This window comes from Streptomyces sp. NPDC002125 (assembly GCF_053593715.1).
In genome coordinates, this window is the sequence record NZ_JBSFDD010000036.1 from 1 (window position 1) to 56,313 (window position 56,313).

Genomic DNA, 56,313 nt, shown 5'->3' on the forward strand with positions numbered 1-56,313 from the left:
CGAAGACCAGCTCGAAGAAGCCCAGCGCATCAACGCCGAATACCGCCGCGCCGCCGAATCATCCGCTCCGCCGGCCTCGGCCTGAGCCGGCGAAGGCCGGCAACCGCCCGAGCGGCGTCGCGGCCGGCGCCCGCACAGACTGCCCGGGACGCCATCTGCGTCCCGGGCAACGCCGTCTTCAGCCGGGCTCCTGTCGCCCGGAGCCCGGCTGTCACGCCGGAAGGGCTCGGCCGCTCACGCGGCCGGGGCGAGTTCGGCTCGGCCGAACAGGAGGGCCCAGCCGGTGGGGAGCTGGTGCAGGATGCGGGTGATCAGGTCGGCGCCGGCGTAGGCGGAGACGGCCGCCAAGACGGAGCCGGTGTCCCAGCGGGTGGTGGCGAGGGAGGCGCCCGACTGGGCGGCGAGGTCCTTGACGAACGCCCAGCCCGTCAGCGGCTGGATGTCGGGGACCTGAGCCGTCAGGACGCGGGTGGCTTCCAGGGGCAGCCGGGCGGCCAGGTCGACGCGTTCCTCGCCGGTCAGTTGGCGTCCCAGCCCCGAAAGGACCAGTCGGACAGCTTCTTCAGCCCTCTCTCGGGTGGGGTAGGCGCCTTCGTAGCGGACCTTCTCCAGCATCTGCTCGTACGCCGTCCCGTACGGCTGCTGGTGTGCGAGCGGTGCGCGGGCGTCGGTGATCACTGCGGTGCATGCCTTTCGTGGATCGCAGCAGGGGAAGTCCCTGGGGATATCGGTCAGGTGGGGTGGGGGCGGCCGAAGAGGAGGTCGTAGCCGGCGGGCAACTGGAGCAGGATCTGCCCCAGCAGCTCCTCGCCTACCGCGTCGGCGACGGTGGACAGCACGGCGCTGACGTCCCAGGTCGCGGTCTGCTCGGTGGCGCCCTCGATCCAGGCCGCGGTCGCCCGCACGAACCGTTCCGGCGGCAGCGGCTCGGCGCTGGTCAGCGGGTTGAGCAGGATGAGGGCGAAGGCTTCCGGCAGGCGTGCCGCGAGCTGGGCGCGGACTTCGCCGACCAGGTGTGCGCCGAGCAGGGCGAGCACCACGCGGGCCGCGCGCTCGGCTTCCTCCACGGTGTCGTATTCGCCGCGTTCCTTGACGTGGTCGAGGAACACTTCGCGTCGCAGAGTCATCTCGGCCGCCACCCCTTCTTGTTTCATTCGGATGCCCGTAGGGGTGCGGAGGGCGGGGTGAGGGGGAAATCAGGTGCCCGTCCTCCGCACCTGTCCGGCCGGTGTCAGCCGGAGATCTCCTTGTGGCCCGAGCCGACGCCGATGGAGATCTTGCGGCGCTTTGCGCGCTCGGCGATCGGGATGCGCAGGGTGAGCACGCCTGCGTCGTAGTCGGCCTTGATGTGCTCGGTGTCGAGGGTGTCGGCGAGCACGATCTGGCGGGAGAAGGCGCCCAGCGGTCGCTCGGACAGTTCCATCTGCACGTCGTCGGCCTTCGCCGCCGGACGGCGCTCGGCCTTGACGGTGAGCATGTTGCGCTCGACATCGATGTCGATCGCGTCCGCGGTGACGCCGGGGAGGTCGAAGGCCACCACGTACTCGTCGCCCTCTCGGTAGGCGTCCATCGGCATCGCCGACGGCTTCGACCAGGTACCCGGCCCCATCAGCTGCTGCGCCAGCCGGTCCAGCTCACGGAAGGGGTCAGTGCGCATCAACATCGTGAAACACCTCCAGCAGGTTCGGGCAGTTGCTGCCAATGCGCTGCACTGACACTGTTGTAACATGTCATCCAATGGATGACAAACATGATGTCGTCGAGAGGATGACAATGAGAGGGAGGTGCCCGTGACCGCAGCCGACCAGCCGCCCACGCCCAGCGCCGCCACCCAGGACCCGGCGTCCTTCCTGGCTGCCGCGGCGGCACTGAAAGCCATCGATGACGCCTTGCACGACGCCCGGCACGAGCACCCCGACGTCCCCGAGACTCCCGCTCCGGGCCCGGAGGCGGCCCTCGCCTCCCTGATGCTGCTCCGGCAGGTGCGCGAACAGCTCGCCGGATGGGAGACCGGCCTGATCGAAACGGCCCGCGAGGCGGGCGCCAGCTGGGCCGACCTCGCCCACCCCCTCGGCGTCGCCAGCCGCCAGGCCGCCGAACGCCGCTACCTGCGCGGCCGCCCCGGCCCCGCCGGAACCACCGGCGAACAACGCGTGACGGCCACCCGCGAACGCCGCGCCGCCGACCGCACCGCCGCCGCTCGGGCCCGCCGTAACGCGGCCGACCTGCGCCGCCTCGCCGGCCAGATCACCGGCCTCGCCGACCTTCCCCCCTCATCCCGCCGCCCGCTCGGCGAACTCCACGCGGCCCTCGCCCACGACGACCCCGCCGAACTCATCGGCCCCCTCATCGCCACCCGGCCGCACCTGGCCGCCGCCCACCCTGACCTCGCCGCCCGACTCGACGCCCTTACACACCCGTGACCCGGCAGCTCACTGACATATCCCGTGTCGCCGAGCACTGACACCTCTCGTCCAACACGCGAAGCCGGTCGGCCGATCCGCGGCATGGGCTTCGACTACCTCCACTCCGCGGTAGTGCCTGCCGCCTTTCGGCTGCGTGGCCGCGCCCAGATGCGAGGTCATCAGACGTTCCGCCAGCGCTGCGCGGGTGTGAGCGACCGCTGCGGCGAGGCGACTGTGGGCCGTGGCCTGGGCATCGAGCGCGTCGAGGACCGCGACGACGCGCTGCCGTTCGGTATACGGGGGAAGCCGCACGCGCTGATTGCCCAGCGTCGCAGCGCTGATGGACGGTGCACCGGTCGCCGTCGCACGGTCCCGTACCCAGGCAACCGAATCGGGCCGCCCCAAGTAGGCCGCGAGATAGCCGGGGTGGACACGGGCCAGGTGCTTGTCCTCCATCCTGAGCCGGATCACGTTGGCGCTCATCAGCCAGCCGGCGCCTACATCCCGGACCAGGGCCGGGGCGCCCATGGCTCCGGTCCGGACACAGACGATGTCCTCTGGCCGGAGCAGGAAGCGGTCCAGGCTCCGGGCCCGCGCCTCCGTCACGTGCCGGTCATCGGCCATCTCCGCGAGGCGGCCTCCGCGCACGTTCTGGGGATACAGGAGTCGCACGCCACCGTCGGTCGTGATGTGCTGCTTCAGCAGGCTGTACGACGGGCCCGCCTGGATGGTGCACAGGTCCGACAGGGGCACGCGCTCTGGTTCGCCGAGGTGCCGGCCTTGTTGGGCATGATCACGGCAGCGGCGCCGCCCCCGTTGAGCGTGCTCAGCACGTGCTGCACATGGGCGAGGTTGTCGTTGCCCTGGGGAGGCGAACCCGTACGGCCAGCTGCCCTCGGCACGGGGTTCTCCGCTGACATCCCGCCGGTCTGCGGTCGCGCTCGTCACGCTGGGACTTCTTCGTCCAGGTCGGCCCCTTGCTGACCGTGCCGCCGGCGCTGCCGTCACTGGTCACCGGTCCCTGGCCTGCCATTCGGGAGCGAGCACCGCCCAGAGCTGCTTGTCGTAGCGCGTGCCCTGATAGGGCCACGCCTCGCGTCGTACGCCCTCGAGCGTCATGCCGAGTCGCTTGGCGACTGCGGAACTGCGGTCGTTGTCGGCTCGGCAGTGCCACTCGGCCCGGTGCAGCCCCCGGGTCGTGAACGCCCACTCCAGGAGCGTGGCACAGGCCCGTGTGACGAGGCCGTGACCCTCGGCGGAGGCTTCCAGCCAGCAGCCGATCTCGCACGAGCCGAACGCCGCGTCGAAGTCGGTGAACATGACGCCGCCGACCAGCACTCCGGCCCGCCAGATGCCGTACAGCCGGGCGCCGTCGGCGGCCTGGCGTTGTGCATACCGCTCGAGCGTGGCCCGGGCGCCGACCACATCCTCGGTGACGAACGCCGGTCCGACCCACGGGCGGATGTGTTCACGGGCCCGGTCCAGGTGCTCCGTGAACTCCTCGGCGTGCAGGACCTCCAACGGGGCGAGATGGGCATCGTCGTGCAACGGCAGCGAGAACATGAGTGCCTCTCCATTCACATAACGGTTGTTACGGTAAAGTAGCGTGGCGGCATGGCGCGTACCAAGGGTGATCACGAGGCACGCAGACGCGATATGTCCCAGGCGGTCTGGCGGGTCATGGCGAGGCGCGGCTTCGCCGGGCTGACCCTGCGCGCGGTCGCGGCCGAACTCGGGGCGACGACCGGGCTGCTCACGCACTACTTCCCCACCAAACGCGCACTGGTGGACTACGCCCTCGACCTGCTCGAGGAGCGCACGCTCTCCCACCCGCGCCGCGAGTCGGGCCCGGGTCTGGCTGCCGTGAGGGACGCGCTGCTGGACATCCTCCCGCTGACTCCCGAGGCCACCGACAGCAACCGGGTCTGGGTCTCCTCCTGGGACGCCGCGCTCTCCGACCCCCACCTGAGTGCCGGCTACGGCCGCAAGTACGCCAACAGCCGTGCCAGGCTGGAAGAGCGGGTGGCCGCGGCCCAGGAGCTGGGCGAGATGCCCCCCGGTGATCCCGCAGAGATCGCGGCCGGGGCCCAGTCCTTCGTGCTCGGCCTCGTGGTCCAGGCTCTGTTCGCCCCGGAGGTGTTTCCCCCGGCACGGCAGGTGCGGCTCGTTGACGACTACCTGGCCGCCTTCGACCGATGCGGGGAGAACACCCCCGCATCCCCCTGACGCAAGGAGGCAGGCGCCGGCGCGCGGTCGTGGCGAGGGTCATGGGCGGAGTGCGATCTTGACGGCGTGGCGCGCGTCCATGACCTGGTAGGCGGTGGCGACCGCGTCCAGGGGCATCTCCGCGGAGAGCACGGGTGAGGGGTCGATGTCTCCGGCGAGGACGTCCTCGAGTAGCGGTTCAAGGTAGCGGCGGGCCGGCGCGACCCCTGCCCGCAGGGTGATGTTGTGGCGGAACAGCCGGTAGAGATCGACACGGTCCACGCCGTTGGGGACGCCGACGGATCCGATGGTGCCGCCGGGCCGGACCAGGTCCAGCGCGAGGTCCAGCGCGGACTGGGTGCCCGCGCACTCGGCCACTCCGGACGCGCCGCCCTTGGTCTCCTCCCGCACGAGGTGCGGGGTCGCGGGGTCGTCCGCGGAGAGGATGTCGGTGGCCCCCATGCGCCGCGCGAGGTCGCCGCGGTCAAGGTGGCGACCGACGAGGATGACCCGCCCGGCTCCGGCGCGGCGCGCGGCGAGTGAGGCGCAGAGGCCGACGGCACCGTCTCCGACGACCACGGCGGTCTCTCCCGGCCGGACGCCGGCCAGCCGGATGGCATGGACGCCGGTCGCCATGACGTCCGTCAGTGGAAGCAACCGGCGCTGCAGGTCGGTGTCCGCGTCCACGCCGCGCACCGGGACGAGGGTGGCGTCGGCGAACGGTACGCGGACCGCCTCGGCCTGGCCGCCGTCGTTGCCTCCGCCCCAGAATCCTCCACCGGGGCACGAGGTGAACAGTCCGTCACGGCAATGCCGACAGGTGCCGTCCGCGAAGGCGAACGGCGCGAGGACGAGATCTCCAGGTCGCACGCGGGTGACGTCGGCGCCCACCTCCTCGACGAAGCCGACCCACTCGTGGCCCATCCGGTCCCCGGGAGTGAAGGACTCCTGCCCGCGGTAGGGCCACAGGTCGGATCCGCACACGGCGGCCAGGGACACCCTGACCAGGGCGTCGTCCGGCTGTTCGATCACGGGGTCGGGGACGTCGACGAGCCGGATCTGTCCGGCCTCCTGCAGCACAGTGGCTCTCATGGGTGATCACGGTAGGCTGCGGCGACCTGCGCGCCCATGCCACTTCGACGGCAACTGCGCACTCTGACCGTCGATCAGGAGGTGTTCCACCCTGTCCGGTTACACATGGCCGCCCGTCGACGCTGTCGACCTGGCGATCATCCGTGAACTCTCCCAGAATGCCCGAGTCAGCCTCGCCGAGCTGGGCCGCCGGGTGTCCCTCAGCCGACCCGCAGTCGCGGAGCGCGTCCGGCGCTTGGAGGAATCCGACGTGATCCAAGGCTACGGTGTCCACCTCGACCTGGCACGGCTCGGGCTGGGCCTGCGGGCACACGTCTCACTGCGCCCCCGGCACCGATCCGTCCGGAATTCGCAGGCCATGCGCGACCAATTGCTGGCCATGGGGCACGTCCTCTCGTGCGTCCACGTCACCGGCGAGAACTGCTACGAGCTGGCCATCGCCGTTCGGGATGCGCGCCATCTGGAAGAGATCATCGAGCGCTTGGCGGAACTGGGCGACACCACCACAGGGGTCGTGCTCTCCGAGCCCGTGCATCCACGTGACGTGGACATCGCAGCATGGTTCCCGAGGACGGATGGAGCCTCTCCCTGAGTGGTGGACACACCGATATGGCCACTTCGGCACCGGCGCATGCGACCGAGGACACCAACCGCCGGACTCCCGCTCGCCACGTGATCGACAAAGTCTGTCCACCACGGGGGAAGGCCCGATAACGTGAGCACATGCAGCTGTTCCTGACGCCTCCGCCGCCCGCCTCGTAGGCGGGCGATTCGTCCGCTGCCGTCCCGGCCCCGCCGGGACGGCAGCGCGGGTTGCCCACGAGAAGACGTCGTGTCGGCAACCATCCGAGGAGACCTCAGTTGCAGTCCTCTTCCAGCTCTTCCCGCTCGTCCGCCCTGCCTGTCAGGCAGGGCATGCTCTACGTCGCGATCGCCGCCACGGCGTGGGGAACCGGCGGTGCCGCGGCCGCCGAACTGTACGAGGCCGGCGGGATCGGCCCCATCTCTGTCTCCTTCTGGCGGTTCGTCACCGGCCTGGTGCTGCTTCTGGCAGCCCATGCCGTGCTACGTCGCCGGTTCACGGCGGGAGCGGCCCCGCTTCGTGCCTCTTTCACCGTGAATCGACGTCGGGTGCTCGTCACAGGGGCCGGGCTGGCCGTGTACCAGACGGCCTACTTCGCCTCCGTGCAGCAAGCCGGACTGACCCTGGCCACGGTGGTGACACTCGGCGCGGGACCGGTTCTGATCACTGTCGGAGCCCGGCTCACGCTGGGCGAGCGCACCAGCGCAGCGGGCACCGCCGCGGTGGCGAGCGGCGTCATCGGTCTGGTCCTGCTCATGGGCGGAGCGGACCGAAGCGCAGGCCCGTCCCCCCTTCCGGGCATCGGGCTCGCGTTGCTGTCCGCCGCCGGTTACGCGGGAGTGACGCTGCTCGGGCGCTCGTCCGGCCGAGACGACGCCGATGGTGCGTTCGCTTCCATGGTCACCGGCTTCGCCGTGGGAACTGCGTGCCTTCTGCCGATGGCCTTGCTGGAAGGTCTGCTGCCCGACCTCGAAGGCGCCTCGTGGACCCTGGGTCTCATCCTCTACCTCGGAGCGGTGCCGACCGCACTGGCGTACACGCTCTTCTTCGCCGGCCTCAAAGCCGTCCGGGCCACCACGGCTTCCGTGGTCGCCCTGGTCGAGCCGCTCACCGCGGCCCTCATCGGCGTCCTCGTCCTCGGCGAGCGGCTCAGCGCGAGTGTTCTGACCGGAACGGCCCTGTTGTTGCTCTCCGTGCTCTGGCTGGCGGCCGGTGAACGGGGCGGCCGGGTGTCCGCCGGGCGGCCTTGCGCCCTGGACAACGGCCTGGGCGAGGGGCGTACGGCCGCGCCGTTCCCGCGCCGGAGGGCCTGACGACGCAGAGGTCCTCGCGCCGACCGATCCCTACCGCAGTTCGCAGCGCGGACTACGGTAGGGACCGGGATCAAGGACACTTCCTCGCTGCCGTTGTGGAAGGTCGTGCGGTGCGGGCGCCGCGCGGGGCCGCCGGGTGCGGAGTCGGCCGGGTCGCGGCCGGCGGCTTCCTCCCATGAGCAGGGCCCGGATTCAGCGGCGTCGGCAGCCAGCTGCCAGCGCAAGTCGGATAATCCTGGCAACACGCGGGGATGCGGTTGGCGTGTTCCGGCATGCGCTGCTCAACGCTGCGGGAAGCCCTCCTCCCGGAATTTGGCCACGAGTGCGGCCGGAGCTTTGGCCGGCGACCCGGCATCGTAGGGAGGTTGCGGGTCGTATTCCGTCAGCAGCTGAACGGCCTGCGCGAAACCCTCACCTGCGATGCGGCCAACAAGAGTGAGGCCCATGTCGATCCCGGAGGACACACCGGCCGCGGTCATGTACTTGCCGTCGGCCACGACCCGTTCACCGGTGGGTTCGATGCCGAGGGCAGCCAGACGGTCCATAGCCAGCCAGTGCGTGGTGGCCCGGCGATCCTTCAGCAGTCCGGCCGCTCCGAGAAGCACAGAACCCATGCACACCGAGGTGGTCCACGTGGACACGGCGTCAATGGCGCGCAGCCACGCAAGGAAGAACTCGTTCTTCACCTGAACGTCGATGTACTCAGGCATCCCGCCCGGAACGACGAGGATGTCAGCCTGTTCCACCTGTGACATGGATTTCTGGGCAACGAGCATGAGACTGCCGCTGTCATTCACCACAGGACCCGGTTCTTCGGCGACGAAGAACGTTTCCGCGCCCGGGAGTGGGCTGAGCGTCTCATAGGGGCCCACGGCATCCAATGCAGTGAAACCGGGGTACAGGACGATAGCTATGCGCATGCTGATTCCTTGTCCGTGGATAGCCGCAGACCTGCGCTGCGTCACAACTCGATCCTTCCGGCGCCCAGTTGTGCTGGCAATGACGAAGACCCCACGCTTCCTGACACCACTGCGGCACAGCAGCGACGTACCGCAACCACAGCAACCGCTGCCGTTTCGATGAGGATCCCGAGTTTGACCAGGCGTTTCAGCCTGGCGCGGGTGCCCTCGACGTTCTTCGGCAGCAGTTCGTGGCCGAGGGCTTGGCAGACGTCCCTGGCCCGTCGTGGTCCGGTCGCGTGGTTGAAGACGGCGAGGATGCGAGGGTGGTCCGGGTGCTCGGGCAGGTCCGGTGCGGCAGCGGGACGCCGGTCGGCGAGGCCGGTAACGGTGGTGCGGGTGATTGCGAGATGCTCCAGATGGGTCTCCGCCTCCCGCAGCCGGTTCTGCAGTCCGTCGATCTGTTCACGGAGGTCGTCGGCCAGGGCCCGGGCAGCTTGTTCCTGCAGTTCCAGGGCGTCGCGCAAGGCCTGGATGTTCATGCTGCTACCGCCTGTGCCTCGCGCCAGGCGGGGGTGTCAGCGCCGGTGAGCCGGCGGGTCATCGCCCAGTACACGCGGGAGGCCGAGGAGGAAGGGCTGTGCTCGTAGTCGCGAACCCGACGCCGATGGAGCATCAGGATTCCGTAGGTCTGGTCGGCCCGCCACCGTTTCGGCACGCGAATCCCTTGATCTGCGGGTCGCGGGCGACGGTCTCGACGTCGATGCCCAGGCACCCGATCACATCACCCGATCAACGACCGTGCACCGGTAGATTCCGCCTCTACGCCTCACCATCAGGTGACAGCAGATCAACTCAAAGGTTCACGAACCGCCCTCTCAGGCCTCTCCTCGCTTCATGGGCGGAGGACCAGCCGTATCGGGTCGCCCTCCTTCTTCTCCAGCCGGGCGACCGCCGCAGCGACCTCGCCGAGCGGCAGTATCCCGCTGACGGATCCGGAGAAGTCCAGGCGTCCGCCCTCGATCAGCCGCAGGAGCTGCGGCAGGGCCACCGGCATGTCGGAACCGTAGTGGCCGAGGATGCGCTGCTGGAGGTAGCTGAATCGGGTCCCGTCCGAGACGGTGAGCGGCTTGTCGGTCAGGCCGACCAGGACCAGTCGCCCCTTGGGCGCGAGGACGGAGACCGCCTGCTCCCGCACGGGCGGCACGCCCGCGAAGTCGAAGGCGGCGGCGAGCCCGGCGCCGCCGGTCGCCGCACGGACCGTCCGGCTCAGCTCGGGATCGGCTGAGTCCAGGGCCAGGTCCGCGCCCGCGGCCAGGGCGCGTTCGCGGGCTACAGGGTTCGGGTCGACGGCGACGACCGGACAGGCGCCGATCGCCCGGAGCAGCTGCACGGCGTGGATGCCGAGCCCGCCGACGCCCCACACGCCGACCGCCTCGGCGGGCCGGACCGCTCCGGTCTCGGTGATCGCGCCCCACGGGGTGGACACGGCGTCAGGGATGATCGCGCCCTGTTCGAAGGGGATGGCGTCGGGCAGCAGCGTCATGGCATCGGCGGCGGAAAGGGCGTACTCGGCCCAGCCGCCGTCGTAGTCGACACCGCGGGTGTAGGTGACGCCGTCCCGTGTCTCGCCGGCGTGCAGCACGACCCGCTGTCCGGGCGACCATGTGGTGACGCCCGCCCCGGTCTCCGCGACGGTGCCGGAGACCTCGTGGCCGAGGGTGACCGTGTCTCCCTGGAGGAGGAGCGGGGTGAGGGTGCCGTCGATGAGGTGCACGTCGGACAGGCACACGCCGGCCGCTTCGACCCGGACCAGCACCTCCCCGGGGCCGGGCTGCGGGCGGGGCACCTCCTCGAGCCGCAGGGTGCGGCTCGGGACGTGCAGGCGGGCGGCGAGCATCTGCGCCATGACATGACCTCCTCGGTGCGGCGAACGCGAACGGCCTTCAGGAGGCATCGCAGTTCGACTTGCTTTAACTGTACATCCAACGCATGAGGACTTGCTTTACGCTGTTTCCATGAGCTCACCGGAACCCGTTGCCCCACCCCTGCGACGTCGTGGGGAGCGGATGCGCCTGGCCGTACTGGCCGCCGCGGTCGACCTGCTGTCGAGCCAAGGGCTGGCGGGTGCGACGGTGGGCGCCGTGGCCCGCGCGGCTGGGGTGCACGAGACCTCCGTGTACCGGCGGTGGGGAACGCGCGAGAACCTGATCCTGGACGCGCTGACCACGGAGCTGGACGCCGCGCTGCCGGTCCCGGACACCGGGCGGGTCCGCGACGACCTGCTGGAATTCTTCGTCGCGCTGTCCCGGCTGCTGAGCACCGCACAGGGCCGGGCTCTGCTGCGGCTGAGCGTCGAGTACGACGACACTCTCGAGGATCGGCGCGGTCCCTACTGGAGCGAGCGTCTCGACCGGGCAGTCGTGATGGTCCGGCGGGGTATCGGGCGGGGCGAGCTGGCCGCCGACACCGATCCCGGGCTGCTGATCGAGGCCGTCAGCGGCCCGCTGTTCGTGCGGGTGCTGCTCAGCGGGGGACCCCTGGACGACGTGCTCGTCCAGGGGCTCGTGGACCTGGCCCTGGACGGGGCCCGCCCACGGTGAGCGGTCCGGCTCGTGCCGGACCGCTCAGTCGATTGGCCGCTCGTGCCCGCTCCGGTACCCCGCGATGGCTGGGGCTGGAGCGGCGGAACCTATTGCTCACCTTCCGGTGCGCGGCACGTGGGTGTGGGATGACTGCCGTGGCGGGAGTCTGCGGGAAGATGCGGCGCGCGCCGGGCCTTACCTGGAAACAGGCCCTGGCCGACATCGGCGCGACCGGCAAACTCACCCGCCCCTACCGGCCTCAGACCAACGGCAAAGTCGAACCGTTCAACCGCACCCTCGCCGACGAGTGGGCCTTACACCTCCAATGGCGAGTGGACGGAACGGGCGTGGATCATCGCGGGACGACCTCCGCCGTCCGGTTACCGCTGCTCGCTGTGGCGGTTGCGGGCGGGTGCTCCGTGGCGTGACCTGCCGAACGCTTTGGCCCGTGGCAGACGGCCGCTGATAGGTGGATGGAACCTGGGCCCGCCTGTTTGAGGACGTCCAGGTCCGCGACGACTTCGCGCGCCCAGTTGATCGTGGAGTCGACCGAGACCGTCCATCCGAAGGAGGTGCCGCGCAGAGCACGGTCCGGGCTTCGGCCGTGGGTGGCGCAGCAGCCGCAGCGAGGTCCTGGCGGCGCGGGGCAGGGGGACGGCAGCCTGTTCCGTACCCTGGGGGCTATGCGTATGCGCCCCACACTGAGCTGGACCCCCATCGGGGATCCGTCCCCGGGCACCACAGCCCTGGAGCCGGTCGTGGACGCGCTGGACACCGGTGGCGTACTGGTGCTCAGCGGAGCCGGCCTCTCCACGGAGTCGGGTATCCCCGACTACCGAGGGGAGGGCGGGAGCCTGAGCCGGCACACGCCGATGACCTACCAGGACTTCACCGGCAGCGCCCAGGCCCGTCGCCGGTACTGGGCGCGGAGCCATCTCGGCTGGCGTACCTTCGGTCGTGCCCGTCCCAACGCCGGGCACCGCGCCGTCGCCGCGTTCGGGCGGCACGGTCTGCTCACCGGAGTGATCACCCAGAACGTCGACGGTCTGCACCAGGCCGCGGGCAGCGAGGGCGTCGTGGACATCCACGGGAGCCTGGACCGGGTCGTCTGCCTGTCCTGCGGCGCCGTCAGCCCGCGACGCGAACTGGCCGGGCGCCTGGAGGTGGCCAACGCGGGCTTCGGACCGGTGGACGCTGCGATCAACCCGGACGGTGACGCGGACCTCACCGACGAGCAGGTCGGCGAGTTCCAGGTGCTGCCCTGTGCGCTCTGCGGCGGCATCCTCAAACCGGACGTGGTGTTCTTCGGCGAAGCCGTGCCCCCGTCACGGGTCCAGCACTGCCGAGCGCTGGTCCGCGAAGCGACGACCCTGCTGGTCCTGGGCTCCTCGCTGACGGTCATGTCCGGACTCCGCTTCGTCCGCCAGGCCGACCAGGAGGGGACGCCCGTGCTGATCATCAACCGGGACCCGACCAGGGGCGACCGGCACGCTGCCACCCGGATCTCCCTCCCGCTGGGAGCGGCACTCACCACAGTCGCCGACCGCCTGGGCCTCACGACCCACGACGAGGCGGCGGGGTCGATGTGACGGCGGGCACCACCGGAAGGTGACATGCCTGCGAGGTGACCTCCGCCCCGTGACCTGCGCGAGCCTGGTACGGAAACCGTCGGCGTCCGGACGCTGACCGCGCTCGCGCACGCGACCCCCGGCATGACGTACCCCCAGGGCACCAGGACCGTCAGCACGCCGTCGCAGCCGGCGGCCGCACAGCCACCCATCCGCTGGCTGAAGCCACGCGGCGCACTCCTCTCGTGGAAACCTCCCGGACCGAGCGGGACCTGAAGCGCCGGTTCGGGGAGGCGCTGGTGATCAGTCCCGTGCTCCGCGTGGCCCCCTCACGATTTCGCCGGCACCGCGCCCGAACTCGCCCATGGCTGCACACCGCCGGCCGCCGGGACGGAGGCCCTGGGAGGACTGCCGGTGACTACCTGCTGCCCGGCTGGGACGAGGACGGGGCGCGGGGTGCCACCCGCTCCTCCGACCGTCTCGTCAGCACGATGCTCTTGTGGGGCGGAGGAGGCGCCCCGGCGCGCGGTACGGCACGGCGCCGGGAGTACTGCGTGGTGCCTGCTGGTGGTCGGCGCAGGCAGGGTCTGAACGGAATCCCGACGTTGGCACGGTCGGCATGCGCGCGTCATGGGAAGTTCTCCTGCGCGAAGACCGGTCGGCGAGGGTGGCGGTGGCCGTACCCGTACGAAGAGGCGTGGCCGTCGTCCCGTGACGGAGAGGATTTCCCCTATGAGATCGCGTCTGCACAGAGCGGTCACGGCCGCCGTACTGGCTGCCGCTGCCTGCGCCGGGCTCCTGACGGCCTCGCCCGCCTCGGCCGCCGGTAACGGGCCCGGCCACGGGCCCCGGCACTTCGACCTCCAGGCTCACCGGGGCGGGCTCGGGCTGACGGTGGAGAGCACGCTCGCCTCCTTCTCGCGCGGGCTGGAGATCGGGGTGAGCACCCTGGAACTCGATGTGCAGATCACCGAGGACAGGCGGGCGGTGGTCACCCACGACCGCCGCATCTCGGCGGCGAAGTGCCGGGACACCGGGCCGGTGGCGGCGGGGGACCCGGAGTACCCCTATGTGGGCAAATACATCGTGAACCTGTCGCTGGCCCAGGTGCGGACCCTGGACTGCGGTACGCAGACGCTGCCGCAGTTCCCGGGGCAGCGGCCGAGCCCGGGGGCCCGAATACCTCTGCTCACGGAGGTCTTCGACCTGGTCGAGGAGCGCCAGGCGCACCGGGTCGGGCTGAACGTGGAGACGAAAGTCGAGGCGGGGGCACCGCACGAGACGGCGCCGCGCGAGGACTTTGTCCAGGTGGTGGCGCGGGAGGTGCGCGTCTCAGGGCTGGCCAGGCGGGTCACGGTGCAGAGCTTCGACTGGGGGGCGCTGATGCGGATGCGCCAGGTCGCGCCCGAACTGCGCCTTGTCGCGCTCACCAACGGCAACCAGTTCCTGCAGCCTGGGCAGCCCGGTCGCTCGCCCTGGCTGGGCGGTCTGGACATCGATGACTTCGGCGGGGACCCGGTGGCGGCCGTCGCCTCCTTCGGCGCGGACGCCCTTTCCCCCGTGCACGGCTCACCTCAGGATGGCAAGGTCACCGATTCCGGGTATGTCCCCTACACCACGCAGGAGTTGGTGCGTCGAGCGCACGAGGCCGGGATCAAGGTGATCCCGTGGACCGTCGACGACGAGGCGACCATGCGCAAGCTGATGGACGACGGAGTGGACGGGTTGATCACCGACTACCCGGACCGCCTGCGTGCGGTGATGGCCGAGCGTGGCCTGAAGCTGCCCAAGCGGTACGCCGCGCCGCCGCTCGTGCCGCAGAACTAAACGCTCTCGCCGGCCTCCAGTAGAGCGCCATCGCCACATCGGCTCTGGAGACCTCACCGAAGCCAAATGCGCCGTGACGTCGCGATTTGGTTCGACACGGACCGATACGAAAGCCGCGGCTGGACGGAAAGGAGCTTTGCCCGCCAGCCCGGGGACGACCGCATGACGTCCAGAACTGGCTCGGGAAGCAGCCGACCTCGTACGTCCGGCGCCGCCCCGGCCGGATCGTTCCTGCGGTGAGCACCATCTCGACGGGCGGTTCGTCACGGGCGTCCCCGGGCTGCACTGTGCGATCGCCGCCCCGACCTCACCTTCGCCAGGTCCGCAGTAGTGCTGCGCCGCTTGCCGCTGTGGCACGTCGGCGAGGTGAGGGCTTCGACACGCGCGATGACGCGCGCTGCGGTTGGCGTCGCGGCGTCGGCTGACGGCTGTGGCCGCCTCCTTCGCGTCCTCGTCGCGGAGCGACAGATGACACCCACACTCCCTCCCGTGCCGGGGGAGGGCAGCGCGTCCTTCCTCCGGCACCCTCCGGCTGTATACCGTGCGGCCGGGCAGACGGCACCCCCACCCTCAGCGTGATCCGCCTGGCCTCCCACGGATCTGGCTGTGCTGAGGCAGGAGACTCAGTTTGTTCTTCTGGGTATGTGCTGGAGACGCGACCTGGGGGGAAACGATGTTGGCACTCTCGATTTCGATCTTGGCGGCACTCGTGTCACTGGGGTCTTTGATCGTTGCGTACACGTCCAGTCGTCGGGCGCACATGCCCGTACTGCAGTTCATGTGGGAGAGCGGGCAATCCGGTGGGGACCCGAGGTGGTGGCTGGTGAACGTCGGGACTGGGCCCGCAATCAACATTGTGGTGGCCCAGGCTGGACGCACAGGACTCACCCGCGGTCTGGACCGCGAGCGATGGTTCAACCCTGTGCTGATTCCGTCGATCCCGGCCGGCGACAAGCTGGCTCTGACGTGGCTCGGTGGAACCATGGGCCTGGACTGCGCTCTGGGCGCCAGCTACACGGAAGTCCAGAAGTTCTTCTACACGACCAAGTGCGGCGATGACGTGTCGATGTTCTTCGTCGGTCTGCATCTGCCGCGCTGGCCGCTGCTGAAGTTGCGCGGCCAAAAGGCGGTGAAGACCTGGTGGGGCGTGGAGGACCTGGCAGGTCCGCCGTGGTCGACCGTTGATGCGGGAGCCGCACGCCGACGTTGGTGGCTTCCGCGACGCTTCGGGGTGTGCCGTCGGCTCGGAGGGTGGGCCGATCCGGTCTTTTCCTACCGTCCAAGTTGATCGGGTTTGACTGAACTTCCAGGGGGCACCGGCCCGGTGGCTCAGGATGGTGTTCGGACCCCTGTCACGATGCGTTCAGAGTGGCGGCGGCTTCGTCGTGCGCGGCGATAGCTCGCCGACCTCATTGGCATTCACGAGCACAGTCGGCAGGATCGCCTTGTACGGGGCAGCCAGCGCCTCCACCTGCTGAGGGGCGATCGGACGGAAGCAGTGGTTCTTCACCCCGGGGAGCATGGGGCCTGGTGCTCGAAGACATCGGTGACGAGGCCGCATCGTGCCCGGCTCACTGCCTGCGGCAAGGCGAGGGCGAGTTGCCAGCCTGTGGCGGGCAGTCGGTACAGGGCGGCGGCCAGAGCTCCGGGGCCCCGTGTGGCGGCGAGGATCTCCGCCCCCTTGCGCGGGTCGGGCCTGGTGGTGGCCTCGGGCCGCCACTCGGCTCCGTAGAGCAGCTGCCCCACGCGGACCGCTGCTGTACGGGCGATCACCGAGGACGGGTGGGGGAGGATCTGGGGCAGGCGCACCACCTCCCCGCGGCGGACGATCTCATAGCTGGGAGCAGGCAGTTTGGGGTGGGACCGCGGGTCGGCGGTGTCCACGATCCGGTGCCATGCCGTGGCCGACTTCTGCCAGGCCTGCGCGGACTCGCGCAGCGCTTCCGCGCTCTGCCGCAGGCCGGCCGCCGCCTGGTCCGGAGTTCCTCGGCGGCCCTGAGCAGGACGCGGCCTGCCAGGAGGCGTTGCATGGCTGTCCAGCGGGCCAGCTGCTGGAGGTCCGATCCGCTCATGTGGCGGTCGGAGCGGTGGTGCAGCGTCTCGAACGCCGCACGGGACAGCCGGTCGCAGTCCTCGGCGAGGTGCGCCGGTACGTCCTGGGGCCGGTCGGCCGAGCCCGCCTGTACCGGGTAGACGGGAAGCGTCAGAGAGAGAGCGCCGATCGCCGCGTCGGCGTCGCGCCTACCGTCCCTGCCGAAGACCGAGGCCTCGGAGAGAGAACGGTGAACGTCGGCGAACGCCGCGCCCGCGGAAGGGGCCAGGGTGTCCCGGGCCAGGGAGGACGCCACCTGGGCCGCGCCCCAGGCGAGTTCGGCGCAGCGGCGGGTGAGGTAGTGGTGGGCCGGGCCCGTGCTCAGTGCGTACGCGTACGCACTGAGCGGCGTGAGGTCGGGTCCCCGGTGACTGTGGATGACGTCGCGCACCGCGTCGACCGCGGCGGACGCGTCGAGGAGGTGGCTCTGCGCCGGACCGGTGGCGGGGGAGGGCAGCAGACGTCGCGCGGACTGCAAGGCATCACTGGCCCGGCCCACGTGGAAGACGAGATCGTCCGTCACGGACGACTGCGTGGCTTCCCCGCCGCCCAGCCCCAAGGGCTCGGCGAGAGCGGAGAGGAACCGGTCGAGGTGACCGGCGGTGGCCGCACGGTCCGGTGCGGGGGCCGCAGCCGCCGTACGGAGCCGGTCTCCGGCGGTGTCGAAGAGCTCGTCCAGCGTCGCCACTACGGCTCCCGTACGGCGGCCAGCGCCCGCGCGGCCGTGGCCGCATGCTCGGCGGCGATCTCCGTCAGCCGACCGCACAGCACCTGGTGAATGTAGCTCGTGGTCTGCTCCGCCGGGCGCTCCTCCTGCCGGCCGCCCCAGAAGGCCGGTACGACAGGCCTCAGGGACGGAACAGCTCTTCGTGCTCGACGTTCATCGGCATCGGCTCATCGGCCGTTCCCGGGGCGGGAGGGGTGGGGTCGCAGTGACGAGAAGCGCGCCGACGGGCACGGCAGCGGTCAGTCAGGCACGCGCTCCAGCCTGACGGCGAGACCTCGGAAACACGCGCTCGGCCCACAGCGACACCGCAGTGGGCCGAGGAGGCTGAGGGCAGGGCAGCGCACTGCGGCCGCGCTCTCAGTACGTGCGGTCGGTCGGGTCAGTCCGTCATGTTGCCCATCTTCCAGACGGTCATGGACTTGATGACGCTGCCGTCACCGAACAGTCGCAGGCCCAGCGAGTCCTGCCGGAAGGGGTAGGCGCGGGTAGTGATGGACTTCTGTGAGTTCGCGTACGCCTCGATCATCGACCGGTCGAGGAACACGTCGAGGGTCAGGTTGCCGCCCGAGAGCGTGAGCGGCCCCTTGTGGATGCCGAAGTTCGGCTCGGCGCTGGAGTTGTTCCCGGACCGCGAGCGGTCGACGCCCAGCTGTCCTGCGGGGGCGTCGTAGAACAGGCGGGTTCGTTCTTCGTCTCCGGGGCTGCGGAGTACGTCGAGGCCGAAGGCGCCGGCAGTGCCTCGTTCCATGGTCAGCTTGATGTGGAGCATGTTGCCCTTGACCGCGGCCAGGCGTGAGTTGGCGTCATCGACGGAGGTCGGGGCGGTGATGTTCAGGAGCGGTTCGCCGGTGTGGAGGCGGGAGACCTCCTCCACGGGGCTGAAGCCGAGGTCTCCGTCGGGCCGCATGGTGAGCTCGATGGGCAGGCCCGCGTTGTGGGCCCAGCCGGCGTCGTAGTGGGCGCGTTCGGTGCGCCGGTCCTGGGCGATGCTGAAGACGAGGGACCGTCCCTTGTCGTCGACGGTTCCGCTGGGGCCGGTGAAGTGGTCGCCGTAGTCCATCAGCTTGGGCTCGGTCGTGTCGGGTGTCCACCTGCGGGCCCCTGCGTCCCAGGTGCCGACCCAGTAGTAGACGTACTTGCTGCTGTATTCGCCGGGCCCGGCCGGGAAGGCCGGGTTGATGAGCAGTGCCCGGCGCTGGCGGCCCTGGGCGTCCTTGCCGATGGGCAGGAAGGTGGGGAGTTCCCAGACCTGGCCGGTCTTGGGGTGGGCTGCGACGTCGCCGACCATCAGAGGGCCTGAGTAGGTCCAGTCGGTGAGGTTCTTGGAGGTGTAGAGGAGGGCGGTGCCACCGATGTCGGCGCCTGAGGTGTTCTGGACGCCCGAACCCATCAGCTGGAACCAGGTGTCTCCTTCCTTCCAGACGAAGGGGTCACGGAAGTCGCCGTAGCGGACCTTGCGTCCCGCGCCGACGTCGAGGTCGGCGGTCTGGCTGGTGACCAGGGTGGGGTGCATCTTCCACTCGACCAGGTCGGGGTCGCTGGGGTCGACGGGGCGGGCCAGGCCGGTTGCCTGATTGGGGCGCTGGGCGTCGTTGCCGGCCGTGAACAGCAGGACGGGCACGCCGTTCTCGTCGAGGGTCGAGTCGCCGGACCAGACGCCGTCGGGTGCCACGCTGTCGGCGGTGGGGACGAGAGCGTCGGGCAGATCCTTCCAGTGGACCAGGTCCTCGCTGACCGCGTGACCCCAGCCGATGTTGTGCCAGTAGGGGCCGTGGGAGTTGTGCTGGTAGAAGAGGTGGTACTTGCCGTTGACCTGGATGGGGGCGTGGGGCTCGTTCATCCAGTGGTTGGGGGCGGTGAAGTGGTAGCCGGGACGGTAGCGGTCACCGTCGTAGCGTGCGCGGTCCATGGCCATGCGGGCCTGGGGAATGCTGCCGCCGCTGAACGACTGCAGGTCCTTGGCGTGGCTCGCCGCGACGGCTGCGGGGGTGAGCGGGTCGGTGTGGACCTTCACTTCGTCGATCAGGCCGTTGAACATGTTGACGGCGAAGGTGCCGTTGATGATCGCGGGCTGGTTGTGGCGCCCGATGATCAGGGGAACGTCGGCCTTGGCCAGGCGTGCGCTGGTGGGGATGGAGGTCTGGGCGACCTGAGTGCCGTTCAGGTACAGCCTGACAGCGCCCTCACCCGGCGCGAACACGGCGGCGAGGTGGGCCCACTTCCCGGCGTCCAGGGCCGCTGACTTGGGCACCTTCGCCTCGTACCAGGCGTCTCCGGTGCCGACGCCGAACTCCCACACCCCGTGCCGTCCGACGCCGAGCGAGAAGCCGCGCTTCGCGCCCTTGTCCTGCTGGTTGACGATGGCGGAGGGCTTGCCCTCGTCGCCCCATTCGAAGGCGCGCGGGGCCACCCATCCTTCGATGGTCATGCCGTCGGTGGGGATCTGCGTCTGGGACGCGGCGCGTGTGACCCAGGTGGAGTAGCCGTCGAACAGGAGCGCGCCGGACAGGACGCCTTCCTCTTCGCGTTCGCTGCGCCAGAGAGGGGCGCTGTCGGGCTTGTCCACCGCGTCGTTGAAGACGTAGCTGATGGGGTCGGCGGCCTGGCTGATCCGCTCGGTGGTCGTGGTGCCCTGGCCTTCGGGGAAGTCCCAGTAAGCGGCCAGACCCTCCTGGGCCGGGTCGGGCGCTTTGTCGATGCCGACGCGGACGTCGTCGAGGTTGATGTGGCCCCAGCCGCCGGTGGCCTGGTCGACCGCGGTGATGCGCAGTTGTTCTCCGAGGTGCTCGCGGGCGTCCCAGGTGACGCGGCGGTACGCCTCGTCGTCGATGCCGGTGGCCTTGTGGAGAACGGTTCCGTCCAGGGTGGTCAGTGCGACGTACAGCTGGGCTTCGTTACGGCCGCCGGACACCAGGGCGCTGATCATCCCGGTGCCGTTCACGGTGAACGGCTCGGAGGTGATGGTTCCTGTGGCGCCGTCGCCGCCGCCGGCGAATCCCCACAGGTGGTGGGTGCCTGCCTGGTTGAAACAGCATCCCCACCCCCATCCCGGATCGTCGGTGACCGCGCCGCTGAAGGCGGAGCCGGTGGTGGTCCAGCCACTGAGGTCGCCGGTCTCGAAGCCGGGGTTGGACAGGGTGGTCCCACTCGCGCTGGCGGTCTTCGCCATCATCGGCGAGGTCAGACCGAGACATATCGTGAGCGCGAGCAGCAGACGCAGCAGAGTGCGCCTGGTTCCTGGTGCGTTATGCGCTGGGTAGCGCGTTCGCATGCGAACCTCCGATGTGGGGGTGGTGGTGTGCGGGTGGGCGGGACGCCGGCCCTGGGCGCCTGCGCGGACCAGGGGCGGCGCGTACGGGGGTGTGGGTCTCTCAGGGGCGCTTGACGGGGACGTTGACGTCGTCGACGTTGATGTGGCCCCAACCGCCCGAGGCGCGGTCGACGATCTCGACGTAGATCCGGTCGCCGATGTGGGTGGCGAGGTCGAAGACGACCCGGCGGTACTGCTCGGTGCCGCGTCCGGTGGCCTTGGCCAGGACCTTGTCGTCGTCGGCGCGGACGACGGCCGCGTAGAGCTGGTCGGGGTTGTCGCCGCCGGAGACGAGCAGGTCGACGATGCCGTCTCCGCCGAGGACCACGGTGGCGGAGCGCAGGACGCCGGTGGCGTCGTCTCCCCCCGCGTCCGGGTTGAAGCCCCACAGATGGTGGCCGGTCGGGTCGTCGTCGGTCCCGGCCTGGTAGAAGGGGCCGCCCCAGCCCCAGTCGGGGCGGGTGGTCACGTTGGCGTCGCTGAAGGTCGTGCCCGAGACGACGGTCCATCCGGTGAGGTCGCCGGTGGCGAAGTCGTGGTTGGGCAGCGCGTCGACGTCCGTGGGACGCGGCGGGTCGTAGGCGCCGGGGGCGACGGTTCTGTCGTAGGCGCCGTTCATGCGCCATACGTCCAGGGACACCACGTGGGGGGAGCCACCCGCACCGGTCAGGCGCAGGCCGGTGGCGTCCTGCCGGGTCGGGTAGAGGCGGCTGGTGAGGCTGTTGCTGCCGTTGACGTACGCCTCGATCATCGAGCGGTCGAGCAGGACCCGCAGCCTGAGCTGTCCGTCGTCGAGTCCCACGCTTCCGCCGTGGATGCCCTTGCGGACGTCCGGGTCGAGGCTGGAGCGGCTGCGGTCGATCTCGAAGCGCTGGGTGGCGGTGTTGTAGGACAGCAGGGTTTCCTCGGTGCCGTCGGCGCAGGAGCGGACCGCCAGGGTGATCGTCTTCGCGCCGCGCGGCTCGATGACGGCGCTGATGTCCAGCAGGTCACCGGAGACGGTGGCCAGGCGCCGGTTGGCCTCCTCGACCGTGGCGTGCCGGATGTGTGCGAGCCTCTTGTCGCGGAGCGTGGCTGTCTCGGCTATCGGTTCGACGCCCAGGGTGTTGTCCTTGCGCAGCGAGAGGCTCACGGGCATGCCGGCGTTGTGCGCCCAGCCGGACTGGGCGTGCTGCTGTTCGGTGCGGCGGTCCTGGGTGATGCTGAAGACCACGGACCGGCCGTCGGGGGTGACGAAGCCGGAGGGGCCGGTGAAGTGCTCGCCGAAGTCGAACTCGCGGGGCTTCTCGTGGTCGGGTACGAAGCGGTGCCGCCGCTTGTCGAAGGTACCGATCCAGTAGTAGGTGTGCTTGACGGCGTTCGAGTTGAAGCCTTCCCACCACGGGCAGATCAGCAGGATGTGCTTGCCGGTGCGGCGACCCTGCGGGCCGGGGAGCGGGAGGAGCACGGGCAGTTCCCACACCTCCCCGGGCTCCGGCTGCGTGGCGAGGTCGTTCTGGTGCAGCGGGCCCCGGTAGGTCCACGGCCCCTCGGGCCGGCGGGCGGTGTAGAGGAGTGCGGCTCCGCCGTGTTTGTGGGTGACCTGGGTGCCGTCGTAGTCGACGATGCCGCTGCCCACGAGCTGGTACCAGGTGCCGTCCTCTTCCCAGACGAACGGGTCGCGGAAGTTCTCCGCCCACGCGGTTCCGGGGCCGGCCGGCAGGTCTGCCGGGGCTTCGGTGACCGGTTCGGGTTTCATCGTCCAGGTGGCCAGGTCGGTGTCGAGGTCGGCCTGGTAGGTGGACACGGCGAGTCCGGTGCGCTGCCGGTAGGGCAGCCGGTCGTCGCCACCGGTGAAGAAGAGCACCGGCCCCCGGTCGCCGTCGACGCAGGCGGAGCCCGACCAGCAGCCGTCCGGGCCGGCCGAGTCCGCGGCCGGGGCGAGGGCGATCGGGAGGTCGCGCCAGTGGACCATGTCGGTGCTGACCGCGTGTCCCCAGTGGATCTGGCCCCAGAACGGGCCGAGCGGATCGTGCTGGTAGAAGATGTGGTACTTGCCCTTGAAGTAGACGGGCGCGTGCGGCTCGTTCATCCAGTGCCAGGGCGGCAGCATGTGGAACTGGGGGCGGTGCCGGTCGCCGTCGAAGCGGGCCCGGTCGAGGGTCAGGTCCGGGCGGGGCACACGGCGGCCCGGCAGCGCGGCGATTCTCGCGGCGTGCTCCCGTTGGGCGGTGGCGTCGTCCAGGGCGCCCGGCCGGATGGCGAGGCTGTCCATCAGGCCCATGTACATGTTGGCGTGGAACTCGCCGTTGAGCAGGGTGGGGCGGTTGTGCTGCCCGATCAGGAGGGGCACCCCGGCAGCCTGCACGGGGGACTGGTCGGGGGTGGTGGCCGTTCCGATCAACAGGCCGTCGCGGTAGAGGCGCAGCTGGTGGGCGGCCGGGTCGTAGGTGGCCGCGACATGGGTCCACCTGTTCTTGCCGGCCGGCTGGTCCGGGTCTCCCTTGAGCTCGACCAGGTGGGTTCCGAATCCGAGCTGGAAGACGATCTGGCCGAAGCGGCGCAGGCCTAGCAGGAACCCGGTCCTGGCGTCCGGATCGTGCTGGTTGATCAGAGCCTGGGGCTTGCCGTCGATGCCGTGCTCGTAGGCGTAGGGGGCGATCCACGCGTCGATGGTCAGGCCGTCGGCGAAGTCGAGTTCGCCGGGCCCTTCGGCGGTGACGACGGTGGAGTAGCCGTCGAAGTACAGTGCCCGGCCGTCTACCCCGCGCCGGCGCACGGGGTCGCTGTCGGGCTTGTAGCGGGCGTCGTTGAAGACGTAGCCGAGGGGGTTCGCGGAGCCGGAGACCGCCTCGCGGGCGACGGAACCGGTGCGCTCCTCGAAGTCCCAGCGTGCGACGGGGCTTCGAAGGCTGGTCCGTCCGCCGGCCGTGGCGGCGTGAGCGGGAGCGAACGTGAGCGGGAGGACGGCGCCGCCGGCGGCGGCGGACACGACCCTGAGGGCTGTTCTTCTCCTCATGCGAGCTCCTGGAGTGCGCGGCAGTCTGACGACCTGCCAAACCGTTTTAGGTGATGAGTCGGCATGGTTCGCGCGGCGTCTCCGCTAAAGCAAGAGCTAACGCACACAGATTTCGATTTCGTGTCACCCATAGACGGCTGAAACGGAGCAAAGCTTCACCGTTACGCAGGCGAGATGTCCGGGGTGTTGACAGCGCATGACGGGTGGAGCAATCTCATCACGCCTTGCTAATCCGATTTAGCCGAACGGGGCTGATCCTCTGATGTCCGAGCGTCGCGTGACCATGGCCGATGTCGCCCGCAGGGCGGGTGTCTCGCCGACGACCGCGTCGTTCGCCCTGTCCGGCCGGACCGACATGCGCATCTCCGACGCCTCACGCGAACGCGTTCTGGAGGCCGCCCGGGAGCTCGGCTACCGTCCGAACGTCACGGCGCGCAGCCTGCGGACGAAATCCACGCAGACGATCGGGTTCGTCTCGGACCGGATCACCACGACCCCGTTCGCGGGCGATGTGATCCGCGGCGCCATGGAAGCCGCTCGGGAGAAGGACCACCTGCTGTTCATCACCGAGGCGGGCGGCGACCGCGCCGCCGAGTCGTCGCTCGTCCACGCTCTGCTGGACCGTCAGGTCGACGCGGTGATCTACGCATCCATGTTCACCCGGTACGTGACCCCGCCCAAGGAACTGTTCGGGCGCCGGGTGGTCCTGTTGAACTGCCTGGCCCCCGGCTTCGACGCGCCCTCGGTCGTCCCGGACGAGTTCGAGGCCGGGCGGGACGCCGCCAGGGCCCTGCTCGCCGCTGGTCACTCCGAGGGGATCTGGGCGATCGGCGGCCACCAGGCCGTGCCGGCCACCCCTGAGGGGATCGTCGCCGGCAACGAGCGCATGCGGGGCCTGGAGGAGGTCCTGCGGGAAGGCGGGGCACGCCTGGAGGGCGTCATCGAGTGCGACTGGGACACGCTCGACGGCCACCGTGAGGTGTCCGCCCTGCTGGCGGCGGGGCACCGTCCCCGCGCCCTGGTGTGTCTGGCCGATCGAGTGTCCTTCGGCGCCTACCAGGCGCTCGGTGAGGCAGGTCTGTCGGTACCCGGCGACGTATCGGTCATCTCGTTCGACGACCAGGACATCGCTTCCGTGCTGCGTCCGGCGCTCACCACGCTACGGCTGCCGCACTACGGACTCGGGCACCTCGCGATGGAACTGATTCTCCGCCCGGGCCCGCTCGAAGCCGTCGTGCACCGGGTGCCCATGCCCCTGCAGAGCCGTGCCTCGCTCGCCGCACCCGCCGGCGGCTGACACACGGCACACAAGACAGTCGTCCCGTCACCCGCACCGATGACCGGGCGGATGACGGGACGACCACCAAGAACAGCGACCGTCGCAACCGGTCGCCGAGGGCGGGTCCTGCAAGACCCGTCTCAGTGAGATGGAGGAACCTCATGCTGTTCAGAACACGACGCCTCGCTGCTGCGAGTGTAGCCGTCACGGCGGCGACCGCGCTGGTCGCCGGATGCACCTCAGGGGGCGGGGGCACGTCCGGTGCCAGCGGCGACACGCTGACCCTGTGGACGCACAACGCCGGCAACTCGGTGGAACTCGATGTCGTCAAGAAGATCATCAAGGACTTCAACGGCTCCCAGGACACGTACAAGGTCAAGCTGCAGGCGTTCCCGCAGAGCGACTACAACAACTCGGTCGTGGCGGCCGCCTCCGCCCGCAAGCTGCCCTGCCTCCTCGACGTAGACGGCCCCAATGTGGCGAACTGGGCATGGGGCGGCTACCTGGACCCGATCGACGTCACCGGCAGCGAAGTACCCGTGCTCAGCCAGCTGCCCAGCACCGTCGGACGGTACGACGACAAGCTCTACGCGTTCGGCTTCTACGACGTCTCGCTGGCCTTCTTCGCCCGCAAATCCGTACTGGAGGAGCACGGCATCCGTGTCGCCACCATGGAAAAGCCCTGGACCAAGGACGAGTTCGACACGGCACTCGCCAAGCTGAAGAAGAGCGGCACGTTCGAGTACCCGCTGGAGATGGGCACCGGCGGCACCGGCGAGTGGTGGTCGTACGGCTACTCCCCGCAGCTGCAGAGCTTCGGCGGGGACCTGATCGACCGTGGCGACTACAAGAGCGCCTCGGGCACCCTCGACGGCAAGGCCGCCGTGGACTGGGCCACCTGGTTCCAGTCGCTGGTGGCCAAGGACTACATGGCCAAGAAGTCCGGGGCCGACCCCAACAAGGACTTCCTGGCGGGCAAGAGCGCCATCCAGTGGGACGGCAGCTGGAACGCGGCCAAGAACGCCGAGAAGCTCGGCGACGACCTGGCGATCATCCCTCCGGTGGACTTCGGGAACGGGCCGAAGATCGGCGGTGCCTCCTGGCAGTGGGCGATGAGTTCCACCTGTTCCAACAAGACCGGGGCGCAGGAGTGGCTGAAGTTCTCCCGTCAGACGAAGTACTTCACCGAGTACGCCAAGGCCACCAGCACCATCCCGGCCACCGAGGCCGCCGCGCAGCAGATCGCCGATTACCAGCCGGGCGGCAAGTTCGAGGTGCTCGCCGAGTTCGCGCGCGAGTACGCGATGGTGCGCCCCGCCACACCCGCCTATCCCTACATCTCCACCGAGTTCGAGAAGGCGGCCAAGGACGTCCTGGCCGGCGCCGACCCGCAGAAGGCTCTCGGTCAGGCCGCGAAGGACATCGACAGCAACCTGAAGACGAACAACTACTACTCCGACTGACCCGCCCGGCCGGGCTCGGGCGCCGATCACGCCGTCCGAGCCTGACCGATCCTCTGGAGATACCGTGCCCACCATGACCGCAGCCCGCGAGCGGCTGCGTCCGGTCCGGCGAACCCGAACGACCAACGCCCGTCGCCGTGAAAGCTTCACCGCCTTCGGTATGGCCACACCGGCCGTCGTGCTGCTGATCGTCTTCCTCGTCATACCGGTCGCTCTGGCCTTCGCTCTGGCGTTCACCGACGCGAGGCTCGTCTCGCCCACCCCGGCCCGCTTCGTGGGCCTGAGGAACTTCACCCTGCTCTTCCAGGACCCGACCTTCTACAGGTCCCTGCGCAACACGGCCTACTTCGCCGCCGTCGTCGTCCCGCTCCAGGCCGGGCTCGCCCTGGTCCTGGCCCTGCTGGTCAACGCCAAGGTACGGGGCGTCAACTTCTTCCGTACCGTGTACTTCCTGCCGGTCGTCACCTCGATGGTCGTGGTGTCCCTCCTGTGGGCCTTCCTCTACCGGGAGGACGGTCTGGTCAACCACGTCATCTCCACGCTCACCCTCGGCTATGTCGAGGGCCCGGACTGGCTGGGGGACCCGGCCACCGCGATGCCCGCCATCATCCTGATGTCGGTGTGGCAGGGCGTCGGCTTCCACATGATCATCTGGCTGGCCGGCCTCCAGACCATCCCCGCAGAGCTGTACGAGGCCGCCGACCTCGACGGAGCGACCCGCTGGGACCGCTTCCGCCACGTCACCTGGCCGGGGCTCAGCGCCACCCGCACGTTCGTCCTCGTCACCATCACGATCGCGGCCTTCAGCCTCTTCACCCAGATCAGGGTGATGACGCAGGGCGGCCCTCTCGACTCCACCACCACCGTCGTCCACCAGGCGGTGCACACCGGCTACGACCAGCAGCAGACCGCCTACGCGGCGGCCATCTCGCTGATCTTCTTCGTGCTCGTACTGAGCGTGTCCCTCGTCCAGCGCTTCCTGACCCGGGAGAAGGACTGACATGACTGCCTTCCTCAAGCACCTCGGCGGTCACACCGGCCGCATCGCCCTGGCCCTGGTCTTCGCGCTCCCGCTGGTCTTCATGCTCGTCTCGTCGTTCAAGCCGGACGACCAGATTTTCGGCGACCTGGACTCCCTTCGGGCCTTCCTGCCCGTAGGCGCCCTGTCGCTGGACAACTACACGGCCGTCTTCGACCGGGTTCCCGCGGCACGGTTCCTGCTGAACTCCGTCCTGATCTCCGCCAGCACGGTGGTGCTCGGCATCGTGATCAACAGCATGGCCGCCTTCGCTCTGTCCCGTATGCGGTGGCCCGGCCGCAAACTCGTCCTGACCGCGGTCATCGCCACGCTCATCGTGCCGTTCGAGACCTTCGCCCTGCCGCTGGTGTGGTGGGTCAACCAGCTACCGCTGCTGAGCGTCAACGGCTTCCACCTCCAGTGGAGCACCGGCTGGATGGACACCTACCAGGTACAGGTCCTGCCGTTCGTCGCCAACGCCTTCTCGGTCTTCTTCTTCCACCAGTACTTCCAGAGCATCCCCAAGGAGCTCGACGAGGCGGCCATCGTGGACGGCGCAGGCTGGTTCACCATCTACCGCCGCATCGTCATGCCGCTGTCCGGGCCGGCCGTCGCCACCGTCGCGATCCTGACCTTCCTCCCGGCCTGGAACTCCTACCTCTGGCCGCTGATGGTCGTACAGAGCGAGGAACTGCGGCCGGTGATGGTGGGCATCTCCTACTTCTTCCAGCTGAACGTCGGATGGGGCCAGATCATGGCGTACTCCTCCATGATCACCGTGCCGATCCTGGCGCTCTTCGTGGCGTTCCAGCGCTCCTTCGTCAACAGCATCGCCTCCAGCGGCGTCAAGGGCTGACCCGTGCCGCGGCACCAGCCGCCCGTCGTACCTCGCCCCTCGTGACGCCCCTGTGCTCCGCGCACCCCGAGAAAGGCCCCGTGTGCCCACGTCGCCTGCCGACCCCCACCTCCCGGCCATACATCTGAGGCCGCCCCTCAACTGGATCAACGACCCCAACGGGCTGGTCTTCCACGACGGCCACTACCACGTGTTCTTCCAGTACAACCCGCACGGCCCGCTCCACTCCAACGTGCACTGGGGCCACTTCCGCAGCCCCGACCTGATCAACTGGGAGCCGCTCCCCGTCGCCCTCACCCCCACCCCCGGCGGTTACGACGCCGACGGCTGCTACTCGGGCAACGCCGTCTCCCTCGACGGCCGCATGGTGGCCTTCTACTCCGCCCACCGCGACGACCGCTGGTGGCAGCCGGTCACCACCGCGGAGTCGTCCGACAACGGCACCACCTGGACCAAACGTCCGGAACTGCTGATCCCGGAACCACCCCCCGGCACCACCATGTACCGGGACCCCTACGTCTGGCAGCAGGACGAGCGCTGGCGGATGCTCGTCGGCTCAGCTCTCGACGACGGACGCGCCGCCGCGCTGCTGTACGAGTCCGAGGACCTGGAGAACTGGGCGTACCGCGGCCCCTTCCACACCAGCGAAGCCGCACCCGGCACCGAGCCGGTCGGCTGGGAGTGCCCCCAGTACGCCACGTTCGGCGATCGGAGCATCCTCATCGTCAGTGACTGGACACCGCAGAACGGCCCCAGCCACACCACCGTCCACACCGGCCGCGAGGAGAACGGCCGCTTCACGGCAACCGAAGGCCCCGTACCCCTGGACCACGGGCCCGACATCTACGCCCCCGCCCTGCTGAAGGCCCCGGGGGAAGACCGATGGCTGCTGTGGGGCTGGGCCTGGGAGGCCCGCGACGAGGACTGGGCGCACGAAGCGGGCTGGGCCGGCGTCCTCACCCACCCACGCGAGGTGAGCATCACCACGCGCGGCACCGTCGTCCAGCGCCCCGCCCGCGAACTTCTGGCCCTGCGCGGGGCCCGTTCCCTGCACCGGTACGGGTACGTCACACGAACCGAGCCGGTCGAACTCGGACAGGTCAGCCGCACTTTCGACCTCACCGCTTCCCTGATCCCCGACCCCACGGGTACGAGCGGGCTGCGCCTGGTCACCTCCGCGGACGGGTCGGAACACCTCGACATCTTTCTCGATCCCGCGTCCGGGCAGCTCATCGTCGACCGCGCCAACGCCTCGCTGGACCAGCGCGCACGAAGAGGCGCGTACGCCGCTCCCTGTCCCGCCGCGGCCCGCCCCGGTGCCCCCGTCGAGCTGCGCGTGATCGTGGACTGTTCGATAGCGGAGGTCTACCTCGCGGACGGACAGGTCCTGACCCTGAGGTTCTATCCCCTCGCCGACGGGCCGTGGCGGCTGCAGGCCCGTACGACGGGCACCGGACGCGGCGACTTCGCCGTCGAAGCATGGGACCTGGCCACCGGCGGTGTGCATCACGTACCGGTCCCGGAGGGCCAGGCGCGGGACCCTGCACCCACACGTCCCTGACGAGCCGGGGGCGGGCGGGCCCGCCCCACACGGCAGGTGCGGTCTGCCCCCGTGCAGGCCGCGCCGCGTGCCGTCGGTTACGTCCCTCGCCGCTCCCTCGCCGCTCCCTCGCCGCCCACGTCGCGAACACTCGCGTGCCTGCCGCGCCCACAGCGCGGTTGGCGGCGATCCCGCACCTTCCCTGAGAGGCAGACAGTCACCATGGCCCGATCCGGGTCCCCCGGCAGCATCACCGTTCTCGGTGAGTGCGTCGCCGACATCTTCGAAGATTCCGCCCAGTCCGGTCCCGATGGGCTGTCGTTGCGGGCCATGCCGGGTGGCGGCCCTGCCAATACGGCCGTCGCACTCGCCCGGCTCGGCACCCCCACCCGCTTTCTCGGACGCTTCTCCAACGACGCCTTCGGGGCCCTCTTCCGAGCCCGTCTCGGCGCCTCCGGCGTCGACCTCACCGCCAGCGTGAACGCCTCCGAACCCAGCACGCTCGCCGTGGCCGACCTCGACGCGACGGGCCAGGCCGCCTACACCTTCTACGCAAACGGTGCCGCCGACTGGCAGTGGACCGACCACGAACTCGCCGAAGCCACCAAGGACGACGCGGTATGCCTGCACACCGGCTCCCTCGCCCTGGTGAGTGAGCCCGGCGGCAGCCGGATCGAGCACCATCTCGCCCAGGCGCGCGAGCGTGCCACCGTGTCCATCGACCCCAACGTCCGCCCCCTGCTCGTGCCGCCGCCCGTCTACCGAGAACGCCTGCCCCGCTGGTGCGCCGCCGCCGACATCCTCCGCCTCAGCGAAGAGGACTGCGGCATTCTCGCCCCCGGAGCGGGCCTCGAAGAGGCTTGCGACACCTGGCATGCCGCGGGTACACCCCTTGTCGTCATCACGCTCGGCGGCCGGGGCGCACTCGTATCGCTGGAGGGCAGGCGCGTCACCGTCCCGGCACCGCCTGTCGCAATCGTTGACACCGTCGGTGCCGGCGACTCCTTCACCGCGGGTCTTCTCCACCACCTGGCCGCCCTCGGACATCTCGGCAGCCGGCTCGACCAGCTGACCCTCGGCGATGTCACCGAAGCCTGCGCCTTCGCCGCCCACGTCGCAGCCTTGACGTGCTCGGTCTCCGGTGCGAATCCGCCCTGGGCAGACGGATCGAGGCTGCGAATCGGTGCCGCACCACATCTGCCGGAGCTCGAGCGCTGAAGTCACCCAGCCACGGTGACCGTCGCGATCGCCACCGGCGCGGCCTGCGGACTCAACTGCTCCGGGAGCGGGCGGCCGGCTCTCAGTGCGACGGTGGCTGGAGAGAGAGGCCGCGCAGATTTCGTCAGCTGTCGCCGCCCGGGCCGGGCAAGGTGGTCGGCCCGCCCGTACGAGAGCAGGGCGCACCCGGTGGCCGGGGATCCTCCCGCAGGTGCGGACAGGGAGCGGCGTCCATGAGTGGAAGGTGGTCGCCGCCGGGGGAGCAGGTGGGCTCGGCAGCGGCGCGCCCGGGTTCCGGCCGCGCCGCTGTCGAGCTGTGGTCAGCCCTCGGGGGAGCCCTCGGGTCAGTGGAGCTTGTTGACGGCGGTCTTCGTCGTGGTGCGGAAGGCGGTCAGGGGGGCGTCCTCGAGGTCGCCCATCTGGCCCCAGCGGACGAGGGTGACGGTGCGGCCGTCGCGGCCGACGGAGAACAGGTGGATGTCGGAGATGCCGATCTGCGGGTCGGCGGTGTCCAGGCTGTAGACCCAGGCGCCTTCCTCGACGGCGAGCTTGCCGTGGGAGGTACTGACGGCCTGCAGGCCCGGGTTCTGCTGCTCCAGCAGGGGGCCGCAGCCGGTGAGGGCCCCTCGGAGGGTGTCGACGAGCTTGACGGCGTCGGCCTCGGTGCGGGCGACGGTGGTGACCTGGACGCCGTTGGTGTCGAGCTCGGTGCTGAACTCGCGGTAGCGGGTGTTCTGCGCCGGGATCTTGTACGGGGCGCAGAGGACGCCGCCGTTCTCCGGGACGCCGGTGAAGACCTGGGTGGCGGTCCACGGCGTCGACGACGGCGGCATCTGGGAGGCGGCGAGGAAGGCGGGCTGGGCAGCGGCCTGCGCCGGGGCTGTGGCGAGTGCCGCGAGGCCCAGTGCGGCAGCGGCTGCGGTGGCGAGTGCGGTGCGGAGCTTGTTCACGGTGGTGGATCCCCCGTCAGGTCGTTCGTTCGGTCAGTGCTCAACCAGCGTGCAGTCGGCGCCCGCCCGCTGCAACGATCACACGCCCACCAGCCGTCCCGGAACCATTCCACCCCAGCTGACGTGCAAGGACGTGACGGATGGGACGCAGGGGCGAGGGGGATGGAATGCCGAAGGACGCCGCCGTCGAGGGGTTCGCGGGGCTCGTGCGCGCGCTGAAGGCGCGGGACGGGAGGAGTTACGAGGCGCTGGGCCGGCGGCTGAGCGTCAGCGCGTCCACCCTCCACCGCTACTGCTCGGGCGCGACCGTCCCGGAGGAGTTCGCCGTGGTCGACCGCCTCGCCCTGCTGTGCGGGGCGGACGAGGAGGAACGGCGGGCCCTGGAGGTGGCCTGGACGGAGGCGGACCGCGCCCGCCGCCGAGCGGCCTCGCCCGCGCCCACGCCTGCGCCGGCCGTGTCGGCGGCGCCGGAATCGAACCCGGAACCGTCCGCGCCGGAGGCGCCCCGCGCCCGCCCCCGTCGTGGCGCCCCCGCTCCCCTCGTCGTCGTCGCCGCCGCCGTAGCCCTCGTCGTGCTCGCCCTTGCCGCCACCCTGCTCGGCGACCCCACCCGGACGGCTTCCGATTCCGCTCCCGCTTCCACCGCTCCCGAGCGGACCGCAGCCCCCCTCCCCTTCACCTGGAGCATCGGTTCCCAGCTCTGGGAGGGCGGCTGCGGGCACACCTACCTCGTGGACCGGGCCCCCCGCGCGGTCGCCCCGCCGCCGGTCGCGGCCGACTCCGGGGCGTGGGCCGGGACGCACGGTGCCGTGCACGGCGGGGAGGCGCTGGTACGGATCACGGTCCAGGGCCGGTCACCGTCCGACGCCGTCGTCCTCCATGCCCTGCACGTGCGCGTGGTCGACCGCGCCGCGCCGCTGCCGTGGAACGCGTACCGGATGGACAACGGCTGTGGCGGCGCCGTCACCCCGCGCCACTTCGCCGTGGCCCTCGACCGGCCGCGCCCGCTCGCGAGGCCCGTCGACGGCCTTGACGCCTCCGGCGCCGAGGTCCGGAAGATCCCGGCCGTCTCCTTCCCGTACAAGGTCACCTCCTCCGACCCCGAAGAGCTGCTGGTCTCCGCGCGGACGGCGGGATGCGACTGCCGCTGGTACCTGGAGCTGGAGTGGAGCGCCGGGGGCCGTACGGGGACGGTGCGGATCACGGACGGCGGGAAACCGTTCCGCACGAGCGGGACCAGGGGGAGGCCGACGTACGTGCACGACTCCGCCGAAGGCCGCTGGATCACAGACTCGGACTCTGGACAGACCGGGTGACCGATGAGTGTGTCTCGTTTGGTGACCCGTGATCATGGGCTTCAGCGCGAGACTGTCGTGGATGTTGGCCGCGGAGAGGCCGACGAGCAGGGGCAGTTCGTTCGCGTCCGACAGGACGTGCATTTTGGAGCCCGGCTTGCCTCGGTCCACGGGGCTCGGACCTCTGCTTCGACTGCAAGGAGATCGCGGAAAAGCGGGAGAAGACGGTCGGTACGGCGTAGGGAGCCCAGCCAGCATCCCCGTCATCGAAGGGCCGACGAGCCACGCTCCGAGCGGTGGCCGATGGTGCAGCTGGTGGTCCCACTCCGGTTGCAGCACCGGCGGCTGCGCCTCGTACTCGTCCTGGCCGAGCACGGCGGCGTTACGCGGTCCGGGCGGCCGGCCCGCGCCCGTGCCCGCTCGCTCCCGCCGTGCCCGCTCGCTCCCGCCGTGCGCGCGAGCCAGTCGCCCGGCCAGGCCCCGCTGGTACCCACCGGCCCGGCGCAGCTCCGCGAGCGCGACCTGAACGGCCCTCAGCACGCTCTGCTGTCACCGGACGACCTCCACTGCGCTCCTGGCCCGCACTGCTCCTGCGCCCGGAGACGCCCAACCTCTGTGCGACGTACCGTTGATGTCGCAGCGACAGGGCGCCATGGGAGCGAACACACCAACGTGCGGCGCGAGTCCGCGAGGTGCGCCCGTGCCTTCGGTACGGCACACCGGGGGAGTAGCGGATCCTGGACCACCTGCCGGTCCGGATGGTGGCCAGAAAGGGCAGGGATGTGTCACGGTGGGGTGACACGAGACTGTCCGGTACCCGCGGGTGCCGGACTTTGGGTTCCGGGTGTTGCCCCCTTCACGGGCTCCCGCCTCCCGCCATCGTCGTCCCCCTCTTGCGAGGGGCCTCGTCTTTGGGCTCGCAACCCCCGGAAGGGGGCAGCCCATATGCACGTCACCACCCTGATCGACGCCACCACCGCCTGGATCATCCCCGACGGTGAGATCGACGGCGCCGCCCTGCCCAAGCTCCACGCCGTCCTCGAAGCACTGCCACTGGACGTGACCGAGCTGGTCTGGGACCTCCAGAGCACCCCGTTCATGGACATGGCCGGGCTGCACCTGCTCATCGATCCGCAACCGCCCGCCCACCCGCGCCGCACCACAGTGACCGGCATGCACCCGCAGCCCCTGCACCTGCTGCACACGGCAGCCCAAGTCTTCCCCACCCTCGGCTTCACCGAGCTGCTCCCCGACGCACGACCGCACGAAGCGGCCTGATCGCAACCCTCCTGCGTCGTTCTGAGCGGCGGCCGGGGTGTTGAACAGTCCTGCGCAGCCGCAGACACCTGACTCGGGGGCGCAGGGCGCCGGCGGCCGGGGTGGAGGCGGTGAAGCTGTAGCGGCCGAGCAGGTTCAGGTTGCGGTTCTTGAGCGGGGGAAAGCCGGGCCACGTCCTCATCCCGGACCTCGTGGCCCTCGGCGCGGAGCTGGGTGACGGCGGGGTCGATGTTCGGGTTGCCTTCGGAGTGGTCGCTCCCTGGGGCAGGACGAGTTCGGCGGTTCCGACGTAGAGGGCGGTCTGGTCAGGGCCACCGACGACTCGGCGGGGTCTGCCACGATTGATTCATGACACTCCCCAACGGGTGAGATGGCGGTCTGCGCGGGTCCGGTCTGGGCGACAGGACCGTAGAGGCCCAGCTGGGGGCTTCCAGCACGATCGTGTGGCCACCTCGGACCCTCAACGGTCCGATCGGTACAGCGAACAGGTCGAACCGGGAGATTTCACCGACGTGAGCCGTCCGGAACAGCACCGGAGGCGGGGCTAGCCACAGGAAGAGTCGGTTGCGTGCACCAGTGCGTCCGCGGCCCGCGCCGAGGAAGGTGATCAAGCAAGAGATCACTGTTCCTGGGAAGGGAACCGCGTGCGCAGCCAGCATCAACCGATCACGGTCCGGACAGCCAGGTGGTTCGCCACGCATCCCTGGCGGGCGATCGTGGGGTGGCTGCTTTTCGTGGCCCTGTGCCTCGGTGCGGGCATGGCTGTGGGTACCAACAAGGGGACGTTCGAGGACTTCTGGGTCGGTGAGGCTGGGCGGGCCGAGGCAATGGCCGCACGCGGTGGCCTCACGCCCGCTCCGGAGGAGCAGGTGCTCATCACGGCTCCGGAAGTGGGAGGCCGCCTCGACGAATCCGCCGCTCGCGCCGCCGCAGGTGAGATACGGCGGCGGATGGCCTCCCTGCCGTCCGTCGTCCGGGTCTCCGATCCGGTGGAGGCCGACAACGGTGCGGCGCTGCGGGTGGCCATCACTGTCCGGGGGGACAAGGAGACCGCGAAGGATGAAGTCGAGGGTCTACTCGAACAGACGCAGGCGGTACAGGGGGCGCACGGGAATCTGCGGATCGAGCAGACCGGCAGCGCGTCGATGTCGACCGCGGTCAACGACAAGATGGGCCAGGACCTCCAGCGGACCGAGGCCATCAGTCTGCCCGTCACCTTCCTCATACTGTTCGTCGTTTTCGGCGCGGTGCTCGCGGCCGGGATCCCGGTCCTGCTCGCGCTGCCCGCGTTCGCGGGAGCCGTCGGTCTGTACGGTCTGGCGTCATGGGTGTTCCCGGATGCGGGTGGCGCGGCAATCAGCGTGATCTTCATGATCGGCATGGCCGTCGGCGTTGACTACTCGCTCTTCTACCTCAAGCGGGCACGTGAGGAGCGCGAGCGTTCGGGGGGAAGGCTCAGCCATGTTGCTGCCGTCGAGGTTGCCGCGGCTACCTCGGGGCGGGCAGTCGTGGACTCGGGGCTGGCCGTCGTGCTCGCGCTCGGTGGTCTCTACCTGGTGGACGACGTGATCTTCTCGTCCATCGCCACCGGCGCGATCCTGGTGACCCTGGTCGCGGTGGCCGGCTCTCTGACCGTGCTTCCGGCGCTGCTTGCCATGCTGGGGCATCGGATGGACGGGCGGCGGACCCGTCACAGGCAGAACCGGGACCGGGACGGGGGAGGCGGTAGGGGCGGAAGCGGCAACAAAAGGTGGACCGCCCTCCTGGGACCGGTGGTGCGCCGTCCACTGGCCGCCATGCTCCTTGGCGCCGCCGCGACAGCCGCGCTCGCCCTGCCCGCGCTGAACATGAAGCTCGGCACGGAGGGCAAGGAAACCTTCCCCGACGGCCTGGTGGCGGTGTCCACGTACGACCGGCTGACGGCCGCGTACCCGTCCCAAGGGCCCGCGCACCTCGTCGTGGCGCGGGCCAACGACCCAGCGGCCCTGCTGCGGGCACTCGCCGCCAGCACCAGGGGCGACCGACTCTTCGCTCAGGACCGGACACCGGAGCTGACCGTGGCCGAGGACGGGCGTACGGCCATGTTGAAGGTTCCCGTTCCGTACGCCCAGAACTCGGCAGAGGCGACGCGCTCCTTGGAGCGCCTGCGTACTGAGCTGATACCGGACACCGTGAGCGGGGCGGGAACAGGTGTGGAAGTCGCGGTCTCCGGGGAGATCGCCGGAGGGGTGGACTACGCGGCGCACCAGCGGGACCGGCTGCCCTGGGTGATTGTCTTCGTGTCACTGACGACCCTCGCCATCATGTTCGCCGCGTTCCGGTCCGTTGTCCTCGCCCTGCTGGGGGTGGCGCTCAATCTGGCCACGGTGATGGTTTCCTGGGGGGTACTGACCCTGGTCTTCCAAGGGACGTGGGCAGAGGGCGCCCTCAGGTTCGAATCGCTCGGATTCGTCGGCTCGCGAACGCCGCTCATGGTCTTCGCGATCCTGGTGGGACTCTCCACCGACTACCAGATCTTCGTGGTGAGCAGGATCCGGGAGTCCGTACTCAAGGGGGTTTCCACCCGGCAGGCTGTGGTCGAGGGCATCGCGGGATCGGCGAGTGTAATCACCAGCGCGGCTGTCATCATGGTCTCGGTCTTCCTCAGCTTCCTCTTCATCGACCGGATCGAGATGAAGCAGATTGCGGCCGGCCTCACGGTCGCGGTGCTGTTCGATGCGTTGGTGCTGCGTGCGCTGGTGCTGCCGTCCGCGCTGGCGCTGCTCGGCAACCGTTCCTGGTGGCCGGCCCGACCGGCCGCCGACGAGGATCCCCTGGCAGACGGGCCGACGCCTCGCCCGCTGCCGGGTGCTGCGACCTGAAAAACTCGCGTCCTCGCCACGGCCTGTGTCGTTTCGGATAAGGGCGGTGCGGAGGTTTACGCGAGCTTCCTCGAGCGTGTTGGCAGTGTTCTCGGGCACGGAGCCCGGCCCGGACTCACTCTGCGGCGCTCCCCGGATGACCGCACATGAGCGGTCCCGGGCACCCGGGGAGCGGCGGTCAGGGATGTAGACCTCGATGCTGGTACTGGACGGCAGGTTGAGGGCGTCACCGGCGAACGACACGGTGTACGTGATGTAGCCGCGGGTGGTGGCGCGGTCGGTGAGGGCGAAGTTCTCGTCCGCGGCAATAGTGGTGGGCGGGAGCCTCGTCGGCTTGGTGGCGCCGGGATCCAGGCGGGTGAGGGTGACGGTCGTGTCAGCTGGAAAGCGCGGGTCCGAGGCGAGAGGGCCGTAAATCGGGGTGAGTATGTGGCTCCCACCCCTCGTAACCGTAGGCGCCGCGCTCCTGCGGAACACCCTGTTGCCGCAGCAGATCGAGCAGCGCCGTGTTCTGAGGCAGGTTCGGCAGCAGCGTCATGCCTGGACACGCTACGCGCCGCTCAGGGGAACTCGCGCGGGTCAGTGAGCCGAAGCACGGCAGTTGTCACACAGGCAGGTTGATTATCACCGACCCACTGTTGGCCGCAGGTCACCGGGCCAGCAGCGAGTCCGCAATCGCGACGGAGGACGGATCGAGCCGGGTTTCACCGTCGTCTATGTCCCAGAGTGAGTTCTGCAGCAGCCGTCCCAGGGTCCAGCCGGTCGCGCGTGCGCGGTCCAGGCCGAGGACATCGGTGAGCAGGTCGAAGCGGCGCCGTACGATGCGCAGGGTGTCGCCCTTCGCCACGACGTCGTCCCACCTGCTGTCCAGGGCGGGCCACAGATCGAAACCCGGGTCGCCGACGAGTGGCTCGGGATCGATGGCGATCCACGGCTCGCGCTGCGCGGCGAGAACGTTGTCGTAGTGCAGATCCCAGTGCAGCATCCGGTCCCCAGGCTCACCGGCCAATTCGGCTACCGCCGATGCCCAGCTGCGCAGGGCCTGACGGTCGGCCGCGTCGGCCAGCCTCATGAGCGCCTGGGGGACCTGATCCAGCATCCCGGAGGCGATGTCGCCGAGACTGCGCAGTCCCTGCGGCGCGGGGACTGCGACCAGCCGAGCGTGAAGTTCGGCGAGGATGCTCATCGCCACGTCGTCATCGTTGATCGAGGCCAGCGTGCGGGCTCCGTCCAGCCGCTCCAAGAGCATGCTGCTGCTCATAGGGTCGTGATCGAGCAGTCGAACTATCCCCTTGCCGTTCCAGGTGCGTAGGCCAATCAGGGTGGCGGTGGTCTCCTGCCGGGGCATCTGGAGTCTGAGGACCGCGGGCGTACCGTCGGGGCGCAGCACCGGCAATACCAGTGAGGCTTCTCCGCCTCTCGCGGTGCCGTCCCGTTCCAGATCCCAGCGTTCCAGCATGGTCGCCGCGAGAGCAGGCAGTCCGGCGATCCAGGCTCTCCCCTCCTCACCGAAGCCCGTGGCGTACGACGCCGCCAGGTGATGCGCGACCTCGCCAGCTTCTAACGTGCTCACATCACACCTCCTTCGCAGGGAACCGGGTTCGTGTTGCAACCTACCGGAGGCCGACGGACAGCCTGTCATCGCGGCGCACCAGTCATCTCGAAGGCAGTGCCTACTGTTCAAAATCAATCTCACCGATACTGACTGTTCCGTTGTTCCTCGCCCGAGTTGCCGAACGGCTATCGAGTGGGTGCGCGCAGCGGGGGCGGTCAGAGACCCGCTCACCCTTCCAGACACATCAAGGCACCCCGTTTGCACGCGCTCAGAGCAACTGAGCGTTTCCGAGCTCAGTTGTGGCGTGGTGAAACCGCGGCACTTCGGCTGCACGGGCCCGATCGAGGGCATGGCCGGGGACGGCATCAGGGCCGCGTTCGCGAAGTTCCCCGACGTTTGGCGAACAGCCCGCTCGCTCCAGATCTTCCACGACGGCGGCCAGGTCCCTGCGAACCCGGGCTTCGCCCCAGGCGACAGCGGGCCAGAACCACTAACCTCGGGCTGTCACGAGCGGGCTTGTGCGGATCCTGATCAGACAGGCGGATGTCGCTGACCTGCGGCGGTGGGGCTTACCAGGCGTTCTGTCGGCTGAGAGGAAGCAAGCACTCTCCAGGTGAACGAGTGCATCGTGCCGTAGCCGCCTGCCGGGGCCTATTTCGGCGGTGCCGCGGGGTCACGTAGGCGCCCGCAAAATGGCTGGTCACGGAAGGGGACTCTGCAGGACCCTGTGGGTATGCCTCAACGTCTCATGTTCGTGCAGTTGAAGACCGGTTACAACACCGATCGCGGACCCTCGTGGATCGGGTGGGTGGACTTCTCGAAGACCTGGAGTACTGCGTACTTTCGCGGGAGAACACTGCGCCGGGCAGGGGGAATGTTCGATGCGAACTTCTACGACGTGCAGACCGACGAGGAGTTCTGGGTCTCCGGGCCGAAGCGGGACCGCACGGACACCCGCTACGGCCCCTCCGACCCTGAAATCGAGCCGGAGGCCCTCGATGCCTATTCCGCCTTCCTGGAGGGCGCACCTCTGCCGGGCCGGACGGCTGACCTCGCGCCCTCGCGAGCGGGGCTGCCCGGGTCTTGATCAAATAAGCGGAGAGTGCTCCTGACCTGCAACGATGGGACTTGTCTAGGGTCCAATTCGCCGCAAGGAAAGAAGCACTCTCCAGGTGGAGAAGCGCATCGGTTCCTACCCGCGTGTCCGCATCGAGGGCGGCGGTCGGACGGTGGTCTCGCATGCCGGGGGCGTACTGCTGGTCGAGACCGTCCGCAAGGCCGGCCTGGACACCTCGACATCAGCGGCGCTTGCGCCGTGGCGGAAGCCGCGGGCCGTCCATGCCGCGGGCAAGGTCCTGCTGGATGTGGCCCTGGCGACCGCGCTGTGCGGGGACTGCCTCGCCGATGTCGGCATGCTGCGGGCCGAGTCGGCCGTGTTCGGGCCGGTCGCCTCCGACCCGACGGTCTCCCGCCTCATCGACACCCTCGCGGCCACCGGGGAAAAGACCCTGCGGGCCATCCGTGCCGCGCGGACCGAAGCCCGCGAGCGAGTCTGGCGACTGGCCGGAAAGGCGGCACCCGCTGCAGGCGCGACGGTGACCGTTGACCTCGACGGGGTCCCGGTGGTCGCGCACTCCGAGAAGGAGGACGCGGCCCCGACCTGGAAGCGGACCAACGGGCACCACCCGCTGATGGCATTCCTCGACCACGGACCGGGCGGCACCGTCGAACCGGTCGCGGCCCTGCTCAGGCCCGGGAACGCTGGCTCGAACACTGATCCACGGGCGAGACCACCGGCCCGTCGACCCAAACCCCGAGGTGCCGGCCCCGGACGTCCCCTCGGCTCGAAGAACCGGCGGCCCGCCACCCGCTACGACGTCGGCAAGACCGTCAAACGCCCCGAGACCCTCAAGGCCATCGGGAAACCCGGAAGATCTTGGTAGATAAAGAACAAGCTCAGGATGTTCGGTACATGTCCCGCTCAACGAAGCAGCGAGCCAAGGGGTATCGATGGGGCCGTGCAACGTCGAACGCCCCGCGACGGCACGCGGGGCGTTCGGAGAGTGCGCTGTCCCACGGGGGTAGAACGGGCGGCACCGCCGTGGTAACGAGCGGCGGGGAAGCCGGTCACGGCTCGGCCCTCTTGCCGCCAGATACGTGTGCGCGACCGCCCGCCATTCCACCCACTCGGGTTGGTTGAGCAGCTGCTCGGCGTCCGGGCGCCCGGCCTGCCGCCGCGGACGTGCGGCTTCTGTGCGGGTTGGTCGTGTGAACCTGGGCTGGTTGGCTGCCGGACGGCAGGGGCCGCTGCTGCTGTCTGGAAGAATTGCTTGTGTGACCCATGGAAATCCTGCGGCTACGCCGCCAGCGCAGATCGAGCCTCTCGTTGTCGTCTCGGCGGCGGTTGTCGAGAGGGGGCAGCTCCTGGTGGTGAGCAAGAAAGCGGCGCCTGGGATCTTCTATCTTCCGGGCGGGAAGCCCGACGCGGGCGAGGAGGTCCTGGAGACGCTGGCACGGGAGTTCGAGGAGGAACTCGGCGTCCGGCCCCTGGAGCCGAAGTTCCTGGCCGATGTCGAGGCGGTAGCCGCACTGGAGGGCGTCCCCATGAGGATGACCGTCTTCGAGGCGCGCCTCAGCGGGCCTCCGAGCCCTGCCGCTGAGCTGGCACACATGCGGTGGGTGTCCGGTCACGAGGCGGGTCTCGATCTCGCGCCCGCGCTACGAGACCACGTGCTCCCGCTCCTTCGGCGCAGGGGCGTGCTGGCGGCGTAGGGCGACAAGCGGCAGATGTGCGCGGCATGACACGTGCGGCAGCGCAGAGCGCAAGGTTCTGCAACGTCGAACGCCCCGCGCGGGTGTGCGCGAGGCGTTCGGGGAGGCACGTCGTCCCACGGGGGTAGAACCTGGCAGTCGACCCCGAAGGGACGGGTGTGCCACACCATCAGGCCGTTCTTGGTCGGGATCATCGGCCAGGAGTCGGTGGGGTCAGCTGTCGTGGAGTGCCTTGCGCAGGGCGTCGATGGCGAGGTGGCGGGCGACGTTGGCGGCGCGGGTGTTGCGCAGGCTGTCCAGGAGCAGGAAGTCGTGGACCATGCCGGCGACGCGGACGGACGTGACGTCGACGCCGGCTTCGCGGAGCTTGTTGGCGTACATCTCGCCTTCGTCGCGCAGGACGTCGGCCTCGTCGGTGATGACCAGCGTGGTCGGCAGCCCTTTGAGCTGGTCGAGCGTCGACTGGAGCGGGGAGGCGTAGTGCTGTTTCCGCTCGGCGGGGTCGGGGGTGTAGGCGTCCCAGAACCACTTCATGCCGTCGCGGGTGAGGTAGTAGCCCTCGGCGAACTGGAGGTAGGACGGAGTGTCGAAGTCGGCGTTCGTCACCGGGTACAACAGCACCTGGGCCTTGAGGTCGATGCCGTTGTCGCGTTCCTTGTTCATCAGCGTGAACACGGCCGACATGCATCCGCCGACGGATTCACCGGTCACCACGACGCGGGAGGTGTCCATGCCGTGGTCGGCGCCGTTCTTGAGGACCCACTGGCCCACGGCGTAGTTCTGTTCGATCTGTGTCGGGTACTTCGCCTCCGGTGCCCGGTCGTAGACCGGGAACACTCCGACTGCGTTCGCTCCGACCACCAGCTCGCGGAAGAGACGGTCGTGGGTTTTGTCGTCGCCGAAGACCCAGCCGGCCCCGTGGATGTAGATGACCACGGGCAGGGTCCCTGTGGCGCCTTTGGGGCGGATGATCCGGGTGCGTACCGTGCCCCACTTGCCGGCGTCGACGTCGACCCACTTCTCGTCGACCTCGGGCCGTTCTACACCCTCGCCGCTCTGCAGGCCGGCAAGGATGTCGCGGCCCTGCTCCGGCGGGACCTCGTAGATCCGCGGGTGCGGGTCGGTCGCCTCGGCCAGTTCCTTGGCCGCGGGCTCGAGGAAGGGGGTGACAGGCGGGGGAAGCTGCGTCATACAGAGACTCCAATGTCTGGGCGCCTCACCAGGCGCGGGTCCCCGAGCTCCGCATCCCATGCTCACCGGAACAAGGGGAGACGCAAGTCGATCAAGGCGACGGCATGGATCACGGTCCCCAGGAACCTGCCCGGTCCACCTGGCGGGCGTAGGCAGGTGGTGTGTGCCGCCTCAGTCCCGCGTTCGGTGCGCTCTCTCCTGCGCGGGCCGAGCGGGGCTACGCCCGTTTCCTCGCTGGTGTGGCTCCGGCCGCGTGCTCCGGAACCGGAACGGTGCCCGTCCCGGTTCCGGAGCAGGCGCCGGGCGACTGATCAGGCCGCCTGTCAACCCGAGGGCGGTCTAGGCGCTGCGGGCGTCTTCGAGGGTGGGGTACAGGTGCAGGATGGTGTCGGCCCCGACGACCTGGAGCAGCCGGCGCACGGGGGTGGAGGGGGCGGCGATCCTCAGATTGGCGCGGTGGTGGGCGGCGAGGATCAGCCGGAGGAATGTGGAGTCCGCGAAGGTGATCTCGCCGGTGTCCAGGATGACCGTGTCGTGCTGTGCGAGCACGGTTTCGAATTCTGCTTCCAGTGGTGCCAGGGAGTCGAAGTCGAGGTCCCCTCGCGGCGCTATCACGGGGAAGGGAGCACGGCGCGGGCGCTGGGGGTCGGTGGCCGTCATGGGACGAGCCTGTCCACCGGCGCGCGCGGGAACCGCTGCGCCGTGGCAGCCGGTCCGAAATGACGGTGCCCGCCCCGGAAAGTCCAGGGCGGGCGCCGTCGCAGTGATCCGTCAGGCCGCCCAGTCCAGCCCGAGGGCAGCGAGCTGGGCGAGTTTGTCGGCGGTGAGTTTGGCCCTCCTGCGGCCAACCGGGCCCGATTCGATCTCGTCCGGGTGAGATGCGGTTTTTGATCCTTACTCAGGGTGATGAGTGTCGGCAGAGACGCCGCCCCTCGAAATGGAGTACCTAGCGCTATGGCTCTGACCTCCGCCATGCTGGAGAACGCCCTCGAATCCGCCGTAGCATGCACCCGCTCCATGCCCGCCGATGATGCGCTGCAGCCCGGGGAAGGAGAGACACGCGAGGAGCGCGAAGCGCGCAACGACCGGCTCGTCGGTGCTCGTCTGGCCGCGAACAGCTCGGTCAACCTGCTGACGCCGGTGCTCCTGAATGCCTGCCGGAAGGCGAGCGAGAAGCGCCCCCTGACGGATCTGGAGAGCGATCTGGTCGATCTCGCGCGGCTCGCTGCTCCCACGCCCCAGGATGTCGCGGGCTACGGCCGGGCGTTCGCCGGCCTGGAGGCTGACCGGAGCGGGGCGCTCTTCCCCGCGGACACTGCCGGTCTGGGTGCTGATTCCTCCTACAGCTACGCGGATGCCGCTCGGGACCTGCCCAAGTACTGGGACCGGATCAGCGATCTTCCCAACGTGGTCAAGGCCGGCGCTTCAGGGGACGCGGTGAGTCTGCCTGCGGCGCAGGACGTCCAGCGGTTCGGTTGGAGCAGGCCCTTGCCCACCGAAGCAAGCGAACCACTGGGCCCCCTGCCTCCGGTCTATGCACACTCGGCCGAATTGGCGATCTACCAGGCCACATGCATCGCCCAGACAGAGGGGGAGAACGGGGACGACGAGGTGTACTTCGTCCTCCACACGGCGCACAAAGATAAGGGGAACACCAGCACCTCAGAGACCGTGGGGAACTTCAAGGAGGGCGTCACCCGGGAGTACCACCATAAGCATGACGTCGCGATCTCCTTGAAGGCCAAGGAATATCCGCCGGCCCCGAAGTTCGGTGGGGCCCTGGGGATCATTGAGGCATGGGAGGAGGACAACGGCAAGAGTCAGGTGCTGGAGGAGATCAGGAAGAAGGCCGATGAGATCAGCGGGAAGCTGATCGAGGGGGTCAAAGACCCGACGAAGACGAAGGGGCAGCTCCAGGCGGCCGCCGGAGTGATCATGGCTATCGTTTCCCTGTTCATCCAGGCCTGGTGCGACGACTTCATCGCCATGGACAGCTTCGAACTCAGCGACCTCGACTTCGAGAATCAGGTGAGGTTCGGCCCCGTGCTCGTTCGAAAGAACGACTACGGCGAAGAGGTCCTCAATTGGGGCAAGTACGACGTCTTCATGCGCTGCCAGTACGCACAGCGTCAGGTCATGTGATCTTGCCCCCCACCGCACCCAGGGCTGCCCGATAGCCGCAGGTACGCGCACGGCGCCCATCCTGGTTCGTCCGGGTGGGCGCCGTTGTTGCAGGGTCAGGCCGCCCAGTCGAGTCCGAGTGCGGCGAGCTGGGCGAGTTTGTCACCACCGAGCTTGGCCCGCCGTGTCTTGCTGTTCGTGAGGAACACGCCCAGTCGGATCTCGTGCTCTTCGCCGTGGATGACCACGGTTTCGATGTGGGCTCGGCTCACGGTCACGCTCCCGGTGCGCGCCTTGTACTGCTCCAGTGCGAGGACGCCTCGCTCGAACGCCCCGGCTGCCGATGCCGTCTTCTTGGCCGGTCCTGCGGGCAGGGGGGTCAGGCCCAGGTCCTCCAGGCGCTTGCGCTGCTCGGGCATGAGGCCCTGCCACACGGTGTGTTCGCGCTGCCGGTTGAGCCATGCGCCGACGTCGCAGCCGTGGACGACGACGCCGGGCAGTACCTCGGTGAGCCCGGTCTCCTCGGAGAGCAGGGTGCGGGCGGTGGCGTAGTGGCGCTGCCACTCCACCGACCATCCCGGGTTCCACTCGGGGTCGATGCTCTTCAGCGCGGCCCGCCGCTCCCCGGCCCGGACTTCGTCCTTGCCGAGCCCGCCGGCCTTGCGGAGGTTGGCGAGCCATTGTCCGACCGCGACGCCGTCGACCACGGCGTCTTTCGGGGCGGCGAGGCTGCCGTGCACCGCGTGATAGGCCCGAGCCGCGGTGAGGTTGCGCCAGAATCCGGCGTCCGCGACCGACCACACCATGCCCACCTCGTTCAGGAGCTCGGCCCGCCACGCCTTGAGCGTCCCGAGCCGGAAGGCCCTGCGCTGCTCGCTGACCCATGCGCCCAGCGCATACGTGATGCGGTCCTCGCCGAGCTCCACCGACGCGTCCAGCGGCACCTCCGCGCTCCCGTGCTCCAGCGCCCAGTGGCGCAGGGCGTTGTAGCCGGTGAGCCACACCTCGGAATCCGGGTGCAGGACACGGGTCCGCAGGAACAGCGCGACGCCACCGGGGGTGTGGGGGAGTGAGAACCGCAGCAACGGCACGTTGTCGCCCGGGTGTTCCTCCTTGTCCTGGGTGCCCGTCCCGTCTGCGTCGCCCTCGGTGCCGTCCTCGTCACCGGCCGGGCCGGTGGTGGCGGGCTGCTCCTGGTCCTCGTCGACGTCGTCCTCCTGGCCGTCGTCCTCGGCGTCCTCGTGGTTGGGGTCGAGCGCGACGACGGACGTGGCCTGGCCCCGGGCGGTCGTGGTGCCCAGCGTCATGCGCTCGATGACCCGCTCATCATGCGCGCGGAGCCCCTGGAGGACCGAGACCAGGGGGCGGTAGCTGGAGGAGGCCATCATGTCGGAGGGGTCCTCGCCGGGCTCCAGGAAGACGGGCACGATGATGCGGCTGATCTTGCCCTCGCCGGGGTCCTGGCGCAGGCCCCGCCCGATGATCTGGACGATCTCCACGGGCGAGCTGCGGGTGTCCGCGAACACCACGGCGCCCACGCCGCGCTTGCCCCGGATGTCGACCCCTTCACCGAGGACCCGGCAGCTGGAGAGCACGCCGAGGTCGGTGACCCATCCGTCCGCGTCGATACCGTCCGCGAACCGGTCCAGCACGATGCGGCGGTGCGCGGCCGGGTGCTCGCCGCACAGCCACTCCGCACCGACCCGCCCCGGGTAGGTGACGGGATCGGTGGCGTGGAGCTCCGCCGCTGTCTCGGGCAGCGCGCGGGCGAAGCTCATGGCGTCCAGGGTCCGGGAGTGGAACGTCATGAACGAGCGCACACCGGTGGTGTCCGCGTGCTTGAGCAGGGACTCCTGGAGCGCGGCGAGCCGCCGGCCACGCCGCTCCTCCACGGTGGCACCGGGCCCGGGTGCCTGCGGGTCACGGATCTCCAGGACGTCGATCTCGAACCTGGCGAGGATCCCGCGCTCGACACTCTCCATGAGCCCGAACTCGAACAGCACCGGCCCGTAGAGGGACTCGTCGTCCATCGAGGCGACCAGGCGCCCGCCGGTCTCGTCCGCGCCGGCACCGCCGGGCGCGGCCTCCCACAGGCGGGGGGTGGCCGTCAGGTACAGGCGTCGCTCCGCAGGGATTCGTGTCTGGTCGTGGACGGCGGCCCACGCCTTCGCGGCGTCCCCGGACGTCCTGTGGGCCTCGTCGACCACCAGGAGGTCGAAGGGGCGCATGGTCTGCCCGTACGAGCCGCGCAGCGCGCGTTCCAGGGCGCCCGGCGCGGCGCCGGTCTCCTCGTCGCCCTGGTCGTCGTCCAGCCCTTGCGGGGACAGGCTCGCGTACGTCGCGAACACCAGCATCGGCCCGTCCTGCGCGGTCCACAGGGCGAGTTGCGTCGGGTTGGTCGTGCACCGCACATCGAGCGCGTCCAGCAGCGGGTCAGCGCCGAGACTGCACACGGCCACGGCCGGGGCGGTGTGGCCGACCGCCCGCCACGCCTCCACGGTCTGAGTGAGCAGATCCAGGGTCGGGACCAATACGCCGACCAGGCCCCGGGGGACCATCCGCAGCGCCGCCACCGCAGCCGTGATGGTCTTGCCCGAGCCGGTGGACATGTGGACCTGGCCGCGCTGACCCGCTGCGGGCACGGTGCCGTCCACGGGGAGGGCCAGGCCCTCGATGATCGAGTCCACGGCCTCGACCTGATGCGGCCGAAGCGAGATCACACCCTGCATCGTCATCGCTCTTCACTTCCCGCCACGGACACACGGCCCGGGATGAACGGGGCGACGGACACTGACCCGTCCTCGTCGATGGCGGCCAGCTCGGCGAGCTGGGCCAGTACCTCGTGCGGGGTCAGCCCGGCCCGCGCGGCCGCCGCCCGGATCCGCCGCCCGGCAGCCGCGCTCAGCCACAGCTCGACCCCCAGTTCCTCCCGCTCCTCACGCCGCTGCTCTGCCCATGCGGCATGAGTCCGCAGCTCCGTGGCGCGCCGCTTTTCCCGCTCCCGCGCCCAGGCGCTGCCCGTCTCGTCCTGGTCGCCGTCGTAGACCTCGGCACCGGATCCGGCGAGATGGGCCGCAACCCGCTGCCACTCCGTGAGTAGGCCTGCCCACCGGGCGGCCAGCTCCTCCGGGTCCGGCGCGAATTGCTCACGGACGGCCGTCGGGGGCGCAGTGCCTGCCGCGTCTCCCGCGCCCGTGCCGCCGACTCGTCCACGGCCTGCGCGACCTGCTGCACGGTCTTGCCCGCCGCCTGGCGGCGCACCTGATCACGCGCAACGTTCTCCGAGGTCCAGCTCACCGCTGCATCACCCCTTGCCTAACCGTCACAGACTGTCCAATGAATGACCAATATAGCACCAAGTTACGTCCACTCGTTGTATAGTTACGGTATGAGCCAAGAGAACAGCGTGGAAGCGCTCCTCGAAGAGGCCCGGCTGAACGCCGCGATCCCGTCTCCGGCCGAGCGTCAGCGGCTGCGGGAGGCCGCGAGCCTGTCCCGCGCCCAGGTCGCCGCAGCCGTTGGCGTCGGCCGCACCACCGTCGCCAACTGGGAGACCGGCCACTCGGATCCGACCCCGCCCGGCCGCCTGCCCTACCTGAAGCTGCTCAAGGGCCTCGCCGAGATCTACCCGGCCCCCGCCACCGAGCCCGCGCCGGAACCCACCGCGGATCCCGTCCCCGAAGCGGTCCCGGTGCCGCCCGCGTTCGCCGCCGCCCCCGAGACGCTGCGCGGCCCGGACGGGCGGGCCATCGAGGGAGACCCGGGCCCCTGCATTCGCTGCGGCGTCGAGACGGCCTACCAGTCGACGGACGGCCGACCGCTGCACTCCGGGGCGATGTGCCAGCCCGCCGGTACCGCCCCGGCCGCACCCACCACCCCGGAACCCGCGCCGACCGCTGCCCCGACGCCGGCCGTGCCCGCGTCACCGACCCCGGCACCTGCCTACAACCGCCCGGAGCGCCGCGCCCGTTCAGCGGCCCGTGCGCAGGCTGACACCACCCTGCTCATCAGCCGCGCCGTCCAGGAAGAAGCCGAGCACGCCGGGGGCGACGAGGAAGCGGCGCTGAAGGCGCTGATCAAGAGGGCGATCCCCGACGTGATGGCGCTCTTCAACGAGACCCGCGCGTCCGGCCGCTACGACTTCACCGCCTACCCGGCCCTCCCGGACATCCTGAAGAAGCCGTCCAAGAGGGACCCCGACCAGATCTGGGAAGCGAGGCCGCGCTTCCACCACCCCGGTTACTCCCTGCGCGCCCCGGGCGACATCAAGGCCACCGCGCTGGACGTGAACGCCGCCTACTTGAGCGCCTTGAAGTGCTGGTTGCCGATCGGGAAGCTGGAGCACCACACCGGCACCGAGGGCATCGACCCGAAGCGTTCCGGGGTCCACCTGATCACCCCCGCCGAGTGGACCCACCCGCACCTGCCCGACCCGATCGGTGACCGCGACGAACCCGGCGCCCTCTGGGTCACCAACGCAACGCTTCGCCTGCTCCAGCGCCTCTCAGGCCCGAAGTACGGCCTCACCGACGCCCCAGTCATCCACGAGTCGTGGACGAGTGGCGCCACCGAGAACTTCCTCGACGCGCTGCGCAAGCTGCTGTCAGCCGCGCGGGACGAGGCGATCGAGAACCGGGACACGCTGACCTTGGAGTACGTCAAGGCGATGTACTCGAAGTTCATCTCGACGATGGGGGAGTCCATCCACAACAGGGAGATGGTGCGCCCGGACTGGATGCACATCATCCACTCGCAGGCGTACGCGAACCTGTGGGGCAAGGCGTTCAAGGCCCACCAGGCGGGTCTGGACGTCGTCGCGATGATGGGCACCGACGAACTCCACGTCACAGGTGACTGGCGACGAGTGTTCCCGGAGGGCCGTGGCGTGGCCCAGATGAAGGTCAAGCACGGCGAGGGCAAGGCCACCGGTGAGTACACCGTCGGCACGGTTGGCACGGTGGCCCGCTGATGGCCGGCCGCTGGATGGACCTCGGCGCGCTCAACGCCAGGGGCCTGCCCGGAGCGGACGCCCTGGGTGTCGCGATCGAGCGCATGGTGACCGGCATCGCCTCGCCCGTCGACAGCGACCGTGGCCTCGCCGCTCGCCTGAACTACCTGACCAAGACGGATGCCGGGTACGAGGCGATGGACCGCGCCGGCATCCATGTCTCACCGCGCACCCTCATGGCCTGGCTCGCCGAGGAGCGCACCCCGAACATGGCGAACCGGTCGAGGCTGGACGCCGCGTACTGGGACCTGCGCCGCCGCAACGTGGCCGCCGACCTGAAGAAGCGGCTCAACAACAACGGCCGCGGAACCCGTGTCGAGATCAACCCCGTCGACCAGACCCGCGTCGAGGGCAAGTATCAGCGGGACCTGTCCAGCCGCAGCATCAACGTCCGAGGCGTCTGGGACCGCGCCGTGGACGCATGGCTCGACGACGACGTAGACGAACTCGACGCCATCTGGGACGACATCATCCAAGACCTCGGGTCCGACTACGACGCGTACAGCAACGTCTCCTCGATCGGCTGGGCCGCCTGAGACCAGCGGAGGAGCCGGCCACTGCACCTGCCTCGTGCTTGTCCCGGCAGCGGTGCGCCCTCCGTCCGGCAGGTAGGCCGGACGAAGGGCGAGTCGCCCTGTGGAGGGCATGTGGGTTGCGGCTACTGCTCCGCGGTCAGAGCCCAGCGGACACCGGAGGGCGCCGTCACCCGGATGGTTCCTTCGCTGCGGGCTCTCTTGAGCCTTATCTCGTTGTAGGTGCTGCTCACTTCGGTGTTCACGCACTCCAGCGGGAAGGTGAGGCCTACCGGCTCGATGGCTACTTCGAGGGTTCCCTTGCCCAGGCAGTTGACTTGGACAGCCAGGAGGCCAGCGCCGATTTCCCTGGTCAGCGGGAGTTCAGCGTTGCCACGCTTGGAAGCGACGGAAAGCAGCACCTGTCCGTCGTTGACCTGCTTCGGAGCCGTACTGACCGTCTCGCCCTCGATGTGCTCAGCCCTGCCGGTTGGCGCCGCGGACTCGGCGGTCCGCGACGGTGCCGGCTGCTTCGAAGGGGATTCGTCTCCTTCGGTGCAGCCGGTCACGACCAGAGCGGACGCGACGCTCAACACAGCCAGAGCGCGGTGCGAGCACCGCGGGATGGAGGGGATCAGCTTTCCCACAGGTACCAGCCGACCTTCAGCGGGGTGTAGCTGGTGATGGTCTTCTTCGTCGATGTCTGGCAGTTGCTGTAGATCTTGTAGCTGGTGCCGGTGTTCTTCAGGCGATAGACGCCGTACTTGGCGTTGGTCGTCTTCTTCGGCGGCGTGTCAACGGCGATGGAGTTGCCGAGCTTCGCGGTCAGCTTGGCTGTCAGGTTGACTTCGTATTTGCCTTCGATCTCCGCGATCATTGCCGATACGCTGCCTGACAGGCCCGCAGTAACGCTTACTCCGACCTCTCCTGTGACATCGGAGACGAAGGTCGATCGGGCCACACGGGAAGTGCCGTTGTAGTTGGAGTTAGTGGGCCCGACTCCCTTGTGGTAGGTGCCCCCCTTGGTCTTGGGAACGTAGACGTTCCGCGGTGAGCAGTACTCGGCGTCCGGCGTGTCGAACGGCGGCTTTTCCGGTCTGGTCGTGACTTCGGGCTCAGGCTCGAGCTCCGACTCTTCGAGCAGGCCTGTCTCCTCAGGTTCCTGCGGCGGAGCGGTGTTGACCTCCACCGGCTCCTCGGTCGAAGTGGCAGCCGGCGTCTCATCCGCGTAGGCCGGTGCCGCCATGAGCCCCGACATGACCGTGAACGCGACTACGGAACCTACGGCGCTGCTTTTGATGATGCCCACAAGGCATCCTTCCCCCCCCATGCCGCCCCCCCCGATGGGGCGGCTGTGCACATTTCTTTCACATAGGCCTGCGAAGGGACAGGAAAATGAGCATTACCTGAGCGTAATTTGATAATTACATATTGTATACGCCGATGATCTGGGCTCTCGTCACTGTGCCAACTGAGGCCTGCCCGCAGACATCCGCTCCCGGCGTGAGAGCTGCCCAGGAGCGGGCAGTCGGCCCCGACTGCGCAATCAGCCGCTGACCTGCGGTGGTGAGTTTCCGGCGTGAGTGTGGTGAGTCCACGCCGCCGTGGTGAGTAGGCCCCGAGACCGTGGTGAGTTTCCCGGCCCCCACTCACCACGCCAGGTCAGCGCCACGTCTGGCCAGGCCAGTTATGCCGACCAGGCACGGCGGTGACGGGATCGACGTATGTTGCGCGGATGGACATACGTGAGATCAAGTCGAGGCCGGCGTTGCTGGCCCTCGTGGGCTTGGTGGTTGCCGGTGTTGGACTCGGGATTGGCCTCACGCTGCCGACGGATGCCGCGACCCCGCAGGTGCTCCAGGGCACGGTCTCGGCGGTCGGGGTCAACGGAGACAAGTTCGGGGTCTCCCTCGACGGTCGCCAGCCGGGGAAAAGCTTCGGACTCGGCGCGGTGCCGTGGAAGGACACCGAAGGCACCTGGCACGACAGCAGCCCGATCGACTGCCTCAAGCCCTTGTCCCAGGGGCAGCAGATCCGGTTCGGCGTCGTCCACGTGAACGATCCCGGCTTCAGTACCGACCTCGTCGCCTGGGTCGACTGCTCGAACGCGACTGGCTGACCCCACGTTGCTGGGAGTCAGCCGACAACGGGCCCCGACACTCTCGTACACGAACACCGCAGCGTCTGCCGGGCGGCACGGCCGGTCCCCGACTGCGCAGTTTGCGCAGTCAGCACCGCTGACCTGCGGTGGTGACTGCGGCGCGCACGTGGTGAGTTTCCCGGTTGGCCACTCATCACGACGGACCCCCTGGCTGGCGCTGCGCTGGCTCGCCGAGCAGGGGAGCGGAGTAATTGTCAAGACCTGTGGATCAGTGACGTACCGACGAAATTGACGAAACGCAGGCAGGGGCCGGTCGGGCACCGTCAGGATGTGCCTACGTTCGTGCCCTACCGACCCTCGTGGAAGGGAATGCTGGCCCGCCTGCGCGGGAACTTCACGCGTCGGAGGTCACGTTCCTGCAGGTCAACGAAAGCCGTCGGTTGTCCGGAACCCTGAGCCTCGCGGCCACCCGGCGTCACGGCATGCCCGCACCGTGCCGCCCCGGCTGCACACTGCGGACGGGCTACGTCATCAACTCGATGTGCGGATGCTCGGGCTCCGCAGGGCAGACGAACAGGTGCTGCCGGTAGCCGCTACCTATCTGGACGCCGGTCGCGTTGTAGCCGCGGTGGCCGGGGTACGGTCCAGCACCTGGGTGGGGGTGCGGAGACCAGCTGTTCGCAGCGTCGTCCCCTTCCTCGAACGTGGCGACGGTCATCAGAACCTCCATGCGGGTCCCGCACTCGGAGCAGCGCTGCGTGCTTGGGTCGGTGGAGTTCCAAGCGGGCCAGCCGCCGACCTTCCAGCCGGGTGCGTTGGACAACACGCAGTCGTAGTACGTGTCCGGGTCCATGTCTTCCTCTGCTGCCTGCGGCACACTCCATTGCTTGAGCTGCGCCCGCAGTTCTTCGCTCAGCTCCAGATGGTCGGGGTACTCGGTGATCTGCTCCGGTTCGAGCACGCACGGTTCCGGTAGATAGCCGTCGAACTGCACTGCGGGCGGTTCAGGGGGGTGTCGAGGATGTCGGTGACGGCGGCTGCGGAACGCCAGAAGAGCAGGGTCCTGGGCATGATCGGATGATCGAAGGGGCACCACAGAACCTGCAGCAGGTCCTTGCCCTCCGGCGGGCTCAGATCGGGCACATCCCTTGAGTACAGCTGCGCGACGGGCAGCATCGCTTTGGGGCCGTCGTACGCCTGGACCGCCAGCCTTACCGGATACGTCCGAGGGGGTCGGATCCGCTCGAGAGTCTCCCGTTCCTCCGGGGTCAGGTCCCGGCCGTGCGAGGCTGCGAAGATCCGTCGTTCCAGCCGCAGATCCGCCGGGGACTGGGCTTGGTTGATGCCGTCCACCACATGCGGTTCCTCGCAGTGCGGCCACGGCTCCTCAGCGGGCCACAGCAGCGGCCCGCCGATCGAGCTGCCGTGCCATGTCGGCGCCCCAGGGCGGGGGTGCAGGCGGGTCGCTGTGCGGGCCAACGGGGCCAGTTGGGGAAAGACCGCGGCAGCGTCGATCGGTCGTGGCGGAGTGACAGGAGTGACATTCATGGCCGCAATCTTGCCAATCGCCTCTGACAACGGCCCTCGTGGCCGCCCCACGACGAGCTCGGGATCCCACATACGTGACCGGAGCCATCACCGCAGGTCAGCGCATTTCGTCGGTGGCCCTCAGTTGAGGTGGATCACGCTGCGAAGGTCTCGTCTCGTTCGACGAGGAGGCCGTTCTCGAAGCGGGCGCCGGCTCGGACGAGGGCGACGAGGTGCGGTGCGGTGACCGCTCGCCAGCGGGCCTGGGCGGACTCAACGAGTTTGAAGACCATCGCGAGGGCCGCGGCCGGGCTGCCGGCGCCGCGGGTGACCTTGGTCCGAAGCTTCACGGTGGAGAAGGTCGACTCGATCGGATTCGTTGTCCTGAGATGGACCCAGTGCTCGGCGGGGAAGTCGTAGAAGGCCAGCAGTTCGTCGACCTCGCCGGTGATCTTCTTGACGGCCTTGGGGAACTTCGCTCCGTACGCCTTCTCGAACGCGGAGACCGCCTTCTCGGCGTGCGCACGGTCCTCGGCGTTGTAGATCTCCTGCAGAGCCTTCTTCGCGCCGGGCTGCGCGGACTTCGGCAGCGCGTTCGAGACGTTCCTTGTTTTGTGAACCCAACACCTCTGATGCTTGGCCTGCGGAAACACCTCCGCCAGCGCCCTCCACAGGCCCATCGCACCGTCGCCGACCACGAGCATCGGGTCGCGCATCCCGCGCCGCTGACAGTCGCGCAGCAGGTCCGCCCAGGACTCGGTGGACTCGCGCAGACCCTCGGTGATCGCGATGAGTTCCTTGGTGCCGGCGACGCGGACGCCCATCAGGACCAGGAGGCAGGAGTGCGTCTGGGACAAGCGGATCTTGGGATGGACGCCGTCGGCCCAGACGTAGACGTAGTCGGATCCGGCCAGGTCACGGCGCTGGAACTCGGCGTGGTCGGCGGTCCACTGCTGCGTCAGCCGGGTCACCGTGGCCGGCGACAGCCCGGCCGAGGAGCCCAGGAACTGTTCCATCGCGGGCACGAAGTCGCCCGAGGACAGGCCGTGGAGATAGAGCAGCGGCAGCACCTCGCTGATCTTCGGGGACTTCCTGCACCACGGCGCCAGGATCTTCGAGGAGAACCGCTGACGTTCACCCGTCGTCTCGTCGACCCGCCTGTCGTTCACCCGTGGGGCGGCCACCTCGACCGGCCCAGCAGCCGTGGTCACGGTCCGCGGCCGGTGCCGGCCGTTGCGGACCACCAGTCGGCGACCGGCGTCGTCACGCTGCCCGGCGAGCTCGGCTATGTACTGGTCCACCTCCGCCTCCAGGGCGGCGGCCAGCATCCGCCGAGCACCCTCGCGGACGATCTCGTCGATCAGGGAACCGGCCTCGGTGGTGCCTTCTTCGTTGACTACGCTGAGCACGGGCGTGCCTTCCCTACCCGCGTTCGCAGCGCGGGCCTACTCGGTGACTTGACGATCACTCACTCGGGAAGGTACGCCCTTCGCGCGCCCTCCAGAGGTGCTGATCCACAAGTCCTGAGCATTGCTCACGATCACGATGAAGACCGCCCTGGCCAATATGATGTCGACGCTGCCCGAACAACTGGCACGGTCGCTGACCTGGGATCGCGGCAAGGAAATGTCGGCCCATGCGCAATTCAGAGTCGAGACGGGCATTCCGGTGTTCTTCGCCGATCCGCATAGTCCATGGCAGCGTGGCACGAACGAGAACACCAACGGGCTCCTGCGCCAGTACTTCTCGAAAGGCACCGATCTCTCGAGATGGTCCCCCGAGGAAGTCGAGGCCGTTGCTCACGCTATCAACAGCAGACCCCGCAAGACGCTCGGTTGGAAGACACCCGCGGAGGCGTTCAACATGCAGCTACAGTTGATTCAACAAGCTGGTGTTGCAACGACTGGTTGAATCCGGTCAGTACACCAGGATTTTCGTCGAAGCCTGCAGGTCAGCAGGGGTTCGGCGGAGCATGAGCGCGGTCGGGTCCAGCGCGGACAACGCGCTCGCCGAGTCCTTCAATGCGACCTTCAAACGCGAGACCCTGCAAGGACGAAAGAGCTGGCCGATCGAGTGCGAGGCCCGACTCGACGCCTTCCGATGGCTCCACCGCTACAACACCCGACGCCGACACTCCCGCCTCGGACAACGATCACCGATCGCC

The 56,313-nt window shown here is 69.4% G+C and carries 48 protein-coding genes and 10 pseudogenes (1 of these 58 only partly in view); 30 read left to right on the forward strand and 28 right to left on the reverse strand.

Going from position 1 to position 56,313, the window contains the following annotated elements; genetic code table 11:
- Positions 1–85 (forward strand): annotated as a pseudogene (locus tag ACWCQM_RS36965) (MerR family transcriptional regulator); the annotation flags it as partial.
- A 149-nt stretch (positions 86–234) separates the two neighbouring features.
- Here ACWCQM_RS36965 and ACWCQM_RS36970 read toward each other — a convergent pair.
- The 3 genes from ACWCQM_RS36970 to ACWCQM_RS36980 form a co-directional block, all read right to left on the reverse strand.
- Complete coding sequence (locus tag ACWCQM_RS36970) at positions 235–678, reverse strand: DUF2267 domain-containing protein (RefSeq protein ID WP_450919466.1); 444 nt, start codon at positions 676–678, stop codon at positions 235–237.
- A 53-nt stretch (positions 679–731) separates the two neighbouring features.
- Positions 732–1,127 (reverse strand): DUF2267 domain-containing protein, encoded by a 396-nt coding sequence (locus ACWCQM_RS36975; protein ID WP_450919467.1) that lies wholly within the window; start codon positions 1,125–1,127, stop codon positions 732–734.
- A 104-nt stretch (positions 1,128–1,231) separates the two neighbouring features.
- On the reverse strand, positions 1,232–1,663 hold the full coding sequence (locus ACWCQM_RS36980; RefSeq protein ID WP_450919468.1) for an Hsp20/alpha crystallin family protein: 432 nt from the start codon (positions 1,661–1,663) through the stop codon (positions 1,232–1,234).
- A gap of 127 nt (positions 1,664–1,790) precedes the next feature.
- On the opposite strand from ACWCQM_RS36980, the gene ACWCQM_RS36985 reads away from it, so the two are divergent.
- Positions 1,791–2,423 (forward strand): type III effector protein, encoded by a 633-nt coding sequence (locus ACWCQM_RS36985; RefSeq protein WP_450919469.1) that lies wholly within the window; start codon positions 1,791–1,793, stop codon positions 2,421–2,423.
- Between the two features lie 9 nt (positions 2,424–2,432).
- Here the strand turns inward: ACWCQM_RS36985 and ACWCQM_RS36990 are convergent, their stop codons facing one another.
- Positions 2,433–3,158 (reverse strand): restriction endonuclease subunit S, encoded by a 726-nt coding sequence (locus ACWCQM_RS36990; protein WP_450919470.1) that lies wholly within the window; start codon positions 3,156–3,158, stop codon positions 2,433–2,435.
- Between the two features lie 258 nt (positions 3,159–3,416).
- On the reverse strand, positions 3,417–3,968 hold the full coding sequence (locus tag ACWCQM_RS36995; protein ID WP_450919471.1) for a GNAT family N-acetyltransferase: 552 nt from the start codon (positions 3,966–3,968) through the stop codon (positions 3,417–3,419).
- 51 nt (positions 3,969–4,019) lie between these two features.
- Here ACWCQM_RS36995 and ACWCQM_RS37000 point away from each other — a divergent pair, with 51 nt between their 5' ends.
- Positions 4,020–4,631, forward strand: coding sequence for a TetR/AcrR family transcriptional regulator (locus tag ACWCQM_RS37000; protein WP_450919472.1), 612 nt, complete (start codon positions 4,020–4,022; stop codon positions 4,629–4,631).
- A 39-nt stretch (positions 4,632–4,670) separates the two neighbouring features.
- On the opposite strand, the gene ACWCQM_RS37005 is transcribed toward ACWCQM_RS37000, so the two are convergent.
- Entirely contained in the window at positions 4,671–5,702 is a 1,032-nt protein-coding gene (locus ACWCQM_RS37005) for an alcohol dehydrogenase catalytic domain-containing protein (RefSeq protein WP_450919473.1), read from the reverse strand.
- 130 nt (positions 5,703–5,832) lie between these two features.
- Between ACWCQM_RS37005 and ACWCQM_RS37010 the strand changes: the two are divergent.
- The 3 genes and pseudogenes from ACWCQM_RS37010 to ACWCQM_RS37020 all read left to right on the forward strand — a co-directional run.
- Positions 5,833–5,949: pseudogene (locus ACWCQM_RS37010) on the forward strand (AsnC family transcriptional regulator); the annotation flags it as partial.
- A 3-nt stretch (positions 5,950–5,952) separates the two neighbouring features.
- Positions 5,953–6,294, forward strand: coding sequence for an Lrp/AsnC family transcriptional regulator (locus ACWCQM_RS37015; protein WP_450919474.1), 342 nt, complete (start codon positions 5,953–5,955; stop codon positions 6,292–6,294).
- A 323-nt stretch (positions 6,295–6,617) separates the two neighbouring features.
- On the forward strand, positions 6,618–7,598 hold the full coding sequence (locus ACWCQM_RS37020; RefSeq protein ID WP_450919523.1) for a DMT family transporter: 981 nt from the start codon (positions 6,618–6,620) through the stop codon (positions 7,596–7,598).
- Between the two features lie 281 nt (positions 7,599–7,879).
- Here ACWCQM_RS37020 and ACWCQM_RS37025 read toward each other — a convergent pair whose 3' ends face one another.
- The 4 genes and pseudogenes from ACWCQM_RS37025 to ACWCQM_RS37040 form a co-directional block, all read right to left on the reverse strand.
- The gene (locus tag ACWCQM_RS37025; protein ID WP_450919475.1) at positions 7,880–8,518 is read right to left on the reverse strand and encodes a DJ-1/PfpI family protein; all 639 of its coding nucleotides are present in this window, start codon (positions 8,516–8,518) and stop codon (positions 7,880–7,882) included.
- 41 nt (positions 8,519–8,559) lie between these two features.
- Positions 8,560–9,039, reverse strand: a complete 480-nt coding sequence (locus ACWCQM_RS37030; protein WP_450919476.1) for a hypothetical protein — start codon at positions 9,037–9,039, stop codon at positions 8,560–8,562.
- Positions 9,036–9,268 (reverse strand): annotated as a pseudogene (locus ACWCQM_RS37035) (IS5/IS1182 family transposase); the annotation flags it as partial. The gene ACWCQM_RS37030 and the pseudogene ACWCQM_RS37035, both read right to left, overlap by 4 nt.
- Positions 9,269–9,392: 124 nt before the next feature.
- Positions 9,393–10,406 carry a zinc-binding dehydrogenase gene (locus ACWCQM_RS37040; protein ID WP_450919477.1) on the reverse strand — a complete coding sequence of 338 codons (1,014 nt, stop codon included), beginning with the start codon at positions 10,404–10,406 and terminating at the stop codon, positions 9,393–9,395.
- A 109-nt stretch (positions 10,407–10,515) separates the two neighbouring features.
- Here ACWCQM_RS37040 and ACWCQM_RS37045 point away from each other — a divergent pair, with 109 nt between their 5' ends.
- The 5 genes and pseudogenes from ACWCQM_RS37045 (at position 10,516) to ACWCQM_RS37065 (ending at position 15,765) form a co-directional block, all read left to right on the forward strand.
- Positions 10,516–11,100, forward strand: coding sequence for a TetR/AcrR family transcriptional regulator (locus tag ACWCQM_RS37045; RefSeq protein ID WP_450919478.1), 585 nt, complete (start codon positions 10,516–10,518; stop codon positions 11,098–11,100).
- Between the two features lie 188 nt (positions 11,101–11,288).
- Positions 11,289–11,396: pseudogene (locus ACWCQM_RS37050) on the forward strand (integrase core domain-containing protein); the annotation flags it as partial.
- Between the two features lie 369 nt (positions 11,397–11,765).
- Complete coding sequence (locus ACWCQM_RS37055) at positions 11,766–12,671, forward strand: NAD-dependent protein deacetylase (protein ID WP_450919479.1); 906 nt, start codon at positions 11,766–11,768, stop codon at positions 12,669–12,671.
- A 711-nt stretch (positions 12,672–13,382) separates the two neighbouring features.
- Positions 13,383–14,477 (forward strand): glycerophosphodiester phosphodiesterase family protein, encoded by a 1,095-nt coding sequence (locus ACWCQM_RS37060; protein ID WP_450919480.1) that lies wholly within the window; start codon positions 13,383–13,385, stop codon positions 14,475–14,477.
- Positions 14,478–15,300: 823 nt separating this feature from the next.
- Positions 15,301–15,765, forward strand: a complete 465-nt coding sequence (locus ACWCQM_RS37065) for a hypothetical protein (protein WP_450919481.1) — start codon at positions 15,301–15,303, stop codon at positions 15,763–15,765.
- A gap of 75 nt (positions 15,766–15,840) precedes the next feature.
- On the opposite strand, the gene ACWCQM_RS37070 is transcribed toward ACWCQM_RS37065, so the two are convergent.
- From ACWCQM_RS37070 to ACWCQM_RS37090, 5 genes are all read right to left on the reverse strand, one after another.
- Entirely contained in the window at positions 15,841–15,987 is a 147-nt protein-coding gene (locus tag ACWCQM_RS37070) for a hypothetical protein (RefSeq protein WP_450919482.1), read from the reverse strand.
- Entirely contained in the window at positions 15,984–16,286 is a 303-nt protein-coding gene (locus tag ACWCQM_RS37075; RefSeq protein WP_450919483.1) for a hypothetical protein, read from the reverse strand. Before ACWCQM_RS37075 ends, ACWCQM_RS37070 begins: the two co-directional genes overlap by 4 nt.
- A complete protein-coding gene (locus ACWCQM_RS37080) occupies positions 16,247–17,257 on the reverse strand; it encodes a hypothetical protein (protein ID WP_450919484.1) in 1,011 nt (336 codons plus the stop codon). The genes ACWCQM_RS37075 and ACWCQM_RS37080 overlap by 40 nt, the downstream gene beginning before the upstream one ends.
- A gap of 418 nt (positions 17,258–17,675) precedes the next feature.
- Entirely contained in the window at positions 17,676–20,468 is a 2,793-nt protein-coding gene (locus ACWCQM_RS37085) for a GH32 C-terminal domain-containing protein (RefSeq protein WP_450919485.1), read from the reverse strand.
- Between the two features lie 199 nt (positions 20,469–20,667).
- Entirely contained in the window at positions 20,668–23,604 is a 2,937-nt protein-coding gene (locus tag ACWCQM_RS37090; protein WP_450919486.1) for a GH32 C-terminal domain-containing protein, read from the reverse strand.
- A gap of 262 nt (positions 23,605–23,866) precedes the next feature.
- On the opposite strand from ACWCQM_RS37090, the gene ACWCQM_RS37095 reads away from it, so the two are divergent.
- The 6 genes from ACWCQM_RS37095 (at position 23,867) to ACWCQM_RS37120 (ending at position 30,978) form a co-directional block, all read left to right on the forward strand.
- The gene (locus tag ACWCQM_RS37095) at positions 23,867–24,901 is read left to right on the forward strand and encodes a LacI family DNA-binding transcriptional regulator (RefSeq protein WP_450919487.1); all 1,035 of its coding nucleotides are present in this window, start codon (positions 23,867–23,869) and stop codon (positions 24,899–24,901) included.
- A 143-nt stretch (positions 24,902–25,044) separates the two neighbouring features.
- The gene (locus ACWCQM_RS37100) at positions 25,045–26,346 is read left to right on the forward strand and encodes an ABC transporter substrate-binding protein (protein ID WP_450919488.1); all 1,302 of its coding nucleotides are present in this window, start codon (positions 25,045–25,047) and stop codon (positions 26,344–26,346) included.
- A gap of 73 nt (positions 26,347–26,419) precedes the next feature.
- Positions 26,420–27,346 (forward strand): carbohydrate ABC transporter permease, encoded by a 927-nt coding sequence (locus ACWCQM_RS37105; RefSeq protein ID WP_450919489.1) that lies wholly within the window; start codon positions 26,420–26,422, stop codon positions 27,344–27,346.
- A gap of 1 nt (position 27,347) precedes the next feature.
- Complete coding sequence (locus ACWCQM_RS37110) at positions 27,348–28,220, forward strand: carbohydrate ABC transporter permease (protein ID WP_450919490.1); 873 nt, start codon at positions 27,348–27,350, stop codon at positions 28,218–28,220.
- Positions 28,221–28,302: 82 nt separating this feature from the next.
- Positions 28,303–29,781, forward strand: coding sequence for a glycoside hydrolase family 32 protein (locus ACWCQM_RS37115; RefSeq protein ID WP_450919491.1), 1,479 nt, complete (start codon positions 28,303–28,305; stop codon positions 29,779–29,781).
- 201 nt (positions 29,782–29,982) lie between these two features.
- Positions 29,983–30,978, forward strand: coding sequence for a carbohydrate kinase family protein (locus tag ACWCQM_RS37120; protein ID WP_450919492.1), 996 nt, complete (start codon positions 29,983–29,985; stop codon positions 30,976–30,978).
- A 344-nt stretch (positions 30,979–31,322) separates the two neighbouring features.
- Here ACWCQM_RS37120 and ACWCQM_RS37125 read toward each other — a convergent pair whose 3' ends face one another.
- Entirely contained in the window at positions 31,323–31,928 is a 606-nt protein-coding gene (locus tag ACWCQM_RS37125) for a hypothetical protein (RefSeq protein ID WP_450919493.1), read from the reverse strand.
- Between the two features lie 167 nt (positions 31,929–32,095).
- Here ACWCQM_RS37125 and ACWCQM_RS37130 point away from each other — a divergent pair, with 167 nt between their 5' ends.
- The gene (locus tag ACWCQM_RS37130; RefSeq protein WP_450919494.1) at positions 32,096–33,244 is read left to right on the forward strand and encodes a helix-turn-helix domain-containing protein; all 1,149 of its coding nucleotides are present in this window, start codon (positions 32,096–32,098) and stop codon (positions 33,242–33,244) included.
- A gap of 9 nt (positions 33,245–33,253) precedes the next feature.
- On the opposite strand, the pseudogene ACWCQM_RS37135 reads toward ACWCQM_RS37130, so the two are convergent.
- Positions 33,254–33,406: pseudogene (locus tag ACWCQM_RS37135) on the reverse strand (IS5/IS1182 family transposase); the annotation flags it as partial.
- Between the two features lie 762 nt (positions 33,407–34,168).
- Here ACWCQM_RS37135 and ACWCQM_RS37140 point away from each other — a divergent pair.
- Positions 34,169–34,501, forward strand: coding sequence for a hypothetical protein (locus tag ACWCQM_RS37140; RefSeq protein WP_450919495.1), 333 nt, complete (start codon positions 34,169–34,171; stop codon positions 34,499–34,501).
- Positions 34,502–34,577: 76 nt separating this feature from the next.
- On the opposite strand, the pseudogene ACWCQM_RS37145 reads toward ACWCQM_RS37140, so the two are convergent.
- Positions 34,578–34,731 (reverse strand): annotated as a pseudogene (locus ACWCQM_RS37145) (Tn3 family transposase); the annotation flags it as partial.
- Between the two features lie 528 nt (positions 34,732–35,259).
- On the opposite strand from ACWCQM_RS37145, the gene ACWCQM_RS37150 reads away from it, so the two are divergent.
- The gene (locus tag ACWCQM_RS37150; protein ID WP_450919496.1) at positions 35,260–37,362 is read left to right on the forward strand and encodes an MMPL family transporter; all 2,103 of its coding nucleotides are present in this window, start codon (positions 35,260–35,262) and stop codon (positions 37,360–37,362) included.
- Between the two features lie 376 nt (positions 37,363–37,738).
- On the opposite strand, the gene ACWCQM_RS37155 is transcribed toward ACWCQM_RS37150, so the two are convergent.
- Together ACWCQM_RS37155 and ACWCQM_RS37160 are read right to left on the reverse strand one after the other, a co-directional pair.
- On the reverse strand, positions 37,739–37,900 hold the full coding sequence (locus ACWCQM_RS37155) for a hypothetical protein (protein ID WP_450919497.1): 162 nt from the start codon (positions 37,898–37,900) through the stop codon (positions 37,739–37,741).
- 111 nt (positions 37,901–38,011) lie between these two features.
- Positions 38,012–38,935, reverse strand: coding sequence for an aminoglycoside phosphotransferase family protein (locus tag ACWCQM_RS37160; protein ID WP_450919498.1), 924 nt, complete (start codon positions 38,933–38,935; stop codon positions 38,012–38,014).
- A gap of 856 nt (positions 38,936–39,791) precedes the next feature.
- Between ACWCQM_RS37160 and ACWCQM_RS37165 the strand changes: the two genes are divergently transcribed.
- The 4 genes and pseudogenes from ACWCQM_RS37165 (at position 39,792) to ACWCQM_RS37180 (ending at position 41,689) form a co-directional block, all read left to right on the forward strand.
- Positions 39,792–40,004, forward strand: a complete 213-nt coding sequence (locus ACWCQM_RS37165) for a hypothetical protein (RefSeq protein WP_450919499.1) — start codon at positions 39,792–39,794, stop codon at positions 40,002–40,004.
- An 85-nt stretch (positions 40,005–40,089) separates the two neighbouring features.
- Positions 40,090–40,692 (forward strand): annotated as a pseudogene (locus ACWCQM_RS37170) (transposase); the annotation flags it as partial.
- A gap of 18 nt (positions 40,693–40,710) precedes the next feature.
- Positions 40,711–40,860, forward strand: a pseudogene (locus ACWCQM_RS37175) (NF041680 family putative transposase); the annotation flags it as partial.
- A gap of 391 nt (positions 40,861–41,251) precedes the next feature.
- The gene (locus ACWCQM_RS37180) at positions 41,252–41,689 is read left to right on the forward strand and encodes an NUDIX hydrolase (protein WP_450919500.1); all 438 of its coding nucleotides are present in this window, start codon (positions 41,252–41,254) and stop codon (positions 41,687–41,689) included.
- A gap of 213 nt (positions 41,690–41,902) precedes the next feature.
- Here the strand turns inward: ACWCQM_RS37180 and ACWCQM_RS37185 are convergent, their stop codons facing one another.
- Positions 41,903–42,880, reverse strand: a complete 978-nt coding sequence (locus ACWCQM_RS37185; RefSeq protein WP_450919501.1) for an alpha/beta hydrolase — start codon at positions 42,878–42,880, stop codon at positions 41,903–41,905.
- A 339-nt stretch (positions 42,881–43,219) separates the two neighbouring features.
- On the reverse strand, positions 43,220–43,540 hold the full coding sequence (locus ACWCQM_RS37190; RefSeq protein ID WP_450919502.1) for an STAS domain-containing protein: 321 nt from the start codon (positions 43,538–43,540) through the stop codon (positions 43,220–43,222).
- A 294-nt stretch (positions 43,541–43,834) separates the two neighbouring features.
- Between ACWCQM_RS37190 and ACWCQM_RS37195 the strand changes: the two genes are divergently transcribed.
- On the forward strand, positions 43,835–45,022 hold the full coding sequence (locus ACWCQM_RS37195; protein WP_450919503.1) for a hypothetical protein: 1,188 nt from the start codon (positions 43,835–43,837) through the stop codon (positions 45,020–45,022).
- A gap of 95 nt (positions 45,023–45,117) precedes the next feature.
- Here ACWCQM_RS37195 and ACWCQM_RS37200 read toward each other — a convergent pair whose 3' ends face one another.
- Complete coding sequence (locus ACWCQM_RS37200; RefSeq protein ID WP_450919524.1) at positions 45,118–47,730, reverse strand: Helicase associated domain protein; 2,613 nt, start codon at positions 47,728–47,730, stop codon at positions 45,118–45,120.
- 659 nt (positions 47,731–48,389) lie between these two features.
- Between ACWCQM_RS37200 and ACWCQM_RS37205 the strand changes: the two genes are divergently transcribed.
- Together ACWCQM_RS37205 and ACWCQM_RS37210 are read left to right on the forward strand one after the other, a co-directional pair.
- Positions 48,390–49,970, forward strand: coding sequence for a helix-turn-helix domain-containing protein (locus tag ACWCQM_RS37205; protein WP_450919504.1), 1,581 nt, complete (start codon positions 48,390–48,392; stop codon positions 49,968–49,970).
- Entirely contained in the window at positions 49,970–50,545 is a 576-nt protein-coding gene (locus ACWCQM_RS37210) for a transcriptional regulator (RefSeq protein WP_450919505.1), read from the forward strand. Before ACWCQM_RS37205 ends, ACWCQM_RS37210 begins: the two co-directional genes overlap by 1 nt.
- A 122-nt stretch (positions 50,546–50,667) precedes the next feature.
- Here ACWCQM_RS37210 and ACWCQM_RS37215 read toward each other — a convergent pair whose 3' ends face one another.
- Together ACWCQM_RS37215 and ACWCQM_RS37220 are read right to left on the reverse strand one after the other, a co-directional pair.
- On the reverse strand, positions 50,668–51,090 hold the full coding sequence (locus tag ACWCQM_RS37215) for a hypothetical protein (protein ID WP_450919506.1): 423 nt from the start codon (positions 51,088–51,090) through the stop codon (positions 50,668–50,670).
- A 65-nt stretch (positions 51,091–51,155) separates the two neighbouring features.
- Entirely contained in the window at positions 51,156–51,830 is a 675-nt protein-coding gene (locus ACWCQM_RS37220) for a hypothetical protein (RefSeq protein ID WP_450919507.1), read from the reverse strand.
- A 426-nt stretch (positions 51,831–52,256) separates the two neighbouring features.
- Between ACWCQM_RS37220 and ACWCQM_RS37225 the strand changes: the two genes are divergently transcribed.
- Entirely contained in the window at positions 52,257–52,640 is a 384-nt protein-coding gene (locus tag ACWCQM_RS37225; protein WP_450919508.1) for a hypothetical protein, read from the forward strand.
- 505 nt (positions 52,641–53,145) lie between these two features.
- Here the strand turns inward: ACWCQM_RS37225 and ACWCQM_RS37230 are convergent.
- The 3 genes from ACWCQM_RS37230 to ACWCQM_RS37240 all read right to left on the reverse strand — a co-directional run bounded on the left by ACWCQM_RS37230 (position 53,146) and on the right by ACWCQM_RS37240 (position 55,558).
- Positions 53,146–53,583, reverse strand: a complete 438-nt coding sequence (locus ACWCQM_RS37230; RefSeq protein WP_450919509.1) for a hypothetical protein — start codon at positions 53,581–53,583, stop codon at positions 53,146–53,148.
- Positions 53,535–54,170, reverse strand: a complete 636-nt coding sequence (locus ACWCQM_RS37235; RefSeq protein ID WP_450919510.1) for a hypothetical protein — start codon at positions 54,168–54,170, stop codon at positions 53,535–53,537. The genes ACWCQM_RS37230 and ACWCQM_RS37235 overlap by 49 nt, the downstream gene beginning before the upstream one ends.
- Before the next feature lie 134 nt (positions 54,171–54,304).
- Positions 54,305–55,558 (reverse strand): IS256 family transposase, encoded by a 1,254-nt coding sequence (locus tag ACWCQM_RS37240; RefSeq protein ID WP_450919511.1) that lies wholly within the window; start codon positions 55,556–55,558, stop codon positions 54,305–54,307.
- 130 nt (positions 55,559–55,688) lie between these two features.
- Between ACWCQM_RS37240 and ACWCQM_RS37245 the strand changes: the two are divergent.
- Both ACWCQM_RS37245 and ACWCQM_RS37250 read left to right on the forward strand, forming a co-directional pair.
- Positions 55,689–56,060, forward strand: a pseudogene (locus tag ACWCQM_RS37245) (IS30 family transposase); the annotation flags it as partial.
- A 22-nt stretch (positions 56,061–56,082) separates the two neighbouring features.
- Positions 56,083–56,313 (forward strand): annotated as a pseudogene (locus ACWCQM_RS37250) (integrase core domain-containing protein) (its annotated part continues 51 nt past the right edge of the window); the annotation flags it as partial.

Bases quoted from the DNA above. Each gene is read 5' to 3' on its own strand.
- ACWCQM_RS37045 (WP_450919478.1), top strand. From the start codon at position 10,516: ATGAGCTCACCGGAACCCGTTGCCCCACCCCTGCGACGTCGTGGGGAG.
- ACWCQM_RS37120 (WP_450919492.1), top strand. From the start codon at position 29,983: ATGGCCCGATCCGGGTCCCCCGGCAGCATCACCGTTCTCGGTGAGTGC.
- ACWCQM_RS37155 (WP_450919497.1), bottom strand. From the start codon at position 37,900: ATGACGCTGCTGCCGAACCTGCCTCAGAACACGGCGCTGCTCGATCTG.
- ACWCQM_RS37005 (WP_450919473.1), bottom strand. From the start codon at position 5,702: ATGAGAGCCACTGTGCTGCAGGAGGCCGGACAGATCCGGCTCGTCGAC.
- ACWCQM_RS37150 (WP_450919496.1), top strand. From the start codon at position 35,260: ATGGCTGTGGGTACCAACAAGGGGACGTTCGAGGACTTCTGGGTCGGT.
- ACWCQM_RS37200 (WP_450919524.1), bottom strand. From the start codon at position 47,730: ATGCAGGGTGTGATCTCGCTTCGGCCGCATCAGGTCGAGGCCGTGGAC.
- ACWCQM_RS37095 (WP_450919487.1), top strand. From the start codon at position 23,867: ATGTCCGAGCGTCGCGTGACCATGGCCGATGTCGCCCGCAGGGCGGGT.
- ACWCQM_RS37085 (WP_450919485.1), bottom strand. From the start codon at position 20,468: ATGATGGCGAAGACCGCCAGCGCGAGTGGGACCACCCTGTCCAACCCC.
- ACWCQM_RS37090 (WP_450919486.1), bottom strand. From the start codon at position 23,604: ATGAGGAGAAGAACAGCCCTCAGGGTCGTGTCCGCCGCCGCCGGCGGC.
- ACWCQM_RS37225 (WP_450919508.1), top strand. From the start codon at position 52,257: ATGGACATACGTGAGATCAAGTCGAGGCCGGCGTTGCTGGCCCTCGTG.
- ACWCQM_RS37190 (WP_450919502.1), bottom strand. From the start codon at position 43,540: ATGACGGCCACCGACCCCCAGCGCCCGCGCCGTGCTCCCTTCCCCGTG.
- ACWCQM_RS37025 (WP_450919475.1), bottom strand. From the start codon at position 8,518: ATGCGCATAGCTATCGTCCTGTACCCCGGTTTCACTGCATTGGATGCC.
- ACWCQM_RS37040 (WP_450919477.1), bottom strand. From the start codon at position 10,406: ATGGCGCAGATGCTCGCCGCCCGCCTGCACGTCCCGAGCCGCACCCTG.
- ACWCQM_RS36975 (WP_450919467.1), bottom strand. From the start codon at position 1,127: ATGACTCTGCGACGCGAAGTGTTCCTCGACCACGTCAAGGAACGCGGC.
- ACWCQM_RS37185 (WP_450919501.1), bottom strand. From the start codon at position 42,880: ATGACGCAGCTTCCCCCGCCTGTCACCCCCTTCCTCGAGCCCGCGGCC.
- ACWCQM_RS37020 (WP_450919523.1), top strand. From the start codon at position 6,618: ATGCTCTACGTCGCGATCGCCGCCACGGCGTGGGGAACCGGCGGTGCC.
- ACWCQM_RS37000 (WP_450919472.1), top strand. From the start codon at position 4,020: ATGGCGCGTACCAAGGGTGATCACGAGGCACGCAGACGCGATATGTCC.
- ACWCQM_RS37105 (WP_450919489.1), top strand. From the start codon at position 26,420: ATGACCGCAGCCCGCGAGCGGCTGCGTCCGGTCCGGCGAACCCGAACG.
- ACWCQM_RS37165 (WP_450919499.1), top strand. From the start codon at position 39,792: ATGTTCGATGCGAACTTCTACGACGTGCAGACCGACGAGGAGTTCTGG.
- ACWCQM_RS37055 (WP_450919479.1), top strand. From the start codon at position 11,766: ATGCGTATGCGCCCCACACTGAGCTGGACCCCCATCGGGGATCCGTCC.
- ACWCQM_RS37140 (WP_450919495.1), top strand. From the start codon at position 34,169: ATGCACGTCACCACCCTGATCGACGCCACCACCGCCTGGATCATCCCC.
- ACWCQM_RS37205 (WP_450919504.1), top strand. From the start codon at position 48,390: ATGAGCCAAGAGAACAGCGTGGAAGCGCTCCTCGAAGAGGCCCGGCTG.
- ACWCQM_RS37100 (WP_450919488.1), top strand. From the start codon at position 25,045: ATGCTGTTCAGAACACGACGCCTCGCTGCTGCGAGTGTAGCCGTCACG.
- ACWCQM_RS37060 (WP_450919480.1), top strand. From the start codon at position 13,383: ATGAGATCGCGTCTGCACAGAGCGGTCACGGCCGCCGTACTGGCTGCC.
- ACWCQM_RS37110 (WP_450919490.1), top strand. From the start codon at position 27,348: ATGACTGCCTTCCTCAAGCACCTCGGCGGTCACACCGGCCGCATCGCC.
- ACWCQM_RS37195 (WP_450919503.1), top strand. From the start codon at position 43,835: ATGGCTCTGACCTCCGCCATGCTGGAGAACGCCCTCGAATCCGCCGTA.
- ACWCQM_RS37130 (WP_450919494.1), top strand. From the start codon at position 32,096: ATGCCGAAGGACGCCGCCGTCGAGGGGTTCGCGGGGCTCGTGCGCGCG.
- ACWCQM_RS37030 (WP_450919476.1), bottom strand. From the start codon at position 9,039: ATGAACATCCAGGCCTTGCGCGACGCCCTGGAACTGCAGGAACAAGCT.
- ACWCQM_RS37235 (WP_450919510.1), bottom strand. From the start codon at position 54,170: ATGAATGTCACTCCTGTCACTCCGCCACGACCGATCGACGCTGCCGCG.
- ACWCQM_RS37210 (WP_450919505.1), top strand. From the start codon at position 49,970: ATGGCCGGCCGCTGGATGGACCTCGGCGCGCTCAACGCCAGGGGCCTG.
- ACWCQM_RS36995 (WP_450919471.1), bottom strand. From the start codon at position 3,968: ATGTTCTCGCTGCCGTTGCACGACGATGCCCATCTCGCCCCGTTGGAG.
- ACWCQM_RS36980 (WP_450919468.1), bottom strand. From the start codon at position 1,663: ATGTTGATGCGCACTGACCCCTTCCGTGAGCTGGACCGGCTGGCGCAG.